This window comes from Micromonospora sp., assembly GCF_048594385.1.
GTDB classification, from domain to species: Bacteria; Actinomycetota; Actinomycetes; order Mycobacteriales; family Micromonosporaceae; genus Micromonospora; species Micromonospora wenchangensis.
Genome location: NZ_JBMDWU010000250.1, coordinates 1 through 45,922, shown reverse-complemented (window position 1 = coordinate 45,922; position 45,922 = coordinate 1). Strand labels below are relative to the sequence as shown.

At 73.1% G+C, this 45,922-nt stretch carries 43 protein-coding genes, 2 tRNA genes and 2 pseudogenes; 25 read left to right on the top strand and 22 right to left on the bottom strand.

The window, feature by feature from the left end:
• Positions 1-72 precede the first annotated feature (72 nt).
• The gene (locus tag ACOJTC_RS13160) at positions 73-303 is read right to left on the bottom strand and encodes a hypothetical protein (RefSeq protein ID WP_420117063.1); all 231 of its coding nucleotides are present in this window, start codon (positions 301-303) and stop codon (positions 73-75) included.
• Positions 304-460: 157 nt separating this feature from the next.
• Here ACOJTC_RS13160 and ACOJTC_RS13155 point away from each other — a divergent pair, with 157 nt between their 5' ends.
• The 3 genes from ACOJTC_RS13155 to ACOJTC_RS13145 all read left to right on the top strand — a co-directional run bounded on the left by ACOJTC_RS13155 (position 461) and on the right by ACOJTC_RS13145 (position 3,181).
• Positions 461-1,693: a D-alanyl-D-alanine carboxypeptidase family protein gene (locus ACOJTC_RS13155; RefSeq protein WP_420117062.1), complete on the top strand. Its 1,233-nt coding sequence runs from the start codon at positions 461-463 to the stop codon at positions 1,691-1,693.
• Complete coding sequence (locus ACOJTC_RS13150) at positions 1,690-2,532, top strand: M15 family metallopeptidase (RefSeq protein ID WP_420117061.1); 843 nt, start codon at positions 1,690-1,692, stop codon at positions 2,530-2,532. Before ACOJTC_RS13155 ends, ACOJTC_RS13150 begins: the two co-directional genes overlap by 4 nt.
• A gap of 142 nt (positions 2,533-2,674) precedes the next feature.
• Positions 2,675-3,181, top strand: a complete 507-nt coding sequence (locus ACOJTC_RS13145) for a DinB family protein (RefSeq protein WP_204928503.1) — start codon at positions 2,675-2,677, stop codon at positions 3,179-3,181.
• A gap of 26 nt (positions 3,182-3,207) precedes the next feature.
• Here the strand turns inward: ACOJTC_RS13145 and ACOJTC_RS13140 are convergent, their stop codons facing one another.
• Positions 3,208-3,984, bottom strand: a complete 777-nt coding sequence (locus tag ACOJTC_RS13140; RefSeq protein ID WP_377686607.1) for an alpha/beta hydrolase — start codon at positions 3,982-3,984, stop codon at positions 3,208-3,210.
• Between the two features lie 67 nt (positions 3,985-4,051).
• On the opposite strand from ACOJTC_RS13140, the gene ACOJTC_RS13135 reads away from it, so the two are divergent.
• The 6 genes from ACOJTC_RS13135 (at position 4,052) to ACOJTC_RS13110 (ending at position 8,546) form a co-directional block, all read left to right on the top strand.
• Entirely contained in the window at positions 4,052-4,624 is a 573-nt protein-coding gene (locus tag ACOJTC_RS13135) for a hypothetical protein (protein ID WP_420117060.1), read from the top strand.
• Between the two features lie 291 nt (positions 4,625-4,915).
• A tRNA-Trp gene (locus ACOJTC_RS13130) sits at positions 4,916-4,988 on the top strand.
• 24 nt (positions 4,989-5,012) lie between these two features.
• On the top strand, positions 5,013-6,212 hold the full coding sequence (locus tag ACOJTC_RS13125; protein WP_357934661.1) for an RtcB family protein: 1,200 nt from the start codon (positions 5,013-5,015) through the stop codon (positions 6,210-6,212).
• A gap of 31 nt (positions 6,213-6,243) precedes the next feature.
• Positions 6,244-6,316, top strand: a tRNA-Arg gene (locus tag ACOJTC_RS13120).
• Between the two features lie 59 nt (positions 6,317-6,375).
• Positions 6,376-7,554: a MalY/PatB family protein gene (locus ACOJTC_RS13115; protein WP_420117059.1), complete on the top strand. Its 1,179-nt coding sequence runs from the start codon at positions 6,376-6,378 to the stop codon at positions 7,552-7,554.
• Between the two features lie 296 nt (positions 7,555-7,850).
• Positions 7,851-8,546: a trypsin-like serine protease gene (locus ACOJTC_RS13110; protein WP_420117058.1), complete on the top strand. Its 696-nt coding sequence runs from the start codon at positions 7,851-7,853 to the stop codon at positions 8,544-8,546.
• A 168-nt stretch (positions 8,547-8,714) separates the two neighbouring features.
• On the opposite strand, the gene ACOJTC_RS13105 is transcribed toward ACOJTC_RS13110, so the two are convergent.
• The 6 genes from ACOJTC_RS13105 to ACOJTC_RS13080 form a co-directional block, all read right to left on the bottom strand.
• Complete coding sequence (locus tag ACOJTC_RS13105; RefSeq protein ID WP_208570657.1) at positions 8,715-9,395, bottom strand: response regulator transcription factor; 681 nt, start codon at positions 9,393-9,395, stop codon at positions 8,715-8,717.
• Positions 9,396-9,503: 108 nt separating this feature from the next.
• Positions 9,504-10,172, bottom strand: a complete 669-nt coding sequence (locus ACOJTC_RS13100) for an AMIN-like domain-containing (lipo)protein (RefSeq protein ID WP_420117057.1) — start codon at positions 10,170-10,172, stop codon at positions 9,504-9,506.
• A gap of 122 nt (positions 10,173-10,294) precedes the next feature.
• Positions 10,295-10,816, bottom strand: a complete 522-nt coding sequence (locus ACOJTC_RS13095) for a hypothetical protein (RefSeq protein WP_420117056.1) — start codon at positions 10,814-10,816, stop codon at positions 10,295-10,297.
• Positions 10,817-10,996: 180 nt separating this feature from the next.
• On the bottom strand, positions 10,997-12,160 hold the full coding sequence (locus ACOJTC_RS13090; protein WP_420117055.1) for a helix-turn-helix domain-containing protein: 1,164 nt from the start codon (positions 12,158-12,160) through the stop codon (positions 10,997-10,999).
• A gap of 50 nt (positions 12,161-12,210) precedes the next feature.
• On the bottom strand, positions 12,211-12,357 hold the full coding sequence (locus ACOJTC_RS13085) for a hypothetical protein (protein ID WP_169733102.1): 147 nt from the start codon (positions 12,355-12,357) through the stop codon (positions 12,211-12,213).
• A 457-nt stretch (positions 12,358-12,814) separates the two neighbouring features.
• Positions 12,815-14,011, bottom strand: coding sequence for a helix-turn-helix domain-containing protein (locus ACOJTC_RS13080; RefSeq protein ID WP_420117054.1), 1,197 nt, complete (start codon positions 14,009-14,011; stop codon positions 12,815-12,817).
• 496 nt (positions 14,012-14,507) lie between these two features.
• Here ACOJTC_RS13080 and ACOJTC_RS13075 point away from each other — a divergent pair, with 496 nt between their 5' ends.
• The 5 genes and pseudogenes from ACOJTC_RS13075 to ACOJTC_RS13055 all read left to right on the top strand — a co-directional run bounded on the left by ACOJTC_RS13075 (position 14,508) and on the right by ACOJTC_RS13055 (position 18,785).
• Entirely contained in the window at positions 14,508-15,089 is a 582-nt protein-coding gene (locus ACOJTC_RS13075; protein ID WP_420117053.1) for an HD domain-containing protein, read from the top strand.
• A gap of 21 nt (positions 15,090-15,110) precedes the next feature.
• Positions 15,111-15,274, top strand: a pseudogene (locus tag ACOJTC_RS13070) (GntR family transcriptional regulator); the annotation flags it as partial.
• A gap of 572 nt (positions 15,275-15,846) precedes the next feature.
• On the top strand, positions 15,847-16,470 hold the full coding sequence (locus ACOJTC_RS13065; protein ID WP_420117052.1) for an RICIN domain-containing protein: 624 nt from the start codon (positions 15,847-15,849) through the stop codon (positions 16,468-16,470).
• Positions 16,471-16,771: 301 nt separating this feature from the next.
• Positions 16,772-16,969, top strand: a pseudogene (locus tag ACOJTC_RS13060) (hypothetical protein); the annotation flags it as partial.
• Positions 16,970-17,282: 313 nt separating this feature from the next.
• On the top strand, positions 17,283-18,785 hold the full coding sequence (locus ACOJTC_RS13055; protein WP_420117051.1) for a carboxylesterase/lipase family protein: 1,503 nt from the start codon (positions 17,283-17,285) through the stop codon (positions 18,783-18,785).
• Here ACOJTC_RS13055 and ACOJTC_RS13050 read toward each other — a convergent pair.
• The 4 genes from ACOJTC_RS13050 to ACOJTC_RS13035 all read right to left on the bottom strand — a co-directional run bounded on the left by ACOJTC_RS13050 (position 18,732) and on the right by ACOJTC_RS13035 (position 23,393).
• Complete coding sequence (locus ACOJTC_RS13050; protein ID WP_420117050.1) at positions 18,732-19,799, bottom strand: helix-turn-helix transcriptional regulator; 1,068 nt, start codon at positions 19,797-19,799, stop codon at positions 18,732-18,734. The genes ACOJTC_RS13055 and ACOJTC_RS13050 overlap by 54 nt on opposite strands.
• Positions 19,800-19,915: 116 nt before the next feature.
• A complete protein-coding gene (locus tag ACOJTC_RS13045; RefSeq protein WP_420117049.1) occupies positions 19,916-22,195 on the bottom strand; it encodes an FtsX-like permease family protein in 2,280 nt (759 codons plus the stop codon).
• The gene (locus ACOJTC_RS13040) at positions 22,192-22,872 is read right to left on the bottom strand and encodes an ABC transporter ATP-binding protein (protein ID WP_204928519.1); all 681 of its coding nucleotides are present in this window, start codon (positions 22,870-22,872) and stop codon (positions 22,192-22,194) included. The genes ACOJTC_RS13045 and ACOJTC_RS13040 overlap by 4 nt, the downstream gene beginning before the upstream one ends.
• Positions 22,869-23,393, bottom strand: a complete 525-nt coding sequence (locus tag ACOJTC_RS13035; protein ID WP_204928520.1) for a PadR family transcriptional regulator — start codon at positions 23,391-23,393, stop codon at positions 22,869-22,871. The genes ACOJTC_RS13040 and ACOJTC_RS13035 overlap by 4 nt, the downstream gene beginning before the upstream one ends.
• 278 nt (positions 23,394-23,671) lie before the next feature.
• On the opposite strand from ACOJTC_RS13035, the gene ACOJTC_RS13030 reads away from it, so the two are divergent.
• The gene (locus ACOJTC_RS13030) at positions 23,672-25,411 is read left to right on the top strand and encodes a M28 family peptidase (protein ID WP_420117048.1); all 1,740 of its coding nucleotides are present in this window, start codon (positions 23,672-23,674) and stop codon (positions 25,409-25,411) included.
• 85 nt (positions 25,412-25,496) lie between these two features.
• Positions 25,497-25,910, top strand: coding sequence for a type II toxin-antitoxin system Phd/YefM family antitoxin (locus ACOJTC_RS13025; protein WP_204928522.1), 414 nt, complete (start codon positions 25,497-25,499; stop codon positions 25,908-25,910).
• Positions 25,911-26,210: 300 nt separating this feature from the next.
• Here the strand turns inward: ACOJTC_RS13025 and ACOJTC_RS13020 are convergent, their stop codons facing one another.
• Together ACOJTC_RS13020 and ACOJTC_RS13015 are read right to left on the bottom strand one after the other, a co-directional pair.
• Complete coding sequence (locus tag ACOJTC_RS13020; protein WP_420117047.1) at positions 26,211-27,473, bottom strand: MFS transporter; 1,263 nt, start codon at positions 27,471-27,473, stop codon at positions 26,211-26,213.
• A complete protein-coding gene (locus ACOJTC_RS13015) occupies positions 27,470-28,042 on the bottom strand; it encodes a winged helix-turn-helix domain-containing protein (RefSeq protein ID WP_204928523.1) in 573 nt (190 codons plus the stop codon). The genes ACOJTC_RS13020 and ACOJTC_RS13015 overlap by 4 nt, the downstream gene beginning before the upstream one ends.
• Before the next feature lie 253 nt (positions 28,043-28,295).
• On the opposite strand from ACOJTC_RS13015, the gene ACOJTC_RS13010 reads away from it, so the two are divergent.
• Complete coding sequence (locus ACOJTC_RS13010; RefSeq protein WP_420117046.1) at positions 28,296-29,150, top strand: hypothetical protein; 855 nt, start codon at positions 28,296-28,298, stop codon at positions 29,148-29,150.
• A 27-nt stretch (positions 29,151-29,177) separates the two neighbouring features.
• On the opposite strand, the gene smpB is transcribed toward ACOJTC_RS13010, so the two are convergent.
• Positions 29,178-29,681: an SsrA-binding protein SmpB gene (smpB, locus tag ACOJTC_RS13005; RefSeq protein WP_420117045.1), complete on the bottom strand. Its 504-nt coding sequence runs from the start codon at positions 29,679-29,681 to the stop codon at positions 29,178-29,180.
• A gap of 83 nt (positions 29,682-29,764) precedes the next feature.
• Here smpB and ACOJTC_RS13000 point away from each other — a divergent pair, with 83 nt between their 5' ends.
• From ACOJTC_RS13000 to ACOJTC_RS12965, 8 genes are all read left to right on the top strand, one after another.
• Complete coding sequence (locus tag ACOJTC_RS13000) at positions 29,765-30,304, top strand: DinB family protein (RefSeq protein WP_420117044.1); 540 nt, start codon at positions 29,765-29,767, stop codon at positions 30,302-30,304.
• Positions 30,305-30,343: 39 nt separating this feature from the next.
• Positions 30,344-31,012, top strand: a complete 669-nt coding sequence (locus ACOJTC_RS12995; protein ID WP_420117043.1) for a class I SAM-dependent DNA methyltransferase — start codon at positions 30,344-30,346, stop codon at positions 31,010-31,012.
• A 65-nt stretch (positions 31,013-31,077) separates the two neighbouring features.
• Entirely contained in the window at positions 31,078-32,979 is a 1,902-nt protein-coding gene (htpG, locus tag ACOJTC_RS12990) for a molecular chaperone HtpG (RefSeq protein WP_363795095.1), read from the top strand.
• 112 nt (positions 32,980-33,091) lie between these two features.
• Positions 33,092-34,300 carry a D-arabinono-1,4-lactone oxidase gene (locus ACOJTC_RS12985; protein WP_420117042.1) on the top strand — a complete coding sequence of 403 codons (1,209 nt, stop codon included), beginning with the start codon at positions 33,092-33,094 and terminating at the stop codon, positions 34,298-34,300.
• Complete coding sequence (locus tag ACOJTC_RS12980; RefSeq protein WP_420117041.1) at positions 34,297-34,707, top strand: sensory rhodopsin transducer; 411 nt, start codon at positions 34,297-34,299, stop codon at positions 34,705-34,707. The genes ACOJTC_RS12985 and ACOJTC_RS12980 overlap by 4 nt, the downstream gene beginning before the upstream one ends.
• An 8-nt stretch (positions 34,708-34,715) precedes the next feature.
• The gene (locus tag ACOJTC_RS12975) at positions 34,716-35,855 is read left to right on the top strand and encodes an FUSC family protein (RefSeq protein WP_420117040.1); all 1,140 of its coding nucleotides are present in this window, start codon (positions 34,716-34,718) and stop codon (positions 35,853-35,855) included.
• 129 nt (positions 35,856-35,984) lie between these two features.
• Entirely contained in the window at positions 35,985-37,313 is a 1,329-nt protein-coding gene (gene nhaA / locus ACOJTC_RS12970) for a Na+/H+ antiporter NhaA (protein WP_420117039.1), read from the top strand.
• A 112-nt stretch (positions 37,314-37,425) separates the two neighbouring features.
• On the top strand, positions 37,426-38,706 hold the full coding sequence (locus tag ACOJTC_RS12965; RefSeq protein ID WP_420117038.1) for a cation:proton antiporter: 1,281 nt from the start codon (positions 37,426-37,428) through the stop codon (positions 38,704-38,706).
• Here ACOJTC_RS12965 and ACOJTC_RS12960 read toward each other — a convergent pair.
• The 7 genes from ACOJTC_RS12960 to ACOJTC_RS12930 all read right to left on the bottom strand — a co-directional run.
• The gene (locus ACOJTC_RS12960) at positions 38,688-39,986 is read right to left on the bottom strand and encodes an SLC13 family permease (protein WP_420117037.1); all 1,299 of its coding nucleotides are present in this window, start codon (positions 39,984-39,986) and stop codon (positions 38,688-38,690) included. The two genes, ACOJTC_RS12965 and ACOJTC_RS12960, sit on opposite strands and share 19 nt — an antisense overlap.
• Positions 39,983-40,432, bottom strand: a complete 450-nt coding sequence (locus ACOJTC_RS12955) for a CBS domain-containing protein (RefSeq protein ID WP_357768087.1) — start codon at positions 40,430-40,432, stop codon at positions 39,983-39,985. The genes ACOJTC_RS12960 and ACOJTC_RS12955 overlap by 4 nt, the downstream gene beginning before the upstream one ends.
• A 169-nt stretch (positions 40,433-40,601) precedes the next feature.
• Positions 40,602-41,663 (bottom strand): ABC transporter ATP-binding protein, encoded by a 1,062-nt coding sequence (locus ACOJTC_RS12950; RefSeq protein ID WP_420117036.1) that lies wholly within the window; start codon positions 41,661-41,663, stop codon positions 40,602-40,604.
• Positions 41,660-42,490 (bottom strand): ABC transporter permease, encoded by an 831-nt coding sequence (locus ACOJTC_RS12945; protein WP_420117065.1) that lies wholly within the window; start codon positions 42,488-42,490, stop codon positions 41,660-41,662. Before ACOJTC_RS12945 ends, ACOJTC_RS12950 begins: the two co-directional genes overlap by 4 nt.
• Positions 42,466-43,200 (bottom strand): molybdate ABC transporter substrate-binding protein, encoded by a 735-nt coding sequence (modA, locus tag ACOJTC_RS12940; protein ID WP_420117064.1) that lies wholly within the window; start codon positions 43,198-43,200, stop codon positions 42,466-42,468. The genes ACOJTC_RS12945 and modA overlap by 25 nt, the downstream gene beginning before the upstream one ends.
• A gap of 92 nt (positions 43,201-43,292) precedes the next feature.
• Positions 43,293-43,718: a TOBE domain-containing protein gene (locus ACOJTC_RS12935; protein WP_420117035.1), complete on the bottom strand. Its 426-nt coding sequence runs from the start codon at positions 43,716-43,718 to the stop codon at positions 43,293-43,295.
• Between the two features lie 258 nt (positions 43,719-43,976).
• Positions 43,977-45,922 (bottom strand): M4 family metallopeptidase (locus ACOJTC_RS12930; protein ID WP_420117034.1); only part of this gene is annotated, 1,946 nt, incomplete at its 5' end.

Genomic DNA, 45,922 nt, shown 5'->3' with positions numbered 1-45,922 from the left:
CCCGCCCCGGGGGGGGGCCGGCCGGGGGGGGAGCCGGCGGGGGGGGGGCGGACCCCCCCCCCCCCCCGACGGTCAGCTCTGCTCGCCTGCCGCCCGGGTCCGGTCGGCGTCCGCGTCGGCCGTGCCGACCGGCACGCCGTCGCCGTCGCGGGCGGCGTCGGACAGGTCCACCTCCGCGCCGGCGCGGGCGGCGTCGGCGCGGGCGTCGTCGGCACCCACCACGGGACGGGTGTCGACATCGTCGACGTCGACCAGGTCACCACCGGCCGCGAGGCCGATCGGGGCGTAACGGGGGTCGGTCATGGTCTCCTCCTTCACCGGGCCTACCCTCCGCTACCCCCATCCACCCCCGTCGACACCTCCCGCCGCCCGGCGGCATGCTAACGGCCGGTCCGCACCCGCCGGGTGGGTTTCGCCGGATCGCCGGACCGGCGGGGCGGGCGTCACTACCTTCGTCAGCGTGAGAGTTCGGGGACGTACCGCCGCCGCCATCGCCGCCCTGCTGCTGTCGCCGGTCGTCGCACCCGCCGGTGCGGCGGACGCCGCCGGGGCGGTCACCACCGGCCCGTGCGCGCCGGTGCCGGCCGTGTCCCGGCCACCCCGACCGGTCCCGCCCCACACCGACCCCGCCGCCCGCGTGGTCGGCGGCCCCGCCCTGGCCACCACGGGGCAGGTCCGACCGGCCGGGACACCCCGGCCGCCCGCCGTGCCGGCCACCTCCTGGCTGGTCGCCGACCTGGACAGCGGCGACGTGCTCGGCGGCTGCGGCCCACACGAGTACGGCACCCCGGCCAGCGTGCAGAAGCTGCTGCTCGCCGCGACCGTGCTGCCGAAGCTCGACCCCCGCCAGACGGTCACCCTCACCCCCGGCGACCTCGACATCGAGCCGGGCAGCTCCGCCGTGGGCTTCGCCGAGGGCGGCCGGTACCGGATCGAGACCCTCTGGTTGGGCCTGCTGCTCAAGTCCGGCAACGAGGCGGCCAACGCGCTGGCCCGACTCGGCGGCGGCCCCGACGGGCTGCCCGGTGGGCTGCGGGCGATGAACGAGCACGCCCGGCAGCTCGGCGCGTTGCAGACCCACGCGGTGACCGCGTCCGGGCTGGACGGGCCGGGCCAGTTCACCAGCGCGTACGACCTGGCGCTGATCGCCCGTGCCTGCTTCTCCGACGCCACCTTCCGCCGCTACGACACCACCCGGGAGACGATGATCCCCGCCCAGCCGGCGCTCGGCGAGAAGGCGTTCCCGATCCAGAACGACAACCAGCTACTCGACCGCTACCCGGGGGCGCTGGGCGGCAAGACCGGCTACACGGACCTGGCCCGGCACACCTACGTCGGTGCCGCCGAGCGGGGCGGCCGGCGGCTGGTGGTCACCCTGCTCGGCGCGGAGGTGCTCGACAGGCGGGGCTGGGAACAGGGCGCGGCCCTGCTCGACTGGGGGTTCGGGGTGCCCCGGGGCGCGGCGGTCGGCCGGCTGGTCAACCCGGGCGAGCTGACCGCCGGCCCGTCCGCGTCGGCCACCGCCAACCCGCCCGCACTGGCCGCCGCCGGGGGACCGGGCCGGCTCGACCCGGACGGTCACCCCTGGTCGCGTCCGCTGCTCGCGGTCTCCCTGGCCGCCGTCGTGGCCGGGCTCGCCGGGCTGCTGCTCGCCCTGCGGCACCGACCCCACCATGGACGCCGACAACGGTGAGAGCCGGCGCGGACCACTCCCGGTGGCTGCCGCTGCGGTTGCTGGTCGCGGCGGCGGTGCTGGCGACGGCGGGCTGTGGCCGGCCGCCGCAGCCCGCGCCGGTGCCGAGCGCCGCCATGCCCACCCCGAGCGGGCCGCGCGCCCCCGCCGACGTGGTGCTGCTGTCCGAGGTCGACCCGAGCATCGTCGTCGACATCCGCTACGCCGGGCCGCACAACTTCGTCGGCCGCCCGGTGGACGGCTACGACGAGCCGCTGTGCCTGCTCACCCGGCCCGCCGCCGAGGCGTTGCGCCGGGTGCAGGACGCCGCCCGCGCCCAACGGCTGAGCCTGCGGGTGTACGACTGCTACCGGCCGCAGCGTGCCGCCGACGAGTTCGTCCGCTGGGCGAAGGACCCCGCAGCGCAGCAGACGAAGGCGGAGTTCTATCCCCGGGTGGCCAAGTCGAGGCTGTTCGCCGACGGCTACCTCGGTGCGCCCACCGCGCACAGCCGGGGCAGCACCCTCGACCTGACCCTGGAGCCCCGCCCGGCCCCGCCCCGCACCTCGTACGCCCCGGGCCAGCCGTTGGTGGCCTGCACCGACCCGGCCGACCGGCGGTTCGCCGACGGCACCCTCGACATGGGCACCGGATTCGACTGCTTCGACCCGCTCGCGCACACCGCCGACCCCCGGGTGACCGGTGCCGCCCGGACCAACCGGGGCCTGCTGGAACGCCTGATGACCGAGGAGGGCTTCGTCAACTACGACCGGGAGTGGTGGCACTACCGGTACGCCGACGAGCCCTACCCCGACACCTACTTCGACTTCCCGGTGGCCCGCGCGTCCCTGCCCCGCTGAGCGGTCCGGTCGCCGGCTCCGGGGTCGGGCCGCCCACCGCCGGTCGGGGTAACTGCGGTGGGTCGGCGGCGGCAGGCCGCTAGGCTGCCCGACGGCTCCCGGCCGCCCGCCCGGGGCGGTCCCGTCCCGTGAAGGACCCGACATGACCACCGAACGGATCGGCCCGCCGCTGCTCGCCGGGGAGCGGGAGACGCTGCGTGCCTTCCTCGACTTCCACCGGGCCACCCTCGCCATGAAGTGCGAGGGGCTGACCGACGAGGAACTGCGCCAGCGGGCCGTGCCGTCGTCGCAGCTGACCCTGCTCGGCCTGCTGCGGCACCTCGCCGAGGTGGAGCGCGCCTGGTTCCGGCGGGTGATCGACGCGCAGGACGTGCCGCTGCTCTGGTCGGACACCGGCGACTACCAGCAGGCGTACGACCCGAGCGGGTCCACCGGGGCGGAGGCGTTCGCGGCGTGGCAGCGGGAGGTGGAACACTCCCGGCGTATCGAGCGGGCGGCGGCCTCGCTCGACGTCACCGGTCACCAGGCGCGTTGGGGCGAGGACGTGTCGTTGCGCCTGGTGATGCTGCACATGATGCACGAGTACGCCCGCCACAACGGCCACGCCGACCTGCTGCGGGAGGCCGTCGACGGCAGCGTGGGCGTCTGACCCGGCCCGGCCCGGCCCGGCCCGGCTCAGCCGGCGGCCGGTCGGGTGCGCAGCGGCAGCCAGGCCAGCACGTCGCGGATCGTGGCGTCCCAGTACGGCCAGTCGTGGTCGCCGGGGGAGAAGTCCACGGTCACCGGCACGCCCCGGCCCCGGGCCGCCGCGACGAAACGCTCGTTGTCGTCGTAGAGGAAGTCCTCGGTGCCGCAGGCGACGTAGAGCGGGGGAGTGTCGGCCCCGGCCCGACCGACCAGCGCCACGGTGTCGTCGTCGGGACCGGCCGTCGGGGCGTCGCCCCAGACGGTGTGCCAGACGTCCGGGTCGAGCGGACGGTCGGGGGCGTGGCGGCGGTGGGCGACGTTGAGCGCCCCCGACAGGCTGGCCGCGGCGGCGAACCGCTCCGGCTGCCGCAGCGCCCACTTCACCGCCCCGTAGCCGCCCATCGACAGCCCGGCGACGAAGGTGTCCTCCCGGCGCTCGGAGAGCCGGAAGAACGACCGGCAGACCTGCGGCAGTTCGTCGGTGAGGAACGTCCAGTACCGGTTGCCGTGCGTCTCGTCGGTGTAGAAGCTGCGCCCGACCTGGGGCATCACCACGGCCAGGCCCAGCGGGGCCACGTAACGCTCGATCGCGGTCTGGCGGGTCCAGGCGGTGTCGTCGTCGCTGAGCCCGTGCAGCAGGTAGAGCACCGGCGGGCCCGCGTCGGCGGGCGTCGGCCGTGCCGGGTCGGGTTGCGGCAGGATCACCGTCATCGACGTGCTCATGCCCAGGGCCTCGGAGTCGAACTCGCACCGCATCAATGCCATGGCCGACCGTACCGCGTGCCGGCCCCGCCGGACACGACGTCGCCGCCGGCGGCCCTAGGCTGTCGCCATGCCCGCCGAGGACGCCGTGATCGACCTGGACGCGCACCGGAACGAACCCGTCGGGCCGACCACCGGCCGCGTCCGGCGTACCGCCCGGCCCGGGGCAGTCCTCGGCCTGGTGGCCGCCTTCGCGGCCGGCGTCGTGCTGGGCGGCTGGGGTGTCGACCGGTCGCGGGAGGCCCGTGCCCGGCAGGAGCGGGACGCGACGGTCGCGCTGGTGGCCGTCGCCACCGGAACGAGCGGAGGCGGCGTGAACTCCGGGGGCCGAGCCCGGATCGAAGGGTCGCTGGCCGTGGTCAACGCCGGGCCGTCCCCGATCACGGTACGGTCGGTGCAGGCGGAGAGCCCCACCACGGTCATCCGCGATCTCGGCCGGACCCGGCTGATCCGGGCCGGCGGCACCGGCTGGATCGACGTGGTGGTGCTGTTCCAGTGCGGGGAGCCGGCCACACCGGAGCCGCTGTCGGTGCGGTTCTCCGTGCAGACCGCCGACGGGCAGGTCAGGGAGGCCCGCTACCCGGTCGCCATCGTGGGCAGCGTCTGGCTCGACATGCTCCCCATGATCTGCGGGCCTCGATAGCCGGAACGTCAGCAGCGCGAACGTGGATATCCGTTTGCGGCGGTGCGGGCGTCCGCCTAGGTTCAACGGCAACGTCACACCGACCAACCGGGGAGCACACCGTGTCGCCGTACCTCAGCACCGAGACCACGCGGTTCCAGCCGCGCGGCGGCGTGCTGTTGCCAGCCGGCGAACGGACCCGGGGTTGTCGGTGGCGATCGGGGTGGCGGCGCGGATAGCGCCGGCGCGACCTGCGCAGCCGCCCACCCCACCAGGGGACCGGGCGGCTTTTTCGATCCCCGACACCCGCCGAGGGGTGTAGCTCAACGGGTAGAGCACCGGATTCCAAACCCGACGGTCGCAGGTTCGAATCCTGTCACCCCTGCTCCCACGAACGAGGAGAACGACCATGGCATTCACCCCGCTGCCGGGCACGAAGGCGCCGGTACGGGTCTGGACCGACCCGTACGGCATCGAGCCGCAGGCCGCGCAGCAGTTGCGCAACATCGGCGCGCTGCCCTGGGTGCAGGGCGTCGCCGTGATGCCGGACGTGCACTACGGCAAGGGCGCCACCGTCGGCTCGGTGATCGCGATGCGGCAGGCCGTCTCGCCGGCCGCCGTCGGGGTGGACATCGGCTGCGGGATGAGCGCGGTCCGCACCTCGCTCACCGCCGCCGACCTGCCCGACGACCTCGCGTCGCTGCGGTCGGCGATCGAGGCGGTGGTGCCGGTCGGTTTCGCCAAGCGGGACGACCCGGTCGACCCGCGTCGGGTGCGGGGCCTGGAGCAGCGCGGCTGGGACGACTTCTGGGCCCGGTTCGCCACCCTGGACCGCCGGGTGGCGCAGCTGGAGAGCCGGGCCCGGCACCAGCTCGGCACCCTCGGTGGGGGCAACCACTTCATCGAGGTCTGCGTCGAGCAGGACGGCCCGGACGCCGGGCAGGTCTGGTTGATGCTGCACTCCGGTTCCCGCAACATCGGCAAGGAGCTGGCCGAGCGGCACATCGGGGTGGCCCGTGCCCTGCCGCACAACACCGACCTGCCCGACCGGGACCTGGCGGTGTTCCTCGCCGGCACCCCGGAGATGGACGCCTACCGGCGGGACCTGTGGTGGGCGCAGGAGTACGCCCGGCGCAACCGGGCGGTCATGCTGGCCCTGCTCTGCGGCGTGGTGCGGGACGCCTTCCCGCAGGTCAGCTACGGGGAGCCGATCTCCTGCCACCACAACTACGTGGCGGAGGAGCACTACGACGGGGTGGACGTGCTGGTGACCCGCAAGGGGGCGATCCGGGCCGGCCGGGGGGACCTGGGCATCATCCCGGGGTCGATGGGCACCGGGTCGTACATCGTGCGGGGGCGGGGGAACCCGGACGCGTACTGCTCGGCGTCGCACGGGGCCGGGCGGCGGATGTCGCGGGCGCAGGCGAAGCGGACGTTCACCGTTGACGACCTGGCGGGGCAGACCGCCGGGGTGGAGTGCCGCAAGGACGCCGGGGTGGTCGACGAGATCCCCGGCGCGTACAAGGACATCACCGAGGTGATGGCGCAGCAGGACGACCTGGTCGAGGTGGTGGCCCACCTCAAGCAGGTGGTGTGTGTGAAGGGTTAGACCGGCCGACGCCCCCGGGCGTCGGCCGTGAGCCCCGGTGGCGCAGCGGACAGCGCGCCGGTCTACGAAACCGGAGAGCCCAGGTTCGAATCCTGGTCGGGGCGCTCTCCGCCCGGCTGCCGTGCGACCGCGCGGTGGCAGGGGGCGGAATAGTCTTCACGTCATGAGTGGTACGCACCAGGGCTCCCGGGGCCAGGCGAATCCCCTGCGTCAGCTTCGGCTGGACCAGCTGCGGCGACGGACGAGCGTCAAGTGGCGGGAGTACCCGGACGACGTGCTGCCGCTCTGGGTGGCGGAGATGGACGTGCCGCTCGCCGAGCCGGTCGCGCGGGCCATCACCGACGCCGTCGCGCTCGGGGACACCGGCTATTCTGCCGGCACGGCGTACCCGGAGGCACTGGCGGAGTTCGCCAGGCGTCGGTGGGGCTGGGACGGGCTGGCCGTGGAGCGGACCACGCTGGTGCCCGACGTGATGCACGGCGTGGTCGAGGCGTTGCGGCTGCTCACCGGGCCCGGTGACGCGGTGGTCGTCAACTGCCCGGTCTACCCGCCGTTCTACGGGTTCGTCGGGTACGCCGGCCGCCGGATCGTGGAGGCACCGCTCGGCGACGACCTGCGGATCGACCTCGACACCCTGGAAGAGGCGTTCCGGGTGGCCCGCTCCGGCGGACGACCGGCGGCGTACCTGCTCTGCAACCCGCACAACCCGACGGGCGTCCTGCACACCGCCGACGAGTTGACCGCCGTCGCCGCGCTGGCCGGGCGGTACGGGGTGCGGGTGGTCGCCGACGAGATCCACGCCCCGCTGGTCGGCGCGGGAGCGCGCTTCGTGCCGTACCTCTCGGTGCCCGGCGCGGAGCACGGCCTGTCGCTGATGTCCGCCTCCAAGGGGTGGAACCTGGCCGGTCTGCGGGGTGGGCTGCTCGTCGCCGGCCCGGCCGCCGCCGGGGACGTCGCCCGGGTTCCCTTCGAGGTCAGCGTCGGCACCAGCCACCTCGGGGTGATCGCGCACACCGCCGCGTTCCGGGACGGGGGTGACTGGCTCGACGCCCTGCTGGCCGGCCTGGACGACAACCGTCGGCTCCTCGCCGCGCTGCTCGCCGAGCACCTGCCGGCCGTCCGGTACCGACCCGGCCAGGCCACCTACCTCGCCTGGCTCGACTGTCGAGGGCTGGGCCTCGGCGACGACCCCGCCGCCGTCTTCCTCGACCGGGGCCGGGTGGCGCTCAACTCCGGTCTGGCCTTCGGCACCGGCGGCGTCGGTCACGTCCGGCTGAACCTCGCCACCTCCCCGGAGCTGCTCACCGAGGCGGTACGCCGGATGGCCACCGCCGTCACCTGAGCGCCGCGGCTGCGGGGACGCGTCGAAGACCCGCTGCCCCATCCCATACGGAGCCGTCTGGCGTCAATCCTCCACTCTGGAGTTCTGGCATACGGCCTGCGCCACTGCGAGGTGACCAGCAGGCGGGATATGCCGATCCCCATACGCAGTACAGGATCGAGTAGTCCCAATCCGGTGGCCGACACGTCCGCGAGCCGGCGACCCACTGCCGAAACGGCATCGGGAATCCCTACACCTGTACTGAAGTGGAGAGACGTATGCGTACACCATCGTTACTGCGGCGGGTCGCCGTTGCGGTGACCCTGTCCCTGACCCCCATTGCCGCAGTGGCCGGCACCGCGCAGCCGGCCGGCGCCGTCATCGGCGGAAACTCCGCCGGGTACCTGCGCGGTCAGGTGCAGATCTTCGTCAACGACTCCTACAAGTGCACCGGCACGCTCATCGCCAGCAACTGGGTCCTCACGGCCAAACACTGTTTCGACAGAACGGGCGGCAACGTCAACAACAGCCTTGTGGCCGCAGGCGAACGCGGGTTCGCCCGGGGCCACCTGATGGCGATCGCCGGAATCTACAAGGAGCCCTTCCAGGACGCGATGCTCCTCAACCTCTGGCAGGACGTCCCGAACTGGTCCCGCATCGCCGTGGGCTACTCGGCGGCATATCCCCCCATCAACTCCACCCCGTCGATCAGCGGTTGGGGAAGCACCACCCGCGGGAGTTACACCCAGCCCTCCACCCTGCAGATCTGCGGCATGCGGGTGACGGACTACGGCATTCACCACGACATCGTGGGGGCCGGCAACAGCGCCATGCGCCTGGAAAGCTATGGAAGCGGTGTGACGGCGAGCGGTGATTCCGGGGCGGGAATCTACTGGCTCGACAAAATCTACGGTATCCACATCGCGGACAACGAGTCGAACCTGGCCTACGGCCTGACGACCCACTTCATCGCCGGTTGGATCGAGGCCGTGAGCGGCGTCGGACCCAGCTGAGCGTCGGGGTGGCCGGTTCGGCCCCCGGACCGGCCACCTGGGGTCGTAACCTGGCTCGGTGCCGGGCACTGCCGGCCAGGGCCGCTCACCGGTCGTGCCCCGGCACCGGCACGGGGTGGGTGGCTTCGCCGCAGCGGGGACACCACCGGTCGGTCACGAGGGGCGAGGTCACGCCGCGTCGAGTTTGTAGCCGACCCCGCGTACGGTGCGCACCAGCCGGGAGGCGGCCGGGTCGTGGTCGACCTTGGCCCGTAGCCGCTGCACGGCCACGTCGACCAGGCGGGAGTCGCCGAGGTGGGAGTGCCGCCACACCCGGTCCAGCAGCGCCTCCCGGGTGAACACCTGACCGGGCCGGCGGGCCAGCTCGGTCAGCAGCCGGAACTCGGTGGCGGTGAGGGGCAGTTCCCGCCCGTCGCGGCGGGCCACGAAGCGGGCCGGGTCGACCTCCAGCGGCCCGACCGTCAGCACGGGTTCGGTGGGCACGGCGTACCCCCGCCGCAGCGCCGCCCGGACCCGGGCCACCAGTTCCGCCAGGTCGAACGGTTTACGCAGGCAGTCGTCGGCCCCGCACTCCAGGCCGACCACCACGTCGATGGGGTCGGTGCTGTCGGTGAGCAGCAGGATCGGCAGCTGGCTGCTGCGCCGGACCGCCCGACAGACCTCCAACCCGTCGAGGCCGGGCAGCAGCACGTCCAGGACGATCAGGTCGACCTGTTGGGCCCGCCAGGTGGCCAGCGCGGTCCGGCCGTCGGCGGCGGTGCTGACCCGGAACCCGGCCCGGCGCAGACCGAGGGCGGTGACCTCCCGAATGGAGGCATCGTCCTCGACCAGCAGCACCCGGCCGTCCATGGTGTTCCCAGGGTAGTCCCGGGGCGGTCGGTCCCGACCCGGCGCAACGGCCGGTGCCGGGAGCCGATCGACGTCGGCCCCCGGCCCGACCGGTGGTCACCGCCGCCGTCACTCCTGCCACTGGTGCGCCACGTCGAGCACGATCCGGCTGTGCGTGCCGGGGCCGGCGAGCAGCAGCACCCGGAACGGCAACTGCGCCCGGACGCCGACGGCGAAGGTGCTGTAGCCCTCGAAGGTGCCGCCGTAGACGACGTCGCGCAGGGTGCGGTAGCCGAGCACCGCCGCCACGTGGTCACCGGCCCGGTACGGGTAGCCCACGGCCGGCTCCCGCAACTGCACCCGCAGCACCGCCCCGCCCGCCGTGTACGGCGACATCGCCAACCCCTGCCCCTCGGTGAACACCTCGCCGTAGCCGACCGAGTAGCCGTCGGCGTTCCCGTCGAACTCGAAGACCAGCCGGTCGTAGCAGTCCTGCTGGCCGGTGCGGGTGGTCAGCAGCGGGGCGGGGTTCAGGTCGCCCCCGGTCTTCCCGGCGCTGCCCCAGGTGATCCCGCAGTAGGGTGCGGCGGTGACGCCGGCGCGGAGCCGGCCGGCGGCGGTCGCCGTACCGACGGTGGTGAGCAGCACGGCCAGCACGGCCGTGGCCGCCATCAGGGTCCTGGTGGAACGCATGGTGACCTCCCGGTCGACGGTGTCCGGCCACGGTGGCCGGTCGAAGTCGACGGTGCGCCACCTGTGCCACAGCGCCCGCACCGTGACGTAACAGCGGGGCAACAACCGCGACCCTCGTCGCCTCCTGCGCTCAGGCGCGGGTCAGGCCGATGGCGGCGGCCCGGCTCAAGCAGGTGGTCTGGGTGGGGAGGCTGCCCACGATCGTGACAGGCTCCCTGTCGCGACTGCTAGCCGAGGTCGTGTACCTCCAGCCCTCGCATGATCAGCATCTGCATCGAGCCGAACCCGTAGAGATCCGCGTCGGATGACAGGTTCGCCACCTCGCGGAGCACCGGTTCGACGTCGATGGCGCACTCGCGGGCTCGGTTGCACAGCCACCAGATCGTCATCAGCTCGTCGCGCGGATCGGCACCCTGATCCACAGCGGAGACATGGACAAGTCGTCGGCGGAACTCTCCGACCGAATTCCACACCACCGGTAGGTGGGCAGCCCAGCGGAAGGACGGGTAAGCCCGAAAGATGTCTCGGACCTCCTCACGGGCCGGCGCTCCGCCGGTCTCGTACGCGTCCAACAGCGCATCGAGCGCGGCGGACGCCTCGGCCGCCACCCCGGCTTCCTCCACCGGCGACTGCGCCTTCCGGATCTCGGCCAGCGCGTTCGGATCGCTGAGGTCGACCGGGCGCTTGGCGACGTACCGCAACAGATCGTCGATCACCGCGACATCCGCACGGACCGCGGCAAGACTCATGCCGTCATTGTGCTTGTCCCCCAGGAGATCGACCAGTTCAGGAGGACCATTGGGGCTCAGGGCCGGCGATGGGCGTAGTAGCCGCTTACCGGTCCGAACTCGTTGGCGGTTTGCTGGCTGATGGTCAGGTGCGCTTCCTGGACATCACTTCACGGCCGGTCCGGCCACGAGGTGCGCAGGTCAGGGGCGGGTCAGCCCGATGGTGTCGGCGAGGCGGGCGACGTCGGCCGGGGTGGGGCCCGCGCGGAGCACGGCGGTCAGGGCGGCGCGGGCGGCGGGGCGGCTGCGGGTCTCACCGGAGGCGGTGCGGTCGGCGGTGAGCAGGGCCCGCCCGGCGGCGTCGGGGTCGCCCAGGTCGAGGTGGCTGCGGGTGATGTCGATGAGGTGGGCGGCGCGGTGCTCGGCGGGGAGTTGCCGCCAGCCTTCCCGCCCGGTGGCCCGGCGGTGCAGGTCGACGGCCCGGTGGTGGTCGCCGAGGTGGGTGGCGGCCAGGGCGCGGGCGAGTGCGACGCTGGTCGGCCCGAACGTGATGCCGTCCGGGTCGGGCGGCTCGTCGGCGGTGGCGAGCGGGGCGGCACGTTCGGTCAGGTCGTGGGCGGTGGCGGCGTCGCCGTAGCTGGCGGCGGCGAGGGCGGCCTCGATCAGCAGCGCCCCGGTCAGGGCCAGCGCCGGCGGGTCGCCCTGCGCCGCCGCCGGGTCGAGCTGGCGTACGGCGGTGAGGGCGGCGGTCCTGGCCAGCCGGCCCCGCCGCAGCGCCCGGAGCACCTGCGCGAGGGTCACCGCCGCCCGGCCGATCCGCACCGGGTCGCCACGGGTGGCGGTCATCATGACCCGGTCGGCGGCCAGCCAGGCCAGGTGGGCGTCGCCGAGCTTGACCAGCGTCTGGGCGGTGAGCCGGTGCACCCGCACCAGCAGGTCGAGGACGGGCGGGTCCACCGGGCCGGTGTGGCCGGCGTGACGGCTGTCGGCGAGCAGGTCAGGCAGCATCCGCAGCACCTGGGGGTGCTGCCCGTTGCGGTACGCCGCCCAGGCGTATCCGGCCTGGTCGTCGAGTTGCCGCAGCAGGGGACCGGCCGGGACGGACGCCGGGGGGTCGTGCCGGGCCAGCGCCGCCCGGACCCGTTCCATGCCGGCACCGACGTCGGTGACCGGTGCCGGCGGGGTCCGCCCGGCGAGCAACAGTTGCGGCGCGACACCGAGCGCGCCGGCCACGGTGTCGATGACGGAGAGCCGATCGAGGGTACGCACCCCCCGTTCCACCTTGTCGACCCAGCTCTTGGACTTGCCGATCCGGTCGGCGAAGACCTGCTGGCTCATGCCCCGCCGGGCGCGTAGCTCGGCCATCCGGCGGCCGATCGCCGGCTCGTTTCCGGTTCGCTGCCGGCCGGGGCCGGTCACCGGTCGTGCCCCGGTACCGGCATGGTGTGGGTGGACCCGCCGCAGCGGGGACACCACCGGGACTTGACCCGGAACGCGAGCAGCCCGAGCAGGAAGCCCGGCACCAACCCCCCGAACAGGACCGACAGGACCTGGGAAATCACGAGCGCTCCCGCTCTCCGGCTCCGGCAACGAGGCTGTCTGCCGTGGTGTGGTGGTGGGACCAGGGGTTGACGACAGAGCCGTGCTGCATGGGGCCGCTCCTACGCGGGTCGATTCCGTGGTGAACTGTCGGCCGTCCGGCCGGATCGGGTGTCATCCGAGGCCATCCGGTCAGTCGCGCTCATCCTGGGCAGGTTCGGCAGGCCCAGGCGCTGTTAATCGCTGATGTACTGCTCGCGGTTGCCTGTCCAACCGGTGGGTCGTGGCTGGTCACCGCTCACCGTCCCCGGGAAGTACCGGCTGACGACCCGCCGTAGAAGTCCGATACTCACCGTCATATGACCGACCCCCCGTCGTCAGGACGCGGAGGGCCCTGCTGATGTGCCTCGTCCCGTGTCCGGCTTCAGTGAGGTTCAGCGTGCCGCCCGACTCGCCTTCGATCCAGAAGGTGATCGTCCGCTAACCGAGCGTGCTGTCCGCTGGTGGCTGCCGTCCGGGTGCGTACTCCATGCACGCGTCACGCAGTGTCGACGCCTCGGGTGCTCCCGACTGCTCCACCTTTGCCAGCAACTCCGCAGCCCGCCACCAGTTCGACGGCACCACCCGGCCGGACGTCACCGCCTGCGCCCCCAAAGCAACCGCCTCGTCCGGCTGGCCGGCGGCGACCAGGGCGAGACCGAGGTCGAGGCGGGCCGACGCCGATCGGCGGGGCCGTGCTCCACCGTCGCCGTGCGGGTCCAACTCGGTCAGCACCGCCCGCGCCACCTGCTCCGCACCGGGGTCACCCGCCCACGCCAAAGTCGTGGCCGTGTATGCGGCGGCCTTGGCCGGGTCGTAGCGATAGTGGTGCTCGGCCCGCTCAGGGACGGGCAGATTCGCCGTCAGACGCTCCACCCGGTCCAATGCTCGCCGGGTCGCACCGATGTCCCCGATCCGCGCCCATGCACGAGCCTCCTGAGCAGTCGCCTGAATGCGGGCAGAACTCCCCCTCGGAGCGAGCCGCTGCGCTTGACGGGAAAGATCGAGTGCCGCCTGGTAGTCACCTTGGGTCAACACGTCCCAGGCCCGGGTTTCGAGACACCACGCCTGGATCTCGCCATGCTCAGCATGTTCGGCAAGATCATGAGCAGCACGCAGGTGAGCAACCGCAGCAGTCCGTTGCCGCAGGTCGATGTGAACCGTCGCCCGCAGCACCGCCAGCCAGCCACCGGCCACCAACAGCCGTCGCTGCTGCGCGAGCGTCACCCGGCCATCCAGCAGCCGGCCCACGTAGGAAAGGTGCCGCCGCACCAACGGCAAGAGATCCGTAGGAGCCATCGTCGGATAGGAACTGGCGAGATCGTCAACACCCTGCTCGATCCGATCCAGGATGTCCCCGCTGACATCGCTGGCGGCAACTCTCGCCCGCAGCTCACCGGCCTCGGCTGCATGGTCGACTGGCGCATCTGCCAACCGAGCGAGCGCACCCCCCGCTTCGAGAACCCGGTCCAGGTGACGTGCCGTGTCGACCGTCGGAGCCTTGAGCCCCGCCTCCAACTCGTGCAGATGACTCTTGCTCCGATGAGCAAGCTGTCCCAGGAGCCGAAGCGACAAACCTCGCCGCTGCCTAAGCTCACGCAGAGCTGTGCCGAAGCGCGGATCAACGGGCGAGACCATAGCGCCGCTCCAAGCTCACGAGGCCCTGGCAACCTCAACCGGCAGCCACCTCGTCGGACGGTACCCCGACACGTCGCGCGCAGAGTCCCCCCTCGCCTGCAACCTCCGGATGTTCCGTTGGGTTCCGTCCACGCACATCATCCGAAGTCGAGATCATCTATTCGGCCCGTCGAGTGCGCCGTACGTGATCGGCGTTGACCGCCGCATGGGGCACGCTGCGAGCACGGCTGGCTGGGTGCTTACGGAGGGCATCGAGGCTGGGGCCATGTTGCTGTGTGGCGCGCTGAGTTGCCTATTCGTCTGCCTCATGCTTTGGGCCGCTGCTGCGGCTTGGGCCACTCGGCCCGAACGTGGGCGCTGACCCCACGGATCGACCTTCGCGTCCCGAACGAATGATCCGGATCGATCAAAAGAAACTGTGCAAGCAGCCGAAGAACCAACCCTCTATCGTCTACAGCCTGCGAGCAGACGGAGTCACCGGCACAGGGACGGGCAGATGAACGACGACCACGACGCCGCCGGAGCCATGAGCTTCATCTTCGAGGCTGGCGTACTCAAACGCGCCGCCCGTACCGGCTGGTGGTTCGCCGGCATCAAGCACCCCGAGTCCATCGCCGACCACTCGTTCCGGACCGCGCTGATCGGGATGATGCTCGCCGCCATGGAAGGTGCCGACCCGGCCCGGGTGTCGATGCTGTGCGTCCTGCACGACACCCAGGAAACCCGGATCACCGACATCCCCCACATCGCCCGCCGCTACCTCACCGCCGCACCCAACACCATGGTCACCGCCGACCAGGTCGCCGCCTGCCCGCCGGTTGTCGCCGACCTCATCAACGCCGCTGTCGCAGAATACGAAGCGGGCGAGACACCGGAGGCCGTCGTCGCCCGCGACGCCGACAAACTCGAATGCCTCGTCCAGGCAGTCGAATACCGCCACCAGGGCATCGACAACGTCCAACGCTGGATCGACAGCTCACGCGCGGCGCTGAAGACCGCCAGCGCCCACCGCCTCGCCGACGCCGCCCTCACCGGACAACCCCTCGCCTGGCTCACCCCTCGCCCACCACCGGCATAGCCACCAGCCACCTATGAGCAGATCGCCGACGACCTCGCCGAACGCATCAAGTCCGGCGAGTTCCCGCCGGGCTCCAAGCTGCCCGGCCGCCGAGAGTTGATCGAGCACTATCGCGTTACTGAGCCCGCGTCATGCAGGTGCTACGGATCAGGGGCATGACCGGGACCCTGCCTGGCGTGGGCGTCGCGCGTCATCGAGGAACCACCGCGCGGCACTTTCGTCCGTGCCGTCGAGCTGACCGAGACGGTGACTCTCCTCAAGGGCGACACCGCTACCGCCCGGATGCCTACCCCCGCCGAGCGACGCGAGCTGGAAGATGGGTGAGGCATCCCGGTCATCGTGATCTTCCGCGCCGACGGCTCCCGAGAGCTGTACGCCGCCGACCGCATCCGCGTGGGTCGCTGACCCTCGCCCAATTGTGGGAAGCCCCGCCGCGGGATGCGGCCTGAACCTGTCGACTGGTGACGATCCGGGGCCTTGAGCAGGTGCCGAACGCCATCGGTTCAGGCGCAGGTTGACCTGTGTCGACGCTTGCACTGTCTTCTTGCCGCTCCGCGCCGCCCAGTACCGGTCGCTGTTCTCCGCCCGCAACACCGCGTTTTCCTGCCGCAAACCGGCATTCCCACGCCTGGTGCCCGCGTCTCGGTAATATCGCTAGGCGATCAGGGGGAGGGGCGGTGATCGATGCAATGGTCGAACGGCTATTGCAATCTCCTTCTCGCGTCCGGATACTCATGAGTGGCATTCACATCTACGAATGGATCAACGCATGAATCATCTCCATCGTGATCGTCGTGCCCTCACGGCAGGATTCGGAGCCGTCCTTCTCGCGCTGAGTCTTCTGGTGTGGCCGGCCGTCGGCGCGACGGCGCAGCTGGAAGCGTCCGATCGGAATGGCACACAGGCGGGTGTCAACGCTAACTACTATCAGCTCAAGAATCCGGACTCCGGATTGTGTCTGACGCTCTACAACGGCAACATGTTCGATGGCGCACCGCTGGTCGTCATGCCATGCGCCCAAGGTGGGAAGCCTATGAGCTGGGCTTTCAGTGCTGGGAACGCTGGCAGCCTTTCCTCCCAAGCTGATCCGAGCCGATGTGTCGATGTCCTGAATGGCGTGACCGCCGACGGAACCTCCGTGCTCGACTGGACCTGCGGCTCCACCAACCAACAGTGGACTCTCACCAATGGTGGCAGATTGCTGAGCGGTCTGTCAGGCGGTTGGTGTCTCTCTATTTACGGGAATAACCCGGCACCGGGGACGATCGTCGTCCTGATGTCGTGCCTGAATGCGGGTGGAAGCCCTGCACCTTCTCCCTCTTCGTCGCCATCCTCGCCTCCGAGTGGGGCGGGCGACTACGCGAAGTGGGTTATCAGCTAGTGGCATGACCATGAACGTTCGCGGCGTTGGGCCGGGCAGTCGGTGGCGGGCCGGCCAATGGACTTGGACGACGTAGCGCTACCCTGGCGGCGTCCCCTCGCCCACTGGTCGGGCCAGCCGTCCCGGCCGCCGACAGGGCTACGTTTCAGCGATGTGGCGGTATCCAAGGTGCGGGGATACCGCCACATCGGCGGAACGCGAATCCGGATTCTGGTCGGGCTCGTGTACGTGGCGTTATCGAGATGCGAGAAGGGGGAGTGGGATGGCGCCCGAACTCTCTCCCGGCCGGCACGTACGTCTCGACGTCGCCCGCGACGCCAACAAACTGGAATGGCTCGTTCAAGCAGTCGAATACCGCCACCAGGGCATCGACAACGTCCAACGCTGGATCGACAGCTCACGCGCGGCACTGAAGACCGCCAGCGCCCACCGCCTTGCCGACGCCGCCCGCACCGGACAACCCCCAGCCTGGCTCACCCCACCCCCACCACCGGCATAACCACCGGGCACCAGTGCTTCGACTTCCCTGCCGCGCCGTCAGGCCCTGACGACTTTTGAATCGTCGCGGGACCGGAACGACGCCGGGTTGTGGCAACGGGCTGGTCGCGGGACGGCGTGGCGGTCGAGCTGGCACCGGCGCAGCCGGAACGGGCCGCGTCATGACCGGTGTCCGGCCGCCCCGACCCGATCTCGTACCGATGACCGACGACCACGCCCCGGCGGTGCCCGACATCTCGTTCGAAGGCCCTAAATGGTTTGCCGGTGGTCGGCGGGCGCTGGGATGCTGCGGCCGGGAGCGGGGAGGGGCCAGCATGCCGTCGGAGTCCGAGCCGGAGGTCCGTACCGTGGCCGGTGTGCTGCGCGGCTGCCGGGAGGCGGGCCGGGCGGTGTTCCGGGGCATCCCGTACGCCGAGCCGCCGGTCGGTGCCCACCGGTTCGCCGCACCGCAGCCGGTACGCGGCTGGGACGGCGTACGCCCGGCGCTCGCCTTCGGTCCGCCGCCCCCGCAGCCCGACGCGTTCGGGACCGCCCCACAAGCCACCGGCGACGACTGGCTGACGCTCAACGTCTGGACGCCGGAGCCGGACCCGGCGGCGGGGTTGCCGGTCCTGGTGTGGATTCCCGGTGGCGGCTACCTCGTCGGCTGTTCCGGCCTCCCGGAGTACGACGGCGGGCACCTCGCCGGCGGCGCAACCGTGGTGGTGACGCTCAACTACCGCCTCGGCTTCGAGGGTTTCGGGCTGCTCGACGGTGCCCCGGCCAACCGGGGACTGCTCGACCAGGTGGCGGCCCTGGAGTGGGTGCGGGACAACATCCGCGCCTTCGGTGGCGACCCGGGCCGGGTGACGGTCTTCGGGCAGTCGGCCGGCGGCGGTTCGGTCGCCGCGCTGCTGGCCATGCCGCGCGCCGCCGGGCTGTTGCGACGGGCGGTCGCGCAGAGCCTCCCGGGGACGTTCCTCTCGCCCGAGCTGGCCGCCGACGTCACCGCCGCCTGCGCCGCCGAACTGGGGGTACGACCGACCCTGGCCGACCTGTCGACGGTGGCTGCGGACCGGCTGCCGGCCGTGGTGCAGGCGATCTCCGCCGGGATCGTCAGGTGGCGGGAACGGTGGGGACAGATCACCCACCGGCCGATCCCGTTCGCGCCGGTCGTCGACGGCGACGTGCTGCCGGCGACCCCGTGGCGGGCGCTGGCCGACGGTGCCGCCCGCGACGTCGACCTGCTCGTCGGGCACACCCGCGACGAGCACCGGCTGTTCAGCCTGCTCGACGGGGTGCTCGGCCAGGTCACGCCCGAGCGGACCGGGACGGCGCTGCGGATGCTGGCCCCGGGCCCGGACGGCGCCCGCCGCTACCGGGAGGCGTTCCCGGCCGCCACCGACGAGCAGCTCTACGAGCTGGTCAACGCGGACTGGCTGTTCCGGATGCCGAGCCTGCACCTGGCCGAGGCGCAGGTCGCCGGTGGCGGCCGGGCGCACCTCTACGAGCTGACCTGGCCGGCGCCGGGCATGGGCGGCGCACTCGGCGCCTGTCACGGCCTGGACGTGCCGCTGGTCTTCGGCAACCTGACCAGCGGGCAGCCCGCGATGCTGATCGGTGATCCGCCTCCTCCGGCGGCGTACGAGCTGTCCGGGCAGTTCCGCAGGGCGTGGACGGCGTTCGCCGCGACCGGCGACCCAGGCTGGCCGCCGTACGACGCCGGTCGCCGTACCCGGATCTTCGACGAACGGCCGGCGGTCGTCGCGTACCCGGAGGAGACCTCACGGCTGCTGTGGCGGGACCACACCTTCGCCGCGCTCCCGCTGCTGGCCTGACCGCGTCCCGGCGGCGGACCCCGGCGGCCTCCCGGCGGCGGCAGCACCGGTGGCGGTACGGGCGAACCGGTCGGCCAGCAGCGCGAACGCGTCGGCGAGCGTCGGCGGGCCGACGACGGTGATCGCGGCGTCGTACCGGGCGACGGCGGCGGCGAGGCTCACCCAGGACCACGACCCGAGGGTGAGCCGGCACCGGTCGGGGGCGACCTCCTCGACGAGGCCGTCGCGGGTGTACCGGGCGACGGTCGCCGCGGGCAGGTCGCGCAGCACGCTGCCCCGGCACGGCCCGTCCGCCGACCCGCCGGCCGAGCCCCGGAACACCCCGGTGAGGTACGTGGCGACGTCCCCGCCGGGCAGCGGCCTCGGGGTGAAGCGCGGCCCGTGGGGCGGGCGCGGGGTGATCCGGTCGACGCGGAAGGTCCGCCAGTCGGCCCGGTCGAGGTCCCAGGCGACGAGGTACCACCGGCCGTCCCACGTGACGACGTGGTGCGGTTCGGCGTGCCGGGCCGGCCCGTCGGTGCTGTCGGGCCCGTAGTCGAAGCGCAGGATCTCGCGGGTCCGCACGGCGGCGCTGAGCGCCAGCAGCACCCCACCGTCGACCGGCGCGGTCGGCGTGGTGGCGGGCCGGGCGACGGCGGTCACGCTGAGCGCCCCGACCCGCTGCCGCAGCCGGGTGGGCAGCACCTGCCGTACGGTCTGCAGCGCCCGCGCGGCGGCGTCCGCCAGCGCACCGTCCGCGCCGGTCGCCGCGACCTGGAGCGCGACGGTGAGGGCGACGGCCTGCTCGTCGTCGAACAGCAGCGGTGGCAGTTCGGTGCCGGCGTCGAGCCGGTAACCCCCGTCGGGGCCCTTGACGGCGGCGACGGGGTAGCCGAGTTCCCGCAGCCGGTCGACGTCGCGGCGCACGGTCCGCAGGCTGATGCCGAGGCGTTCGGCCAGCACCCCGCCGGGCCAGTCCCGACGGCTCTGCAGCAGCGACAGCAGGGCGAGCAGTCGGGCGGACGTGGTCGGCATGGATCTCATTCTGCCCGTGGTAGGTGCCACATCCTGGCCTCTACCACCGCGACTCGACGTGGGCCCGACCGCGACCCGGCCCGGGTCGGCGCGGTCGCCGACCCGGACCCGGGAGGTCATTCGGTGCGCAGCCCGTCGGCGCGGGTGAGCCGCCACAGCAGGGGCAGGCTCAGGCCGGTGATCACCAGGACGGTCAACGCGCCGAGTCCGACCGAGAAGCCGACCACCGGCCAGGCGACCGTGACGGGGGCCTGCACCATCCGCAGCAGGGCCGCGCCGAGGCCCAGCCCGAAGCCGGCGGCGAGCACCAGCCCCACCCCGACCGGCAGGGCGGTCTGCCACAGCACGGACCAGCCGAGGGTGCTGCGTCGGGTGCCCACCGCCACCAGCATCGCCAGCAGGCGGCGGCGTTCCCGTAGCTGCTCCAACGTGCCGACCAGCATGCTGGTGGCGATCAGCGCCAGGGTGACGACCGTGCCGATGGCCAGGCCGCGCTGGATGTCGGCGAACCGGGGCGACACGATGGTCGAGGACAGCACGGACACCGGGGTGGTCAGGTCGATCGCGGCGGTGGCGTTGCGGACGTGTTCGACCGCGTCGGGGGCGGCCGGGTCGAGCTGGAGGTAGACCGTCGAGCGCAGCGGACCGAGGGTCCGCGGGCCGACCGCGCCGGGGGTGACCAGCACCGCGTTCTGCAGCCAGCCGGCCGGGTCGGGCCGGGCCGTTGCGGGCCGCGCCGTGGTGGGCACCCGCCACCGCGACCCGTCCTCGACGGTCAGCGTCGTGCCGGCGGGGACGACCGCAGGGTCACCCGGATCGGACACCAGGAAGGTGTCCCCGTCCACGCACCGGTCGAGGCGGGCGAACTCGGCCAGCGCGGCGCAGTCGCCGACCCGGATCTCCACCGGTGGGCCGTCCGGCGGGCCGACGTTGGCCCCGGTGCTGAGGGTGCCGGTCGCGGCCGTCACCCCCTCGGCCCCGCCGAGCTGCCGCAGCACCCGGACCAGGTCCGGCTGGTTCGGGAACTGCACCTGCACCTGCGCCCGGGAGGTGTCCTGGCCGCTGGCGGTGGTGAAGTCCCCGGCGATCCCGGCGAAGAGCATCTGCAGGCCGATGGTGCCGGCGACGGCGACGGCGATGCCGTTGACCAGCCGGGCGGAGGTGGCGCTGTCCAGCTGCACCCGGCGGACCGCCAGCTGCCAGGACACCGGGCCGCCGCGCAGCCGCCGCACCAGCAGGTCGGTCAGCCAGGGCAGCAGGGTGACCGTGCCGATCAGCAGCAGCACCGCGCCGGCCGGCACCACCCACCGGGTCATCCCGCCGTCGCCCTCGCGCAGACCGGCCACGGGCAGCAGCAGGGCCAGGCCGGCCGCGGGGAGCAACAGCCGCCACCAGAGCCGACGGCGCACCGGGGTGCCGCGCCGGGCCACCCCGAGCGGCTCCACCACGACCGCGCGCAGCGCCAACATCGCCACCAGCACGGCCAGTGCCGGCACCGCCAGCACGACGGCCAGCAGCAGCGCGGTGGGCGGCCGGATGTCGGCGGCGTACACGCTGATGTCGTAGAGGGTGACCAGCGGGACCAGCTGGCGGCCGGCGAGCAGGAACCCGATGCCGACGGCGACCCCGAGCAGGGCGCCGGCGGCGGCCTCCCCGGCGGCGATCCGCCGGACCATGGTGGTGTCCGCGCCGACCAGGCGCAGCGCGGCGAGCCGCCGGTCACGTCGTTCGCCGCCGTAGCGCACGGCGGAGCCGAGGAACACCGCGATGGGCAGCAGCAGCACCACGAAGATGACCGCCACCAGGAGCATCAGCACCGGGCCGAACCCCTCGCCGGGCAGCCCGCCGCCGAAGCTGTCCAGCCGGGTCGCCCCGGACGTGTCGGACAGCCGGTCGTCGCCCTGGTAGTAGGCCAGTTCGTTGGGGCCGGCGAGGCCCTCGTCGGCGATGGTCCCGGTGACCTTCGCGCCGCCCAGCCTGGGGGCGAACAACGGGCCGTCGGAGGAGTCGAGCAGCCGGCGCAGGGCGGGGGAGACGACCACCTCGCCGGGGGCGGGCAGGGCGGTCAGTCCCGGCGGGACGGGCGCGGCCGGACCCTCCGGCCGCAGCAGCCGACCTCGCACCGGCCGGCCCCGGAACTCGGTGTCCAGCGCGTGCACCAGCAGGGTGCCGGGACCGGCCGCGACCTGTTCGCCGAACCGCAGGTCGTCGCGGGCGTCGCCGCGCGCCTGTCGGGCGTCGAGCGCCCCGGGTACGGCGGTGGCCAGCAGCAGCATGGCCACCCCGATGCCGACGCCGACGGCGGTGAGCAGCGCCCGGGTCCAACCCTCCCGGCCGCCGGTGAGCGCCATCCGGGCACCCATCGCCAGGTCCGCGAGCGCGCCCCGACCGGTCACGCCGCCACCTCCAGGTTGCGGGTCCGCCCGTCGCGCACCACGACCTCCCGGTCGGAGTACGCGGCCACCCGTGCCTCGTGGGTGACCAGCACCACCGCTGCCCCGGTGTCCCGGGCGGCCTCGGTGAGCAGCCGCATGACCCGTTCGCCGTTGAGCGAGTCCAGCGCGCCGGTCGGTTCGTCGGCGAAGATCACCCGGGGGCGGGTGACCAGCGCGCGGGCGACGGCGACGCGTTGCCCCTGGCCGCCGGAGACCTCGCCGGGGCGCTTGCCGGCCACCTCGGTGACCTCCAGCCGTTCCAGCCACTGCCCGGCCCGCTGCTCGGCCTCGCGGCGGCCGACGCGGGCCAGCCGCAGCGGCAGGGCGACGTTCTCCAGGCAGGTCAGCTCGGGCACCAGCTGCCCGAACTGGAAGACGAACCCGAAGGCCTCCCGGCGCAGGGCGCTGCGCTGGGCGTCGGTCATCGTCACCAGGTCCCGGCCGTCGAAGACCACCCGGCCCCGGTCGGGGCGGACGATCCCGGCCAGGCAGTGCAGCAGGGTGGACTTGCCGGAGCCGGACGAGCCGAGCACCGCGACCACCTCGCCCTCGTCGATGCGCAGCCCGGCGTCGACCAGCGCGACGGTCTCGCCGAAGCTGCGGTGCAGGCCCTCGGCGACCAGCAGCGGGGCGCTCATGCGCGTACCCGCGCGGCCAGCTCGTCGAGCCGGGCGGTGGTCAGTTCCAGCCAGCGCAAGTCGGCCTCCAGGTGGAAGAGTGCGTGATCGCAGATCAACTGTTCGGCGAAATCGCCGCCGCGCTTGCGCCGGGTCAGTTCCCGCATCAGGCGCAGGTGCTCGGCGCGCTGCACGTCGAGCAGTTCGGCCGCCTCGCGGCCGGTGAGCAGGGCGAGCACGACCTTGGTGTAGAGCACGCTCTGCAGGTAGGGCTCGGGCTGTTCCGGGCGGGCCAGCCACTGCGCCACGTCGGCGACGCCCGCCTCGGTGATGGCGTACCGCTTGCGGTCGGGGCCCTCGCCGGGCTCGACCGCCTCCACCTCGACGAGGCCGCCGCGCAGCAGCCGGGACAGGGTCGCGTAGACCTGGCCGTAGGCGACCGGGCGGGAATGGCCGAAGTGTTCGTCGTAGCGCCGTTTGATGTCGTAGCCGTGCCGGGGGGTTGCCTCCAGCAGGCCGAGGAAGGTCTGGCCGATGGACATGCGGGGGACTATACACACCGCGTATACGCGCGTTGTCTACACCCCGCGCCGACCTCGTCCCGACCGGTGTCCGGCGTCGCGACCTCCGGCGTCCGCGAATGTGACACCGTCCGACGCATTGACCCGCAGATTGATACATGTCAGTGTTTGCTTCCCCGGCGTTTCCGCCGCGATCCCACCCCCGGATCGCGGGTCTCCCGTCCACCCCCCGGTCGCCTCCGACAGACGGGACGGTGACGCCTGGGCGGATGCCCCGCCGACCCCCATGAGGAGCTCGCATGAAGCGCAGAACCCTGGCGATCGCCGCCGTCACCGCGGTGACGCTCGCCCTGGCCGCGCCACCGGCCTCGGCCACCCCGACCGCCCGGCCGGCCACCGCCGCGCCGGCCGTCGCCGCGCTCGCCGCGCCGGACGTCCAGGTCGCCAACGTGCAGGCGCACCTGGCCCAGTTCCAGAGCATCGCCACCAGCAACGGCGGCAACCGGCGGGCCGGCTCGGCCGGCTACACCGCCTCGGTCGCCTACGTGAAGTCCAAGCTCCAGGCCGCCGGCTACACGGTCACCGAGCAGACCTGCACCACCTGCACCTACCGGGGCAACAACGTGATCGCCGAGTGGCCGCAGGGCCCCGCCGACGACGTGATCATGTTCGGCGCGCACCTCGACGGCGTCGCCGCCGGACCGGGCATCAACGACAACGGCTCCGGCTCGTCGGTGCTGCTGGAGAACGCCCTGGTGCTCGCCCAACAGAGCCCGACCATGACCAAGCGGGTCCGGTTCGCCTGGTGGAACGGCGAGGAGCAGGGCCTGCAGGGCTCGAAGTTCTACGTCAACTCCCTGACCACCGCCCAGAAGGGCTACATCAAGGGGTACTACAACTTCGACATGGTCGCCTCGACCAACGGCGGCTACTTCATCAACCGGGTCACCTCCACCACCGCCGCGCCGCTCAAGGCGTACTGGGACTCCCTCGGGCTGTCGCCGGAGGAGAACACCGAGGGCCAGGGCCGCTCCGACGACTACTCGTTCCAGCAGGCCGGCATCCCCACCTCGGGCTACGCGATGGGGGCCAGCGCCCGCAAGACCAGCGCCCAGGCCAGCAAGTGGGGTGGCACCGCCAACGCCGCGTACGACCCGTGCTACCACTCGTCCTGCGACACCACCAGCAACATCAACGCCACCGGGCTCAACCGCAGCGCCGACGGCGTCGCGTACGCCATCTGGGACCTCGCGGTCGGCGGCGGCACCCCGACCAACGACTTCTCGGTCGCGGTCAGCCCGACCGCCGGCGGCGTGACCCGGGGCGGCTCCACCACCGCCACGGTCAGCACCGCCACCACCAGCGGCAGCGCCCAGACCGTCGCGCTGTCGGCCTCCGGCGCGCCCAGCGGCGTGAGCGTCGCGTTCAGCCCGTCGTCGGTCACCTCCGGCGGCTCGGCCACCATGACGGTCAGCGCGTCGTCGAGCGCCAGCCTCGGCACCTTCACGCTGACCGTGACCGGCACCGGCTCGGCCACCCGGACGGCCAGCTACACCCTGACCGTCACCGGCGGCACCGGGAGCTGCACCGGCGGGCAGGTCGTCGGCAACGGCGGCTTCGAGTCCGGCACCAGCCCGTGGACGGCCACCACCGGCGTCATCACCAACTCGTCCAGCCAGCCGGCCCGCACCGGCTCCTACAAGGCATGGCTCAACGGCAACGGCAGCACCAGCACCGACACGCTGTCCCAGTCGGTGACCGTGCCGGCCGGCTGCTCCTCCTACACCCTCGCCTTCTACCTGCACATCGACACCGCCGAGCGGACCACCACCGTCGCGTACGACAAGCTGGTGGTCCAGGTCGGCAGCACCACGCTGGCCACGTACTCCAACCTCAACAAGGCCACCGGCTACACGCTGCGCTCGTTCGACGTGGGCGCGTACGCCGGGCAGACGGTGACCCTGAAGTTCACCGGCACCGAGGACTCCTCGTTGCAGACCAGCTTCGTCATCGACGACGTGACGTTGCAGGCGAGCTGACCGACCCGGGTGGGGTGGACACCTGGTCCACCCCACCCGGACCGTCATGACGGTAAATGTCATACCCGGGTCGGACCATGGGGACATGGCTGCCCCCGCGCTGTCCCACCACAGTGGTCAACCGCGATCCGTGCCGCTGCGCGAGCTGCGTACCCGGCTGACCCAGCTGATCGCGATGGCCGAGCTGACCGACACGGTCACCCTGGTCACCCGCGACGGCGACCCCCGGCCGGTCGCCGCGATCGTGCCGGCCCCCGCCGCCCGCAGCGCCGCCCAGGCCCGCGCCGACGGCGAACGCCTCGCCACCGTGACGGCGGGTTGGGCCCGCCGGCTGGAGGAGTCGCACCGGCAGGGCGCCCTGCGGCACGCCGCTGAGCTGCGGGCCGTGACCGACGCCCTCGCCGAGGTCTGGGCCGCACTCGACCGGCACGTCCCACCCGGCACCGACCCGGCCGTGGACCGGCTCCGCGCCGCCCACGCCGACCTACGCCGCGACTGACCCCCGGGCCGCCCGCCCCCGGGCCGGGGCCTGCCCGCACCCCGCCCCGCACCGTGTCGGCACGCCCCCCGCCAGACGCGTCGCGCCCCCACCTCACCGCGTCCCGCCTCGGCCCCCCACCCCATCCCACCCTGGCCCGGTCCCGGTCCACCCCGCCCGGGTGATCAAGAAGTTTGCGTCAATTGATCAAGAGGTTTGCGTCAACGTGAAGATCGAAGTTGACGCAAACGTCTTGATCACCGGGGAACGAGCGGCGGGCCGGGGCCGGGGAACAGGGGCGGCCGGGGGCGGGAAGGGGGGTCAGGCGACCGGTGTGGGGGTCTGGGCGGGGTGGGTGGGGGTGTTCGGGCGGTCCAGGGTGCGCCACGGGCCGCCGAGTAGTGGGGTGAGCACCACCAGCAGGTAGCAGCCGCCCACGGTGAGCAGGACGGGCGTGGTGCCGAAGCCGTCGACGGCCACCCCGGCGGCGAGCGCGCCCAGCGGCATGCCGGCCCAGCAGCCCGCCCCGATCACCCCGAACACCCGGGCCCGCAGGTGGGCCGGCACCCGTTCCAGCTCCACCGCGCCGAGCAGCGGGTTGATCGCCCCGGCGGCGAATCCGGACAGGGCGAAGACCCCGACGATCCAGGGCAACGGTGGCGCGGCGGCCAGCGCCCAGAAGGGTGGCGCACCGGCGACGGCGAAGGCGGTGACGAAGGTGGCCCGGCGGGGCAGCCGGTGGCCGACCGCGCTGAACAGCAGCGACCCGGCCAGCGCGCCGCCGCCCATCGCGCCGACCAGCAGGCCGAACGCGGTGGCCCCGCCGAGTTCCCGGTCGGCCACCACCGGTAGCAGCACGCTGCTCTTGGTCGCGTCGAAGAAGTTGGTCACCAGCACCAGCAGCACCACCGCGCGCAGCAGCGGCTCCCGGGTCAGGAACCGCACCCCGGCGGCGAATTCCCGCCAGTAGCCCCCGCCGGCCGGGTCGGTGGGCGTGGCGGGACGCAGCGACCGGGGCACCAGCAGCGCCACGACCAGCGCCGAGACCGCGAAGGTGGCGGCGTCCAGGGCCAACACGGGCAGCGCGCCAAGGGTCGCGACGAGCAGTCCGGCCACCGGGGCGCCGACCAGCCGGGCACCCCGCTCGCTGGCCTCGTACCAGCCGACGGCCCGCTCCAGTGGCACCCCGGCGGCGGTGGCCGCCTCCGGCAGCAGGGCGTTGCGGGCGGTCTGCCCGGGGGTGTCGAGCAGGCCGCTGGCGAAGACGAGCACGAGCAGCGCCCAGAACGGCAGGCCGACGGTGGCATCGAGCAGCGGCACGGCCGCCACCGTCAGCCCGGAGACCACGTCGGCCAGGACGCTGGCCCGCCGGTAGCCGATCCGGTCCACCAGCACCCCGCCGAGCGCGCCGCCGAGGACCACCGGCACGGTGGCTGCCGCGCCGGTCAGGCCGGTGGCGGCGGGCGAGCCGGTCTCGGCGAGCACGTAGAGCGGCAGCGCGATCAGGGTGAGCATGTTGCCGGTGAGCGAGACGGTGTGACCGAGCAGCAGGCCGACCAGCGGGGCGCGGCGACGCGGCGTCACCGCGGGTCCCGGAAGGCGTGGTACATCAGCGTCACCGTCTCGGCCCCCGGCCGGGCGGGGTCGCTGCGGGCCTGCCAGCGGGCGGCCAGCGCCTCCAGGTCGGCCCGCAGTTCGATCAGCTCGTCGCTGGTCAGGTGCAGCCAGGAGTCGCTGCTGGCGGTGCCGCGCACCCACTGCGGGTCGAGGGTCGCCTCGACGTCGAGGTAGTGGCCGAGGCGTTCCGCGTACCGGTCGAGCACGGCGCGGCGCAGCAGGTCGGAGGCGGTCCGGCGTTCCGGGTCGGCGAGCATCTCGACCGGCTCCCAGGACGTCCGGGCGTGTGTCGCCCGCCACCAGTGTTCCCGGCGGTCGCGGGCGTGCTCGGGGGCCTCCTCGACGAAGCCGTGTTCGGCCAGCTTGCCCAGGTGGTAGCTGACCGAACCGACCGCCTCGTCGATGGCGTCGCTGAGCATGCCGACGGTGCGCGGGCCCCGCACCCGCAGCTCGCCGAGCAGTCGCAAGCGGGTCGGGTGGGCGAGCGCGCGCATCGCCCGGGGGTCGGTCAGGTGCCGGGTGGGTTCCTCCGTCATGTGCCCACCCTAGAAGTACAAGACATGAAGTACAAGAAGTCTTGTGGAACCATGGTGGCGCGCCGCGGTGGCGCCGCGCTGCGGTGCGCGGACGCGGCGGGGAGAATGCGACGGAGCGACGGCTGACGCGGACCCGGCCGGGACCAGGAACAGAGGCGGTGCCGATGACCGTGCCGGCGGTGACCACCGCAACCGGGTCGGCGGCGTCCACCGGGCCGGGGGCGTTCGACCGGGCCGGTGTCGGGGGCGGGCCGTGACGTCCGGCCTGGCGCTGACCGTCGCCCTCGGCGCGGCGTTCGGCTACGGCGTCGGCTCGGTCCTGCAGGCCGTCGGGGCCCGGCGCGGGGCCAGCACCCTGCGCGCCCTCGGCCACCCGCTCTACCTCGCCGGCCTGGCCTGCGACACACTGGCCTGGCTGGCCTCCCTGGTCGCCCTCCAGAAACTGCCGGTGTACGCGGTGCAGTCGGTCACCGCCGGCTCGCTGGCCGTCACCGTGGTCATCGCCCGGATCGTGCTCGGCGCGCGCCTGCGCCGCCGGGACACCGGGGCGATCCTGCTCACCGTCGCCGCCCTGACCGTCATCTCGCTGGCCGCCGGCCCCGAACCACCGGTCACCGCGTCCACGGCACTGCGGGTCGGCCTGGCCGGTGCGGCGGTGCTGACCGCGATCGCCGGCCTCGCCGCCCTGCGGGTCGCCCGGCCGGTCGTCGCCGCCACCCTGGCCGGCCTCTCCTGGGGCATCACCGCGCTGTGCGCGCGGGCGCTGACCCCGCCACCCGACCCGCTGGGCCACCCCGGCGCGGCGGCTCGGGACCTGCTGCTGGAGCCGGTGACCTGGGGACTGGTCATCTCCGGGGTGGCCGGGACGATCCTCTACGCGCACGCGCTGCGCCACGGGCAGGTCGGGCCGGTCACCGCCGTGCTCTGGGCGGTCGAGATCGTCGTCCCCTCGGTCGCCGGGGTGCTGCTGCTCGGCGACGGCGTCCGCGCCGGCTGGCTGCCCTGGGCGGTCCTGGCGACCCTGACCACCGTGGCCGCCGCGATCGTGCTCGCCAGCGCCCCGGGCACCGCCGACACCGCCGCAGCGGACGACCACGCTCCCGGCTGAGCCCGCAGGGCGCTCCGGGGGAAACGGTCAGCCCGGCCGGCGGCCCTCGCCGGCCGGTCGTCGGCCCTTGAGCCGGCGGCCCAACTCCCGGGCGATCTCCCGGTTCGCGTCGCGTTCGGCGAGCACCTGACGCTTGTCGTACGAGCGGCGGCCCCGGGCCAGCCCGACCTCGACCTTGGCCCAGCCGTTGCTGAAGTACATCGACAGTGGCACCAGGGTCACCCCGGGGTCGCGCAACTTCTCCAGGATGCGGCCGATCTCCACCCGACGCAGCAGCAGCTTGCGGGTCCGCCGGGGCTGGTGGTTGGTCCAGGTGCCGAAGCCGTACTCGGCGATGTGCAGGCCGTACAGCATGATCTCGCCGTCGCGTTCCTGGGCGAACGCGTCGACCAGCGACACCCGCCCCTCGCGCAGCGACTTCACCTCGGTGCCGACCAGCACGATGCCCGCCTCGTACGTCTTCAGGACGGTGTAGTCGTGCCGTGCCTTCCTGTTGACGGCGATCAGCGTGCGCTCCGCGTCCCGTGCCACGACGACCACCTCCGCCCGGATCTGCCAGCGGCGTACACCCTACCGCCGGTGCCGACCCGGCAGCCGCGTGGCAGGATCGCCGCATGTCGGAGTGGGCGGCGATCACGCCGGAGGACCGGGACTGGACCGGCGTCATCGACGACGGGTGCGCCGAGTGCGGTTTCGTGCCGCAGCGGGCCGAGGCCACCGGGGGTCTGCTGCGGGCCACCGTCCCGGTCTGGCGGGAGGTGCTGTCCCGGCCCGAGGCGACCCGGCGGCCCGCGCCGACCGTCTGGTCGCCGGTGGAGTACGCCTGCCACGTGCGGGACACCTGCCGGATCTTCCGGGGTCGGCTGGCGCTGATGCTCGACGAGGACGACCCGGTCTTCCCCAACTGGGACCAGGACGCCACCGCCGTCGAGGACGACTACTTCCACCAGTCACCGGCCCGGGTGGCCGGGGAACTCGCCGAACAGGCCGAGTCGACCGCCGCCGCGTTCGACGCCGTCATGCCCGGGCAGTGGGCCCGGCCGGGCCGGCGCAGCAACGGTTCGGTGTTCACCGTCGGCCGCTTCGCCGTCTACTTCCTGCACGACGTGGTGCACCACGTGCACGACGTCACCCGCCCGACGACCTCCCGCTGACCCTCCGGCGCAGCCGCGCGGCCGGTAGGGTCCGCGACCGTGACCGATGCCGACTTCCTCGCCGAGACCCGCGCCTCCTACGACACGATGGCCGCCGAGTACACCACCCGCAACCGTGGTGAGCTGGCCGCCCGCCCGGTCGACCGGGCCATGCTCGCCGCGTTCGCCGAGACCGTGCTGACCGGCGGGGGCGGGCCGGTGCTGGAGGTCGGCTGCGGCCCCGGGCGGATCACCGGCCACCTGCGCGACCTCGGGCTGGCCGTCACCGGGCTCGACCTGTCCCCGGGCATGTTGGCGCAGGCCCGGCTGGCCCATCCCGACCTGACCTTCGTCGAGGCGTCCATGCTGGACCTGCCGGTGGCCGACGGCGTGCTGGCCGGGCTGGTCGCCTGGTACAGCGTCATCCACGTGCCCGACGAGTGGCTGCCCCGGGTGTTCGCCGAGTTCCACCGGGTCCTCGCCCCCGGCGGGCACGCCCTGCTCGCCTTCCAGGTCGGCGACGAGACGGTCCGCTACACCGAGGCGTGGGGCCACCCGGTGGCGCTGGCCTTCCGTCGCCGCCGCCCGGACCACGTGGCCGCGCTACTGGGCGCCGCCGGACTGTCGGAGCAGGCCCGGATGTGCCGCGCGCCGCAGGAGTTCGCCGGCGCCATGGAACGCACCCCGCAGGCCAACCTGCTGGTTCGTCGGGACGACGACCGGGCGTGACCGGGCCGCCACGGCACCTCGTATCCTGTTGCGCGGATCTGGCCCACCCGTACGAGGAGGTTGGTGTGAGCAGTCGGACCGAGACGCTGGAGTTCCAGGCGGAGACACGCCAGCTGCTGCAACTGATGGTGCATTCCATCTACTCGCACAAGGACGTCTTCCTGCGCGAGCTGATCTCCAACGCCTCCGACGCGTTGGACAAGCTCCGGCTGGAGTCGCTGGTCGACTCCGACCTCGACGTCGACACCTCTGACCTGCACATCGAGTTGGTCACCGACCCGCAGGCCCGGACCCTGACCGTGCGGGACAACGGCATCGGCATGTCCCGCGAGGACGTCGTCTCGCTGATCGGCACCATCGCCCGCTCCGGCACCGCCGAGCTGCTGCGCAAGCTCAAGGAGTCCAAGGAGACCGCCGGCGGCGAGCTGATCGGCCAGTTCGGTGTCGGGTTCTACTCGACGTTCATGGTCGCCGACCGGGTCACCCTGCTCACCCGGCGGGCCGGGCAGGCCGAGGGCACCCGCTGGGAGTCCAGCGGCGAGGGCACGTACGTGGTGGAGACCGTCGACGACGCCCCGCAGGGCACCTCGGTCACCGTGCACCTCAAGCCCGCCGACGACGAGGACAACCTGCACGACTACGCCGACCTCGCCACGATCCGGCAGATCGTCAAGCGGTACTCGGACTTCATCGCCTGGCCGATCCGCACCACGGTGCCGGGCGTCGACGGCGGCGAGCCCACCGAGGAGACCCTCAACTCCCGCAAGGCGCTCTGGGCGCGTCCGCGCGACGAGGTCGCCGAGGAGGAGTACCGGGACTTCTACCGGCACGTCAGCCACGACTGGACCGACCCGCTGGAGACCATCCACATGCGCGGGGAGGGCACCTTCGAGTACGAGGCGCTGCTGTTCCTGCCCGCGCACGCGCCGTACGACCTGTACCAGGCCGACGGTCGGCGCGGGGTGCAGCTCTACGTCAAGCGGGTGTTCGTGATGGACGACTGCGCCGCGCTGATGCCGAACTACCTGCGCTTCGTCAAGGGCGTGGTGGACGCGCACGACCTGTCGCTGAACATCTCCCGGGAGATCCTCCAGCAGGACCGGCAGATCCAGATCGTCCGCCGCCGGCTGGTCCGCAAGGTGCTCGCCACGGTCAAGGAGATGCGTACCGGCAACCCGGAGAAGTTCGCCACCTTCTGGGGCGAGTTCGGCCGGGTGGTCAAGGAGGGTCTGCTGGAGGACCCGGACAACACCGAGACCATTCTGGAGCTGGTCTCGGTGGCCTCCACCCACCACGACACCGAGCCCACCACGCTGGGCGGGTACGTGGAGCGGATGAAGGACGGCCAGACCGAGATCTACTACGCCACCGGCGAGAACCGCACCATGCTGGAGAACTCGCCGCACCTGGAGGCGTTCCGGGCCAAGGGCTTCGAGGTGCTGCTGCTCACCGACCCGGTCGACGAGGTGTGGGTGGAGCGGGTCGGCCAGTTCGACGGCAAGCCGCTGCGCTCCATCGCCAAGGGCCAGGTCGACCTGGAGACCGAGCAGGAACGCAAGGACACCGAGGTCGCCCGGGAGCAGCAGAACAAGGAGTACGCCGAACTGCTCACCTTCCTCGGCGGGGCGCTCGCCGACACGGTCAAGGAGGTCCGGCTCTCCTCCCGGCTGACCACCTCGCCCGCGTGCATCGTCGGCGACGCGCACGACATCACCCCGACCCTGGAGAAGATGTACCGGGCGATGGGGCAGGAACTGCCGCCGGTCAAGCGCATCCTCGAACTCAACCCGACCCACCCGCTGGTCACCGGCCTGCGCGTCGCCCACCAGCGGGGCGACGACAGCGCGGCGCTGACCGAGACCGCCGAACTGCTCTACGGCACGGCGCTGCTCGCCGAGGGCGGCGACCTGGCCGACCCGGCCCGGTTCGCCCGGCTGCTCGCCGACCGGCTGGCCCGTACCCTCTGACCCGCCTCCGCTCCCGGCCGGGCCGACGCCCGGCCGGGAGCGACCGGGCCGGCCGGCGTGTAGCCGCCCGGACGTCGGGTAAGCGCCGGGCCCGGCGGCAGGAGGCGGTGCGGTGGCAGACGCGTTCGTCAACTGGTCCGGCAGCCTCACCTTCACCCCGGCCCGGTACGCCCACCCGGCCGACGAGGCCGAGGTGTGCCGGCTGGTGCGGCGGGCCCGGGAGACCGGCACGACGGTCCGCCCGGTCGGCTCCGGCCACTCGTCGAGCCCTCTGGTGCGCACCGACGGCGTGCTGCTCAGCCTGGACCGGTTGGCCGGGGTGCTGGCCGAGGACGGCGACCGGGCCACCGTGCTGGGCGGCACGAAGCTGCGGGCGCTGGGGGAGGGGCTCTACGACGCCGGGCTGGCCATGGACAACCTGGGTGACGTCGACTACCAGTCGATCGCGGGGGCCACCGCCACCGGCACCCACGGCACCGGCCTGGGCTTCGGCAACCTCAGCACCCAGGTCGTCGGGGCGCGGCTGGTCACCGGCACCGGCGAGGTGCTGGACGTCGACGCCGAGCAGCACCCCGAGCTGCTGCCGGCGGTGCGGCTGTCGCTCGGCGCGCTGGGGGTGGTCACCCGGCTGACCCTGGACGTGCAGCCTCGCTACGACCTGCGCCGCCGTACCTGGTGCGCCCGGCTCGACTGGACCCTCGACCACCTGGCCGAGTTGCAGCACACCAACCGCAACATGGACTTCTACTGGTATCCGCGCAGCGACCAGACCCAGGTGCGCACCATGAACCGGGCCGACCGCCCGCCGGTGGAGCAGGGGGTGTGGGACAGTGCCGGCACCGCACCGGCGCGGACCCGGGAGAACGAGGTGGGCCCCACCCACCGGACCATCCCCCGGGACCGGGCGCTGCGCTTCGAGGAGATCGAGTACATGCTGCCGTCGGAGGCGTTCCCGGCCTGCTTCGCCGAGGTACGCCGCCGGATCATGGCCCGGCACCGGCGGGTGGCCGCCTGGCGGGTGCTGGTGCGTACCGTCGCCGCCGACGACATCTGGTTGAGCAACGCCCACGGTCGGCCCACCACCACCATCGCCTGCCTGCAGAACGCCGGCCTGCCCCACGAGGAGTACTTCCGGGACATGGAGGCGGTGTTCCGCCAGTACGGTGGTCGGCCGCACTGGGGCAAGAAGCACTGGCTGACCGCCCGCGAGCTACGCCCGCTCTTCCCCCGCTGGGACGACTTCCAGGCGGCCCGCCGCCGGCTCGACCCGGACGGGGTGTTCCTCACCCCGGACCTGGCCCGGCTGCTGGAGCCGGTGTGACGCCGCAGGTGGGGGCCCGGGTGTGGGTGGTGCCGGGCGGGCACATCCCGTTCCCGGGCAGCGGGGAGGAGCCGCAGTTCACCGGCTTCGACCAGCTCTGCGTGCTCAACGCCACGCCGACCGACGCCGACGTGGAGTTCGACCTCTACTACGAGGACGCCGAACCGGTCGGGCCGTACCGGATCACCGTGGCCGCCCGCCGGATCCGACACGTACGCCTCAACGACCTGATCGATCCGGAGGCGGTCCGCCTCGACCGCCCGTACGGCTGCCTGCTGCGCTCGCCGGTGCCGGTGGTGGTGCAGTTCCTGCGTCAGGACACCCGGCTGCCCGGTGCGCTGGCGCTGGCCGCCACGATGGCGTACCCGGCCGGAGCGGGCGGGTTCGTCGGTGACGGTCCCGGGTAACCGGGCCCATGGGTCAGACGGGCCGGGTGGCCGACGGGCGGTCGGGGGCGACCCGGCTCGGCGACCGGATCTCCGCCGTCGGGCGGGACTCGCACCGCCGGTTGCAGACGTACCTGATCGTCGCGGTGCAGGCGGGGCTGGCGGCGGCGCTGGCCTGGGTGCTGGCCCGGGAGGTGCTGGGCAACGCGGAGCCGACCTTCGCCCCGGCCGCCGCCGTCGGTGTGATCGCCGCGGCGTTGGGCAACCGGGCCCGGCGCACCGTCGAACTGGTCATCGGTGTCGTGCTCGGCATCCTCGTCGGTGACCTGCTCATCCTGCTGGTCGGCACCGGCGCCTGGCAGACCGGCGTGATCGTCTTCCTGGCGATCACCGTCGCGGTGCTGGTCCGGGGCACCGGCGCGCTGATGACCCAGGCCGGCGGTACGGCGGTGCTGATCGCCACGCTCACCCCGACCGCGCCGGACCTGGAACTGCCCCGCACGCTCAACGCGCTGATCGGCGGCGCGGTGGGTCTGTTCGTGGTGCTCGTGCTGGCCCCGCTGCACCCGCTGCGCACCGTGCGCCGGGTGGCCGGCCCGGCGCTGGAGCGGTTCGCCCGGGACCTGACCGCCTCCGGACGCGCCCTGGCGGGTCGGGACGCCGACGCCGTCGAGGGGGTCCTGGACCGGATGCGCGACGCCGAGCCGGAACTGCGCCGGCTCGGCGAGGTGATCGAGGCCGCCGACGAGGTGGTCCGGCTCTCCCCGGTGCGCTGGCGGCGACGCCGGGCGCTGGCCGCCTACCGGCAGGGTGCCCACCACCTGGACCGGGCCTTCCGCAACAGCCGGTCGTTGGTCCGCCGGATCGGCACCGCGCTGCGCGACGACGAGCCGGTGCCGGCCGGGTTGCCGGTCGCCGTGACCGATCTCGGGGAGGCGGTGCGGCTGCTGCGCGGGGAGTTCCTCGGCACCCGCGAGCCGGTGCGTGCCCGGGAACGGGTGCTCGACGCCGTCCGGGCGGCCGGTGCCGCCTGCCGGCAGGAGGTCGGGTTCTCCGGCACCATCGTCGTGTCCCAGCTCCGGACGGTCGCCAACGACCTGCTGCGGGCCACCGGGGTGCCGCGTGACGAAGCCAGGCGGATGGTTCGCCGCGCCGCCGCCGGGTACTGAGGCGCGGGTGCCCGTGCCCCCGTCGCGAACGTCGATGTGTTCGCCGCGGAGGCGGATAGGGTTGGCGCTGGTGTGCCGGGAAGTCTGGTCGGCGATGGATGACGCGACCCCTGCCGACGAGGAGTTCCCGTGACCGACGCCGACCGGCGCCGTACCAGCCTGTTCGCCCGCCGCTCGTGGGGCGAGACCAGCCGCATCTCCAACATCCTCCGCAAGGAGACGGTGGGCGGCGCACTCCTGCTCGTCGCGGCGCTCATGGCCTTGATCTGGTCAAATTCGCCCTGGTCCGGGGAGTACCAGGCGTTGCGGGACCTCACCGTCGGCCCGGCGGCGCTACACCTGGATCTCAGCCTCGCCACCTGGGCCGCCGACGGTCTGCTGGCCGTCTTCTTCTTCGTCGCCGGTCTGGAGCTCAAGCGCGAGTTCGTCGCCGGTGACCTTCGTGACCCCCGCCGGGCGGCGGTGCCGGTGGCTGCGGCCGTCGGCGGGGTGATCGTGCCGGCGGCGCTCTACTACGTGATCGCCGCCGGAGCGGGGGGCGACGCCGGTCGGGGGTGGGCCATCCCCACGGCCACCGACATTGCCTTCGCCCTGGCGGTGCTCGCCGTGGTGGGCCGCTTCCTGCCGTCCGCGTTGCGGACCTTCCTGCTCACCCTGGCAGTGGTCGACGACCTGCTCGCCATCATGATCATCGCGGTTTTCTACACCTTCGACCTGTCCGTCGTCCCGCTGCTGGGCGCGTTGCTGCCGCTTGCCGGCTTCGCGTTCCTGGTGCAGCGCCGCGTGCGGTCCTGGTGGCTGCTGCTGCCGCTCGCGGCCCTCACCTGGGTGTTGGTGCACGAGTCGGGGGTGCACGCCACCGTGGCCGGGGTGCTGCTCGCCTTTACCGTCCCGGTGGTCCGCAGCGCGGCGGCGGGTGGCCCGAACGCCGGCCCCGGCCTGGCCGAACACTTCGAGCACCGGATCCGGCCGATCTCCGCCGGGATCGCCGTGCCGGTCTTCGCGTTCCTGTCCGCCGGCGTCACCGTCGGCGGCCTCGCCGGACTGGCCGCCGCGTTGACCGACCGGGTCGCGGTCGGCATCGTCGTCGGCCTGATCATCGGCAAGCCGGTCGGCATCCTGATCGCGACCTGGCTGGTGTCCCGGTTCACCCGGGCCGACCTCGACGAAGGCCTCAACTGGCTCGACGTGCTCGGCCTTGCGCTGCTCGGCGGGATCGGCTTCACCGTGTCGCTGCTGATCGGGGAGCTCGCCTTCGGCCTGGGTAGTGAGCTGGACGACCACGCCAAGATCGCCGTACTCGCCGGCTCCCTGCTGTCCGCGCTGCTGGCCAGCGTCATCCTGCGCGCCCGGGGACGCGTCTACCGGCGGGTGCACGAGGCGGAGAGCGTCGACCTGGACCGCGACGGCGTGCCGGACGTCTTCGAACCGGAGTCGGAGCGGCCCGCCGGGCGGTGACCCGGCCACCGCAGCGGTGCGGCCCACCTGGCCGCTATGATCACGGCGATCCGAGGAGCGCCGGGAAGTCTGGTCGGCACCGTGCTGGTCCGCGCCCCCGGAAGGCCCCACCGTGCTGCTGCTCTGCTTCGCCGCCGTCCTGCTCGCCGCGGTTCTGGTGTCCGCGCTGGCCCACCGGACCATCCTGTCCACGGCGGCGCTGTTCCTGGTCGCCGGGTTTCTGCTCGGAGAGGACACCGGCGGGGTGCTGCACCTGCGGGCGGATTCGCCGATCGTGGCGCAGCTGGCCGAGCTGGCGCTGTTCGCGGTGCTGTTCACCGACGGAATGCGGGTCGGCTGGGCCGACCTGCGTGCGGCGTGGCGGCTGCCGGGCCGCGCCCTGGGCTGGGGTCTGCCGCTGACCCTGCTGGTGACGGCGGTGCTCGCGCACTACGTGGCCGGGCTGGACTGGCCGGAGGCGTTGTTGATCGGCGCGGTCCTGGCTCCCACCGACCCGGTGTTCGCCGCCGCGCTGGTCGGTAACGACAAGGTCCCGGCCCGGCTGCGGCACCTGCTCAACGTCGAGTCCGGCGTCAACGACGGCCTGGCGCTGCCGTTCGTGGTGGTGCTGCTCGCGGTCGCGGCCGGCTCGGACGACCTGCACCTGGGGGAGTTGGGCACCGAGTTGGCGGTGGGGTTGCTGATCGGGGTGCTGGTGCCGCTGGCGGCGATCGCGTTGGAGCGGACCCGGTGGTTCGCCGCGTCGGCGGCGTACGCGCCGCTCAACGGGGTCGCCATCGGTCTGCTCGTGCTGGCGCTGGGCAGGGTCACCCACGGCAACCTGTTCCTGGCCGCGTTCGCCGCCGGGATCACGGTGGCCACGTTCGGGCCCCGGGAACGGGCCGCGTTCGAGCACTTCGGGGAGAACATCGCCGAGTTGTTGAAGTTGGCCGCGCTGCTGGTGTTCGGCGCGCTGATCTCGGTGGAGTTCCTCGGCGAGATCTCCTGGGCCGGCTGGGTCTTCGCGGTGCTGGCGATCGTGGTGGCCCGTCCACTCGCGTTGTGGGTCTCCTTCCTGCGCTCGGGGCTGGGCCTGCGCGAACAGGCCGCCGCGATGTGGTTCGGGCCCAAGGGGTTCGCCTCGGTCGTCTACGGGTTGCTGGTCCTGGATTCCGGCATCGCCGCCGGCGACGAGGTGTTCCACCTGGTCGCGCTGACCATCGTCATCTCCATCCTGGCGCACTCCTCCACCGACGTGGTGGTGGCGCGCGCCTTCGACGAGGCCCGGGAGGCACCGGCGTGGCACGGGGTGCTGCACCGGTGGCGGAGGCCCGGTCGCCCCGTGAAGGTCCCCGAGGCGGGAGACGGGGCCGACCGGGCCGGCGACGCCGACGGTCAGGCCAGCACGAAGTAACGCAGCCACAGGTACGGCACGGCCAGCCCCACCGTGACCAGGGTCACGACCAGCCCGTACCGGGTGAACTGCCAGAAGGTGATCCGCTGCCCGGCGCGTTCGGCCAACCCCAGCACCACGACGTTGGCGGACGCGCCGACGGCGGTGGCGTTGCCACCGAGGTCGGCACCGAGGGCCAACGCCCACCAGAGCACCCGGGACTGGGCGGTGTCGCCGTTGGCGTTGACCAGGTCGGCGACGACCGGGCTCATGGTGGCGACGTAGGGGATGTTGTCGACGATCGCCGACAACGCGGCCGATCCCCACAGCAGCACCATCGTGGCGGGCAGCAGCCGGTCGGCGGTGGCGTCGGTCGCGGCCCGGGAGATCTGCTCGACCACCCCGGTGTTGACCAGCGCGCCGACCATGATGAACAGGCCGGCGAAGAAGACCAGGGTGGGCCACTCCACGTCCCGGCTGACCTCCCCGACATCCAGGCGGGACAGCGCGAGCAGCAGCAGCCCGCCGAGCAGGGCGACCACCGCCGGTTCGAGGTGCAGGGTGGTGTGCAGGACGAACGCGGCGGTCACCGCGCCGAGCACCGCCAGCCCGAGGACGAGCAGCCGGCGGTCCCGGATCGCGTCGCCCTCCCGCAGCGCGGCGATCTGCGCGGCACGGGTCGGGTCGTATCGGAAAGCCCGCCGGAACAGCACCCGGCACAGGCCCAGGAAGACCACCAGCAGCAGCACCACCAGCGGGGCGAGGTGGATCAGGAAGTCGTTGTAGCTCAGCCCGCCCCGGCTGCCGATGATGATGTTCGGCGGGTCGCCGACCAGGGTGGAGGTGCCGCCGATGTTCGACGCCATCGCCTCGGCGATGAGGAACGGCACCGCCGGCACGTCCAGGCGTTCACACACCAGGAAGGTCACCGGGGCGATGAGCAGCACGGTGGTGACGTTGTCCAGGGCCGCCGAGGCGACGGCGGTGATCAGCACCAGGATCACCATCACCCGGAACGGCCGCCCCTGGGCGCGCTTGGCCGCCCACACGGCGACGTACTCGAAAGCGCCTGTGCGTTTGAGCACCGCGACGATGAGCATCATGCCGATGAGCAGGAAGATGACGTTCCAGTCGATGCCGGATCGCTCGGAGAAGAAGGCGTGCTCGGTGTCGGTGGCCCCGATCAGGAACATCACCGCCGCGCCGCCGATGGCGGCGGCCACCCGGTGGATCTTCTCGGTGGCGATCAGCACGTACGCGACGGTGAAGACGGCCACTGCCGTCCAGGCCAGGCCGCTCACGCCGGGCCCAGCATCCGGTCGAGCAGTGCGTCCAGGGTGATTCCGCCCGTCATCGCCGCGCCCCGGGCGGCGACCGCGACCAGCGGGCTGCGCTTCTGGGCCATTACCGCGGCGATCTCCAGGACCGTGGCCTGCGGTTCGACCACGGGCGGTTCGAGGTGCTCGTGGGGCAGCAGGTCGGCTACCGTACGACCCTCGGCACCCCGCAGGAACACGTCCGCGGACGGCTCGTCGATCATCCGGGCCAGCGTCGGGTCCTCCCGGCAGTAGCCGGGGATGACCAGGCGCAGCACCTGGGTGCCCGCCAGCACGGTGACGGGACGGTCAGCGGCGTCGACGACGATCAGGCCGGGCAGGTTGTGCCCGGCGAGCAGCCGGGCCGCCTCCAGCACGGGTGTACCGACGGTGATCGTGGGAAACGGCACCGCCAGGTCTTTCGCGCGCACGGCGACTCCTCGGAAGGTGCTTCGGGCATGGACTACCGCACGCCGACCAGTCTTCCCGGCACACCTCCCGTCACCCTAGTACGAGATTCATCCTTCGCCGGGGACCGGTCGCCACCCGGCCGCCCTCCCCTGCCGGTGGAGAAGGTAGAGCCGGTGGTCGATGTGCCGCTCAGGTCGGATAGGCGCGCGCATCGGCGGCCCGGACGGTCGCCCAGACCTGCTGACCGGGGAGCAGCCGCAGTCCGGCGGCGACGGCCGGGGTGACGTCGGCGACGGTGCTGACCGGCCCGGTGAGCTGCACCCGCAGGTGGTCGCCGTGCCGGTGCACCCCGGCGACGGTGGCCGGCCAGGTGTGCGGAGCGTCGCCGCCGGGTCGGTCCGGGTGCAGGGTGACGGCGGTCGGTGGGAAGACCACGAAGGCGTCGCCGTCGAGCCGGTCGGCGGTCGGCACGGCGAACCCGTCGGCGAGGTGGACGAGATGCCCGTCGGCCCGACCCCGGTGCAGGTTGAGCCCGACCAGTCGGGCCACGTAGTCGGTGCGCGGCCGGGTGGTCACCGCGCTGGCGTCGCCCTCCTGGACCACCCGGCCGTCCTCGACGACGACCAGCCGGTCGGCCAGCGCCAGCGCGTCCAGCGGGTCGTGGGTGACCAGCACGGCCGCCCCGGCATGGTCGGTGAGGTGGCGGTGCAGTTCGGCGCGGGTGTCCAGCCGGGTCCGGGCGTCGAGCGCGGCCAGCGGCTCGTCGAGCAGCAGCAGGGTGGGTTGGACGGCGAGCGCGCGGGCCAGCGCGACCCGCTGGGCCTGCCCGCCGGAGAGCTGCCGGGGTCGCCGCCCGGCGTACCCGGCCAGGCCGACCCGGTCCAGCCACCGGTCGGCCCGTGCTCGGGCGGCCCGCCTGGGCAGGCCCTGCCGGCGCGGGCCGAAAGCCACGTTGTCCCGGGCGGTCAGGTGCGGGAAGAGCAGGTAGTCCTGGAACACCACGCCGACCGGTCGCCGCTCGGGTGGCACGAACCGGCGGGCGTCCGGGTGGTCCAGTTCCACCCCGCTGAGGCGTAGCCGGCCGGCGTCGAGCGGCTGCAGCCCGGCCAGGGCGCGCAGCGCGGTGGTCTTGCCGGCGCCGTTCGGGCCGAGCAGCGCGACCACCTCCCCGGCGGCGACGTGCAGCCGGACGTCCAGCCGGAACCCGGCCCGGTCGACGACCAGGTGCCCGTCGAGCAGCGGCGGTGTCACGGGCCGCCGATCCACCGGTCGCGCAGCCCGGCGAGGATCACCACCGAGACGGTGAGCAGCACCAGGCTGAGCACCACGGCGGCCTCCAGGTCGGTCTCCAGGGCCAGGTAGACGGCGAGCGGCATGGTCTGGGTACGGCCCGGATAGTTGCCGGCGAAGGTGATGGTCGCGCCGAACTCGCCGAGCGCGCGGGCCCAGCACAGCACCGCCCCGGCGGCGACCCCCGGGCCGACCAGCGGGAGGGTGACCCGGGTGAAGGTGGTCCACCGGCCCGCGCCCAGGGTGGCGGCGGCCTCCTCGTAGCGGTGGTCGACGCCGCGCAGCGCCCCCTCCACCGCGATGATCAGGAACGGCATCGCCACGAACGCCTCGGCGAGCACCACGCCGGTGGTGGTGAACGGCAGCGTGACGCCGAAGGTGGCGTCCAGCCAGCCGCCGACCGGCCCGCGCCGGCCGAAGACCAGCAGCAGCGCCACCCCGCCGACCACCGGCGGCAGCACCAACGGCACGGTGACCAGCGCCCGGACCAGCCGCCGGCCGGGGAACTCCATCCGGGCCAGCAGCCAGGCCAGGGGTACGCCCAGCGCCAGGCAGAGCAGCGTGGCGAGGGTGGCGCACTGCACCGACAGCCGCAGCGCGGTGAGTACCCCGGGTGCGGTGAGGCGCGGTCCCAGCGACGTCCACGGGGTGCGCAACAGCAGGCCGCCCAGCGGCAGCACCAGGAACAGCAACCCCAGGGCGGCCGGTACGAGCAGCGCGACCGGCACCCGTTGACCGGTGCCGCGTCGACGGGTGGGCGCGGTCACGGGCCTGCCGGTGGCTGGAATCCGGCGTCGGTGAGGACGGCCCGGCCGGACGCCGACCGGACCAGCGCGACGAAGGCGCGGGCGGCGACGGGGTTCGGCGCGTCGGTGAGCACCACGATCGGGTAGTCGTTGGCGGCGCGGGCGGATTCGGGGAACTCGACGCCGTCGACCTCCCGGTCGGCCGCGCGGGCGTCGGTGCGGTAGACCAGCGCCGCGTCGACCTCGCCGAGTCTCACCTTGGCCAGTGCGCCCCTGACGTCCTGTTCGAGGGTGACCGGGGTGACCCGTACGCCGGCCGCGTCCAGGGCGGTGGTGGCCGCCGCCCCGCACGGCACCTGGGCGGCGCACAGCGCGACCTTCAACCCCGGGCGGGTCAGGTCGGCCAGCCCGGTGAGGCGCTGCGGGTTGCCCTGCGGCACGGCGATGACGAGCTGGTTGCGGGCGAAGACGGTGGGGGCGTCGGCGGCGTGCCCGGCGTCGGTGACGGTGGCCATGTTCCTCGGGGCGGCGGAGGCGAACACGTCGGCGGGCGCGCCCTGGGTGATCTGGGTGGCCAGGGCGGAGCTGCCGGCGAAGTTGAAGGTGACCGTCGTGCCCGGGTGTTCGGCCTCGAACCGCCGGCCGAGGGTGGTGAACGACTCGGTCAGCGACGCGGCGGCGAAGACGGTCAGCGTGCCGCGCGGTCCACCGTCGGCGGCCGGTGCGGTGCTCCCGGCCGTGCAGCCGGCCAGGGCGAGGACGGCCGCGACGAGGGGGACGACGACGGTGCGACGGTGCCCGCCCGGCGGGTCGGCGGTCGGGGCGGGCGGTCCGTCGGAGCGGGTCACGGGTCGGTCCTTGTCCTGGTGGGGCCGGTGGGCGCGGGCCGCTCCACCACGACGGTGGTCGACTTGATGACGGCGACGGCCACCGAGCCGACGCGCAGGTCCAGTTCGTCGACGGCCTCGCGGCTCATCAGGGAGACGATCCGGAACGGCCCGGCCTGGATGTCGACCTGGGCCATCACGGTGTCCCGGACGACGGCGGTGACGATCCCGCGCAGCCGGTTGCGGGCCGAGGAGAACTCGGCCCCTTCGTCGGGGGCGGCGGACTGGGCGCGGACGAAGCCGGCCAGGTCCACGCCGTCGACGAGTCGGTGGCCGTGGGTGTCCCGCCGGGCGGGCAACCGGCCGGCGTCCACCCAGCGCCGCACGGTGTCGGCGCTGACTCCGAGCAACTCGGCGGCCTCGCTGATCCGGAACACGCTCACCCGGTCACCCTAACGACCCGCATCTGCTGAGCGGAAGGAGGTATATCCCTCGCAGAAGCGAACGGTGAGGCCGTCTGCAGCCCGCAATCGCGGTTACCAGCGGAAGCCGGCCCGCGTCGGTCCGGCCGGTTCGGCTGTCGTCGGCTCGGCGGGTGGGGCCGCGGCGGCCGCCGGGCTACCGGGGGAGCGGTGGGGTGGAAACGCCGACGGCCGGCCGTCGCGGGTGGCGACGACCGGCCGCTGCCGGCGGTGGGAGGGTCAGCTCAGGGTGAGCGCGGTGTCGTCCACCACGAAGGACGTCTGCAGGCTGCTGTCCTCCACCCCGCTGAACGAGATGGTGACGGTGCTGCCCGCCAGCGCGGACACGTCGAAGCTGCGCTGCACGTACCCGCTGGCGGCGTTGACGTTGGAGTACGTCGCCAGGGTGGTGCTGCCGGCCTTGACGGTCAGCCTGTCGTACGCCGTGCTGCCCGACTCGGCCGTGTCGATGTGCAGCCAGAAGGACAGGGTGGCCCGGCAACCGGCCGGGATCGCCACCGACTGGGTGACGGTGTCGGTGTGGGTCGAGCCGTACCCGTTGAGCCACGCCTTGTACGAGCCACCGTGCGCGGCCTGGCTGGCCGACGAGGTGATCACGCCCGAGGTGGCGGTCCAGCCGGTGCCGCCGGACTCGAAGCCGGGGTTGGTCAGCTTCTGGCCCGAGCAGCCGCCCGAGGTCGGGGTGGGCGTCGGGGTGGAGGTCGCCGTCGGGGTGGGCGTCGGGGTGCCGCCGGTGCAGGTCGGGTCGGCGGACTGCGCCGGCACGCTCACCGCGTCCCAGGCGGCCTTGACCGTGTTGAACTCGGTGCAGCTGCCCGGGTAGAGGGTCTTGGCGGCCTGCAACGTCCAGGTGCGGTACTTCAGGTACGACGAGGTGGTCGTCTTGATCAGCATCGCGTTGTACATGATCTTGATGGCCTTCTGGATGCCGAGGCCGGTCACCGTGCTGCTGTTGCAGGTGGGGCTGGTCGGCTGCCCGTTGGTCGGGTTGCTGCCCATGGCCAGCAGGTAGAACCAGTGGTTGCCCGGACCGGCCGCCGCGTGCACCTCCTGGCTCGGGATGCTGCTGGAGTAGCAGTTCGCGTCGCCGAGCGCGGACGGGTTGTACATGTTGCGGATCGGGCCGCTGCCGACCAGGTTGATCTTCTCGCCGACGAGGAAGTCCGGCGCGTCGTAGGTGGACGGCTCGTTGGCGAACCACTCGGTGGCCGCGCCGAAGGTGTCGGCGACGAACTCCTGGGTGTTGCCCCGGGAGATGCCGCCGGGGGTGGTGTCGTCGATGCCGTGGCCGATCTCGTGGGCCACCACGTCGAGCGAGCCGATCCACTGCCCCGCGGTGTTCTTGCCGATCTGCACCTGGGAGCCGTCGTAGTAGGCGTTCTGGTCGTTGAGCCCGACCCGGATGGGCCACGCGCCACCGCTGCCGTTGGCGCCGTTGCGGCCCAGCCACTGCGACAGCATCTTGTGCTCGGTCTGCGCCGAGAACAGGGCGTCGACGCAGCCGGTCTCCTTGTTGGTGCCGGTGCCGTTGCCCCAGACGTCGTCCGGGCCGGAGAAGACCGTGTTGTTCGCGGCGTCCTGGCAGCTCAGGTTGGTGGTGCTCGGGTCCCTGAGGGAGTAGGTGCTGCCGGACTGGGTGGTGTTGAGGGTGACCGGGCCGTTCCACGCCCCGGTGCCGGTGCCCCGTACGACGTGCTCCTGGGTGTTCAGCACCGCGCCGGTGGCGGCGTCCACGTCGACGGTCAGCCGGCTGGGGCCGTCCGCGCCGGTGCCGGTGACGGTGGTCTCCCAGGCCAGCGCGGGCCGGGCGCCGAGGGTGTGCACGACCAGCGTGGTGCCCTCGACGCCGCTGACCGTGCGCAGCCGGGCGCGGGCGGTCCGCTCGGCGGCGGCGGCGGTGAGCTTCGGCGTGGTGGACAGGTTCCCGATGCTCTGCTGCTGGGCGACGGAGGCGTAGGTGACCTCGCCGGTGGCGGTGGTCGCCAGGACGAAGTCCCCGCCGACCACGCGCAGGCCCTTGTAGGTGCGTTCGTAGGGGACGTACTGGATGCCTTCGGAGGCGATGACCGGCCGCTGCACGAACGTGTCGTCGGCGCTGGCGTGCAGGTAGGCGGGGCGGCTGGCGACCAGCGAGCTGGCCGCGCCGACGGCGGCGGCCCGGGCCT

Coding starts and splice junctions, on each gene's coding strand:
- ACOJTC_RS13160 (WP_420117063.1), bottom strand. CDS start 303: ATGACCGACCCCCGTTACGCCCCGATCGGCCTCGCGGCCGGTGGTGAC.
- ACOJTC_RS13145 (WP_204928503.1), top strand. CDS start 2,675: ATGACCACCGAACGGATCGGCCCGCCGCTGCTCGCCGGGGAGCGGGAG.
- ACOJTC_RS13140 (WP_377686607.1), bottom strand. CDS start 3,984: ATGGCATTGATGCGGTGCGAGTTCGACTCCGAGGCCCTGGGCATGAGC.
- ACOJTC_RS13135 (WP_420117060.1), top strand. CDS start 4,052: ATGCCCGCCGAGGACGCCGTGATCGACCTGGACGCGCACCGGAACGAA.
- ACOJTC_RS13125 (WP_357934661.1), top strand. CDS start 5,013: ATGGCATTCACCCCGCTGCCGGGCACGAAGGCGCCGGTACGGGTCTGG.
- ACOJTC_RS13115 (WP_420117059.1), top strand. CDS start 6,376: ATGAGTGGTACGCACCAGGGCTCCCGGGGCCAGGCGAATCCCCTGCGT.
- ACOJTC_RS13105 (WP_208570657.1), bottom strand. CDS start 9,395: ATGGACGGCCGGGTGCTGCTGGTCGAGGACGATGCCTCCATTCGGGAG.
- ACOJTC_RS13095 (WP_420117056.1), bottom strand. CDS start 10,816: ATGAGTCTTGCCGCGGTCCGTGCGGATGTCGCGGTGATCGACGATCTG.
- ACOJTC_RS13090 (WP_420117055.1), bottom strand. CDS start 12,160: ATGGCCGAGCTACGCGCCCGGCGGGGCATGAGCCAGCAGGTCTTCGCC.
- ACOJTC_RS13080 (WP_420117054.1), bottom strand. CDS start 14,011: ATGGTCTCGCCCGTTGATCCGCGCTTCGGCACAGCTCTGCGTGAGCTT.
- ACOJTC_RS13075 (WP_420117053.1), top strand. CDS start 14,508: ATGAACGACGACCACGACGCCGCCGGAGCCATGAGCTTCATCTTCGAG.
- ACOJTC_RS13065 (WP_420117052.1), top strand. CDS start 15,847: ATGGATCAACGCATGAATCATCTCCATCGTGATCGTCGTGCCCTCACG.
- ACOJTC_RS13055 (WP_420117051.1), top strand. CDS start 17,283: ATGCCGTCGGAGTCCGAGCCGGAGGTCCGTACCGTGGCCGGTGTGCTG.
- ACOJTC_RS13050 (WP_420117050.1), bottom strand. CDS start 19,799: ATGCCGACCACGTCCGCCCGACTGCTCGCCCTGCTGTCGCTGCTGCAG.
- ACOJTC_RS13040 (WP_204928519.1), bottom strand. CDS start 22,872: ATGAGCGCCCCGCTGCTGGTCGCCGAGGGCCTGCACCGCAGCTTCGGC.
- ACOJTC_RS13035 (WP_204928520.1), bottom strand. CDS start 23,393: ATGTCCATCGGCCAGACCTTCCTCGGCCTGCTGGAGGCAACCCCCCGG.
- ACOJTC_RS13030 (WP_420117048.1), top strand. CDS start 23,672: ATGAAGCGCAGAACCCTGGCGATCGCCGCCGTCACCGCGGTGACGCTC.
- ACOJTC_RS13025 (WP_204928522.1), top strand. CDS start 25,497: ATGGCTGCCCCCGCGCTGTCCCACCACAGTGGTCAACCGCGATCCGTG.
- ACOJTC_RS13015 (WP_204928523.1), bottom strand. CDS start 28,042: ATGACGGAGGAACCCACCCGGCACCTGACCGACCCCCGGGCGATGCGC.
- ACOJTC_RS13000 (WP_420117044.1), top strand. CDS start 29,765: ATGTCGGAGTGGGCGGCGATCACGCCGGAGGACCGGGACTGGACCGGC.
- ACOJTC_RS12975 (WP_420117040.1), top strand. CDS start 34,716: ATGGGTCAGACGGGCCGGGTGGCCGACGGGCGGTCGGGGGCGACCCGG.